The organism is Faecalispora sporosphaeroides DSM 1294 (assembly GCA_000383295.1).
Lineage (GTDB): Bacteria > Bacillota > Clostridia > Oscillospirales > Acutalibacteraceae > Faecalispora > Faecalispora sporosphaeroides.
The window spans coordinates 115,343-170,311 of record KB911072.1; the positions used below are offsets into that span (position 1 = coordinate 115,343).

Annotated in this window: 48 protein-coding genes, 1 tRNA gene, 2 other RNA genes and 1 other annotated feature (1 of these 52 running past the window's edge); of the genes, 19 read left to right on the forward strand and 32 right to left on the reverse strand. The window is 55.4% G+C overall.

The window, feature by feature from the left end; translation table 11 throughout:
* The 20 genes from G340_RS0112575 to alaS all read right to left on the reverse strand — a co-directional run.
* On the reverse strand, positions 1 to 1,851 hold the 5' portion of the coding sequence (locus G340_RS0112575; RefSeq protein ID WP_326522401.1) for an EAL domain-containing protein. 1,290 nt of this gene lie to the left of the window's left edge; the window shows 1,851 of its 3,141 coding nt (coding positions 1–1,851); the start codon lies at positions 1,849 to 1,851; its stop codon lies off the left edge, out of view.
* Positions 1,852 to 1,981: 130 nt separating this feature from the next.
* The gene (locus tag G340_RS17995) at positions 1,982 to 2,194 is read right to left on the reverse strand and encodes a hypothetical protein (protein ID WP_154653201.1); all 213 of its coding nucleotides are present in this window, start codon (positions 2,192 to 2,194) and stop codon (positions 1,982 to 1,984) included.
* A 117-nt stretch (positions 2,195 to 2,311) separates the two neighbouring features.
* Positions 2,312 to 3,436: an iron-containing alcohol dehydrogenase family protein gene (locus tag G340_RS0112580; RefSeq protein WP_020074003.1), complete on the reverse strand. Its 1,125-nt coding sequence runs from the start codon at positions 3,434 to 3,436 to the stop codon at positions 2,312 to 2,314.
* A 150-nt stretch (positions 3,437 to 3,586) separates the two neighbouring features.
* Positions 3,587 to 3,840, reverse strand: a binding site (T-box leader).
* A gap of 286 nt (positions 3,841 to 4,126) precedes the next feature.
* The gene (locus G340_RS0112590) at positions 4,127 to 5,893 is read right to left on the reverse strand and encodes a [FeFe] hydrogenase, group A (protein WP_020074005.1); all 1,767 of its coding nucleotides are present in this window, start codon (positions 5,891 to 5,893) and stop codon (positions 4,127 to 4,129) included.
* Positions 5,887 to 7,722 (reverse strand): NAD(P)-binding protein, encoded by a 1,836-nt coding sequence (locus G340_RS0112595; protein WP_020074006.1) that lies wholly within the window; start codon positions 7,720 to 7,722, stop codon positions 5,887 to 5,889. Before G340_RS0112595 ends, G340_RS0112590 begins: the two co-directional genes overlap by 7 nt.
* Positions 7,723 to 8,266: 544 nt before the next feature.
* Positions 8,267 to 10,345 carry a methyl-accepting chemotaxis protein gene (locus G340_RS16775; RefSeq protein WP_020074008.1) on the reverse strand — a complete coding sequence of 693 codons (2,079 nt, stop codon included), beginning with the start codon at positions 10,343 to 10,345 and terminating at the stop codon, positions 8,267 to 8,269.
* A 434-nt stretch (positions 10,346 to 10,779) separates the two neighbouring features.
* Entirely contained in the window at positions 10,780 to 11,400 is a 621-nt protein-coding gene (locus G340_RS0112605) for a sugar O-acetyltransferase (RefSeq protein ID WP_020074009.1), read from the reverse strand.
* A 30-nt stretch (positions 11,401 to 11,430) separates the two neighbouring features.
* The gene (locus G340_RS0112610) at positions 11,431 to 11,751 is read right to left on the reverse strand and encodes a hypothetical protein (RefSeq protein WP_020074010.1); all 321 of its coding nucleotides are present in this window, start codon (positions 11,749 to 11,751) and stop codon (positions 11,431 to 11,433) included.
* A 147-nt stretch (positions 11,752 to 11,898) separates the two neighbouring features.
* Positions 11,899 to 12,201, reverse strand: a complete 303-nt coding sequence (locus G340_RS18505; protein ID WP_326522402.1) for a hypothetical protein — start codon at positions 12,199 to 12,201, stop codon at positions 11,899 to 11,901.
* An 89-nt stretch (positions 12,202 to 12,290) separates the two neighbouring features.
* Positions 12,291 to 12,473, reverse strand: coding sequence for a hypothetical protein (locus tag G340_RS0112620; RefSeq protein WP_020074012.1), 183 nt, complete (start codon positions 12,471 to 12,473; stop codon positions 12,291 to 12,293).
* A gap of 222 nt (positions 12,474 to 12,695) precedes the next feature.
* A complete protein-coding gene (locus G340_RS0112625) occupies positions 12,696 to 13,640 on the reverse strand; it encodes a hypothetical protein (protein ID WP_154653202.1) in 945 nt (314 codons plus the stop codon).
* A gap of 124 nt (positions 13,641 to 13,764) precedes the next feature.
* Positions 13,765 to 14,394: an L-2-amino-thiazoline-4-carboxylic acid hydrolase gene (locus G340_RS0112630; protein WP_027104001.1), complete on the reverse strand. Its 630-nt coding sequence runs from the start codon at positions 14,392 to 14,394 to the stop codon at positions 13,765 to 13,767.
* Positions 14,378 to 14,611: an AbrB/MazE/SpoVT family DNA-binding domain-containing protein gene (locus G340_RS0112635; RefSeq protein ID WP_020074015.1), complete on the reverse strand. Its 234-nt coding sequence runs from the start codon at positions 14,609 to 14,611 to the stop codon at positions 14,378 to 14,380. Before G340_RS0112635 ends, G340_RS0112630 begins: the two co-directional genes overlap by 17 nt.
* A 136-nt stretch (positions 14,612 to 14,747) precedes the next feature.
* Positions 14,748 to 14,832, reverse strand: a tRNA-Leu gene (locus G340_RS0112640).
* A 95-nt stretch (positions 14,833 to 14,927) separates the two neighbouring features.
* The gene (locus G340_RS0112645) at positions 14,928 to 15,536 is read right to left on the reverse strand and encodes a toprim domain-containing protein (RefSeq protein WP_020074016.1); all 609 of its coding nucleotides are present in this window, start codon (positions 15,534 to 15,536) and stop codon (positions 14,928 to 14,930) included.
* Positions 15,533 to 16,585 (reverse strand): DNA polymerase III subunit delta, encoded by a 1,053-nt coding sequence (gene holA, locus G340_RS0112650; RefSeq protein ID WP_020074017.1) that lies wholly within the window; start codon positions 16,583 to 16,585, stop codon positions 15,533 to 15,535. The genes G340_RS0112645 and holA overlap by 4 nt, the downstream gene beginning before the upstream one ends.
* Entirely contained in the window at positions 16,585 to 18,813 is a 2,229-nt protein-coding gene (locus G340_RS0112655) for a ComEC/Rec2 family competence protein (protein ID WP_020074018.1), read from the reverse strand. The genes holA and G340_RS0112655 overlap by 1 nt, the downstream gene beginning before the upstream one ends.
* Positions 18,814 to 18,840: 27 nt before the next feature.
* Complete coding sequence (locus G340_RS0112660) at positions 18,841 to 19,383, reverse strand: phosphoribosyltransferase family protein (protein ID WP_020074019.1); 543 nt, start codon at positions 19,381 to 19,383, stop codon at positions 18,841 to 18,843.
* A 43-nt stretch (positions 19,384 to 19,426) separates the two neighbouring features.
* The gene (locus G340_RS0112665) at positions 19,427 to 19,765 is read right to left on the reverse strand and encodes a histidine triad nucleotide-binding protein (protein ID WP_020074020.1); all 339 of its coding nucleotides are present in this window, start codon (positions 19,763 to 19,765) and stop codon (positions 19,427 to 19,429) included.
* A 240-nt stretch (positions 19,766 to 20,005) separates the two neighbouring features.
* On the reverse strand, positions 20,006 to 22,636 hold the full coding sequence (gene alaS, locus G340_RS0112670) for an alanine--tRNA ligase (RefSeq protein ID WP_020074021.1): 2,631 nt from the start codon (positions 22,634 to 22,636) through the stop codon (positions 20,006 to 20,008).
* A gap of 34 nt (positions 22,637 to 22,670) precedes the next feature.
* On the opposite strand from alaS, the gene G340_RS18005 reads away from it, so the two are divergent.
* Positions 22,671 to 23,099, forward strand: coding sequence for a hypothetical protein (locus tag G340_RS18005; RefSeq protein ID WP_154653203.1), 429 nt, complete (start codon positions 22,671 to 22,673; stop codon positions 23,097 to 23,099).
* Here the strand turns inward: G340_RS18005 and G340_RS0112680 are convergent.
* Positions 23,085 to 24,683 (reverse strand): peptidoglycan D,D-transpeptidase FtsI family protein, encoded by a 1,599-nt coding sequence (locus G340_RS0112680; protein ID WP_020074023.1) that lies wholly within the window; start codon positions 24,681 to 24,683, stop codon positions 23,085 to 23,087. The two genes, G340_RS18005 and G340_RS0112680, sit on opposite strands and share 15 nt — an antisense overlap.
* 440 nt (positions 24,684 to 25,123) lie before the next feature.
* On the opposite strand from G340_RS0112680, the gene G340_RS0112690 reads away from it, so the two are divergent.
* Entirely contained in the window at positions 25,124 to 26,038 is a 915-nt protein-coding gene (locus tag G340_RS0112690; protein ID WP_020074025.1) for a sensor domain-containing diguanylate cyclase, read from the forward strand.
* A 346-nt stretch (positions 26,039 to 26,384) separates the two neighbouring features.
* Here G340_RS0112690 and G340_RS0112695 read toward each other — a convergent pair whose 3' ends face one another.
* Complete coding sequence (locus G340_RS0112695; protein ID WP_020074026.1) at positions 26,385 to 26,597, reverse strand: cold-shock protein; 213 nt, start codon at positions 26,595 to 26,597, stop codon at positions 26,385 to 26,387.
* A gap of 362 nt (positions 26,598 to 26,959) precedes the next feature.
* On the opposite strand from G340_RS0112695, the gene G340_RS0112700 reads away from it, so the two are divergent.
* Together G340_RS0112700 and G340_RS0112705 are read left to right on the forward strand one after the other, a co-directional pair.
* Positions 26,960 to 27,193 (forward strand): hypothetical protein, encoded by a 234-nt coding sequence (locus G340_RS0112700; RefSeq protein ID WP_154653204.1) that lies wholly within the window; start codon positions 26,960 to 26,962, stop codon positions 27,191 to 27,193.
* Between the two features lie 42 nt (positions 27,194 to 27,235).
* On the forward strand, positions 27,236 to 27,502 hold the full coding sequence (locus G340_RS0112705) for a hypothetical protein (RefSeq protein ID WP_020074028.1): 267 nt from the start codon (positions 27,236 to 27,238) through the stop codon (positions 27,500 to 27,502).
* Between the two features lie 6 nt (positions 27,503 to 27,508).
* Here the strand turns inward: G340_RS0112705 and G340_RS0112710 are convergent, their stop codons facing one another.
* Positions 27,509 to 30,124: a methyl-accepting chemotaxis protein gene (locus G340_RS0112710; RefSeq protein ID WP_020074029.1), complete on the reverse strand. Its 2,616-nt coding sequence runs from the start codon at positions 30,122 to 30,124 to the stop codon at positions 27,509 to 27,511.
* Between the two features lie 713 nt (positions 30,125 to 30,837).
* Entirely contained in the window at positions 30,838 to 32,016 is a 1,179-nt protein-coding gene (locus G340_RS0112725; RefSeq protein WP_020074032.1) for a DegT/DnrJ/EryC1/StrS family aminotransferase, read from the reverse strand.
* A 156-nt stretch (positions 32,017 to 32,172) separates the two neighbouring features.
* Here G340_RS0112725 and G340_RS18010 point away from each other — a divergent pair, with 156 nt between their 5' ends.
* The 7 genes from G340_RS18010 (at position 32,173) to G340_RS0112760 (ending at position 39,314) form a co-directional block, all read left to right on the forward strand.
* Positions 32,173 to 32,334 (forward strand): hypothetical protein, encoded by a 162-nt coding sequence (locus G340_RS18010; protein ID WP_154653205.1) that lies wholly within the window; start codon positions 32,173 to 32,175, stop codon positions 32,332 to 32,334.
* A gap of 312 nt (positions 32,335 to 32,646) precedes the next feature.
* On the forward strand, positions 32,647 to 33,237 hold the full coding sequence (locus G340_RS0112735; RefSeq protein ID WP_020074035.1) for an acyltransferase: 591 nt from the start codon (positions 32,647 to 32,649) through the stop codon (positions 33,235 to 33,237).
* Entirely contained in the window at positions 33,224 to 34,357 is a 1,134-nt protein-coding gene (locus tag G340_RS0112740) for a DegT/DnrJ/EryC1/StrS family aminotransferase (protein WP_020074036.1), read from the forward strand. The genes G340_RS0112735 and G340_RS0112740 overlap by 14 nt, the downstream gene beginning before the upstream one ends.
* Before the next feature lie 90 nt (positions 34,358 to 34,447).
* Positions 34,448 to 35,767, forward strand: coding sequence for a nucleotide sugar dehydrogenase (locus tag G340_RS0112745; RefSeq protein ID WP_020074037.1), 1,320 nt, complete (start codon positions 34,448 to 34,450; stop codon positions 35,765 to 35,767).
* A 101-nt stretch (positions 35,768 to 35,868) separates the two neighbouring features.
* On the forward strand, positions 35,869 to 36,987 hold the full coding sequence (locus G340_RS0112750) for a Gfo/Idh/MocA family protein (protein ID WP_020074038.1): 1,119 nt from the start codon (positions 35,869 to 35,871) through the stop codon (positions 36,985 to 36,987).
* The gene (gene wecB, locus G340_RS0112755) at positions 36,984 to 38,066 is read left to right on the forward strand and encodes a non-hydrolyzing UDP-N-acetylglucosamine 2-epimerase (protein ID WP_020074039.1); all 1,083 of its coding nucleotides are present in this window, start codon (positions 36,984 to 36,986) and stop codon (positions 38,064 to 38,066) included. The genes G340_RS0112750 and wecB overlap by 4 nt, the downstream gene beginning before the upstream one ends.
* A 12-nt stretch (positions 38,067 to 38,078) precedes the next feature.
* Positions 38,079 to 39,314, forward strand: coding sequence for a glycosyltransferase family 4 protein (locus G340_RS0112760; RefSeq protein WP_020074040.1), 1,236 nt, complete (start codon positions 38,079 to 38,081; stop codon positions 39,312 to 39,314).
* A gap of 331 nt (positions 39,315 to 39,645) precedes the next feature.
* Here the strand turns inward: G340_RS0112760 and G340_RS0112770 are convergent, their stop codons facing one another.
* The 4 genes from G340_RS0112770 to G340_RS18015 form a co-directional block, all read right to left on the reverse strand.
* Positions 39,646 to 41,763, reverse strand: coding sequence for a methyl-accepting chemotaxis protein (locus tag G340_RS0112770; protein WP_326522403.1), 2,118 nt, complete (start codon positions 41,761 to 41,763; stop codon positions 39,646 to 39,648).
* Between the two features lie 366 nt (positions 41,764 to 42,129).
* Entirely contained in the window at positions 42,130 to 44,205 is a 2,076-nt protein-coding gene (locus G340_RS0112780) for a methyl-accepting chemotaxis protein (protein WP_020074044.1), read from the reverse strand.
* A 305-nt stretch (positions 44,206 to 44,510) separates the two neighbouring features.
* Entirely contained in the window at positions 44,511 to 45,101 is a 591-nt protein-coding gene (locus G340_RS0112785) for a uracil-DNA glycosylase (RefSeq protein ID WP_020074045.1), read from the reverse strand.
* A 107-nt stretch (positions 45,102 to 45,208) separates the two neighbouring features.
* A complete protein-coding gene (locus G340_RS18015; RefSeq protein ID WP_154653207.1) occupies positions 45,209 to 45,469 on the reverse strand; it encodes a hypothetical protein in 261 nt (86 codons plus the stop codon).
* 71 nt (positions 45,470 to 45,540) lie between these two features.
* Between G340_RS18015 and ffs the strand changes: the two genes are divergently transcribed.
* From ffs to G340_RS0112815, 8 genes are all read left to right on the forward strand, one after another.
* Positions 45,541 to 45,638, forward strand: an RNA gene (gene ffs / locus G340_RS17535) — signal recognition particle sRNA small type.
* A gap of 87 nt (positions 45,639 to 45,725) precedes the next feature.
* The gene (gene dnaX / locus G340_RS0112790) at positions 45,726 to 47,480 is read left to right on the forward strand and encodes a DNA polymerase III subunit gamma/tau (protein WP_020074046.1); all 1,755 of its coding nucleotides are present in this window, start codon (positions 45,726 to 45,728) and stop codon (positions 47,478 to 47,480) included.
* A 14-nt stretch (positions 47,481 to 47,494) separates the two neighbouring features.
* The gene (locus G340_RS0112795; RefSeq protein ID WP_020074047.1) at positions 47,495 to 47,845 is read left to right on the forward strand and encodes a YbaB/EbfC family nucleoid-associated protein; all 351 of its coding nucleotides are present in this window, start codon (positions 47,495 to 47,497) and stop codon (positions 47,843 to 47,845) included.
* 3 nt (positions 47,846 to 47,848) lie between these two features.
* Entirely contained in the window at positions 47,849 to 48,448 is a 600-nt protein-coding gene (gene recR / locus G340_RS0112800) for a recombination mediator RecR (RefSeq protein WP_020074048.1), read from the forward strand.
* Between the two features lie 17 nt (positions 48,449 to 48,465).
* On the forward strand, positions 48,466 to 48,936 hold the full coding sequence (smpB, locus tag G340_RS0112805; protein WP_020074049.1) for an SsrA-binding protein SmpB: 471 nt from the start codon (positions 48,466 to 48,468) through the stop codon (positions 48,934 to 48,936).
* 35 nt (positions 48,937 to 48,971) lie between these two features.
* Positions 48,972 to 49,321, forward strand: a transfer-messenger RNA (tmRNA) gene (ssrA, locus tag G340_RS17540).
* A 288-nt stretch (positions 49,322 to 49,609) separates the two neighbouring features.
* A complete protein-coding gene (locus G340_RS0112810) occupies positions 49,610 to 50,905 on the forward strand; it encodes an AAA family ATPase (protein WP_020074050.1) in 1,296 nt (431 codons plus the stop codon).
* A 205-nt stretch (positions 50,906 to 51,110) separates the two neighbouring features.
* Complete coding sequence (locus G340_RS0112815; protein ID WP_020074051.1) at positions 51,111 to 52,016, forward strand: hypothetical protein; 906 nt, start codon at positions 51,111 to 51,113, stop codon at positions 52,014 to 52,016.
* 42 nt (positions 52,017 to 52,058) lie between these two features.
* Here G340_RS0112815 and G340_RS0112820 read toward each other — a convergent pair whose 3' ends face one another.
* The 4 genes from G340_RS0112820 to G340_RS0112835 form a co-directional block, all read right to left on the reverse strand.
* Entirely contained in the window at positions 52,059 to 52,247 is a 189-nt protein-coding gene (locus tag G340_RS0112820) for a hypothetical protein (protein WP_020074052.1), read from the reverse strand.
* 3 nt (positions 52,248 to 52,250) lie between these two features.
* Positions 52,251 to 53,267: a hypothetical protein gene (locus tag G340_RS16785; RefSeq protein WP_020074053.1), complete on the reverse strand. Its 1,017-nt coding sequence runs from the start codon at positions 53,265 to 53,267 to the stop codon at positions 52,251 to 52,253.
* A gap of 119 nt (positions 53,268 to 53,386) precedes the next feature.
* Positions 53,387 to 54,142: a helicase HerA domain-containing protein gene (locus tag G340_RS0112830; protein ID WP_020074054.1), complete on the reverse strand. Its 756-nt coding sequence runs from the start codon at positions 54,140 to 54,142 to the stop codon at positions 53,387 to 53,389.
* Positions 54,129 to 54,740, reverse strand: coding sequence for a hypothetical protein (locus G340_RS0112835; RefSeq protein ID WP_020074055.1), 612 nt, complete (start codon positions 54,738 to 54,740; stop codon positions 54,129 to 54,131). Before G340_RS0112835 ends, G340_RS0112830 begins: the two co-directional genes overlap by 14 nt.
* Positions 54,741 to 54,969 lie beyond the last annotated feature (229 nt).

A 54,969-nucleotide genomic window follows, 5' to 3' on the forward strand; every position in this document is an offset into this window, starting at 1 on the left:
GGCACGTTTTAATTCCAGATTGAGCCGATGCTTGAAGGCCAGGCGGTTCGGCAGCCCGGTGAGCGTGTCATGAAACGCAGACCATTTGATCTTCCTGCGGTCGTCGAGCTTGATGGCCGCGTCGGTGACCGTATCGGCTACGATGGACAAAAACAGCGGGGGCTCCTTCACCCAATCCGGACGCGCCGAGGAGGACGCAAAGCTCATAAAGCCAAACGCTTCCCCGTTCTTGGCAATGGAGGTGAGGGCAAACCCGCGGATCCCCATCTGCCGCAGCAGAGCTTTCCCTTGTTCCGCCCTCGGCGGCAGCTGCCCGACATCCGGCACTACGAGCACCCGGCTTTCGGGAATTCGGTCCAAAAGCTCCCTGCTCAAAAACGGGGCGCCGCTCTCCCACGCGGCGGAAATGGAGATCGCGGTGTCCGTCCGCCACTCGCGGCGGTACTGAATCACCTTGTCCTGAGGATTCCAAAGGATCAGATACGCCCAGTCACACTGGATGAAGGAGCCGCATTTGGAAAGCAGGCTCTCAATTTTTTCGTCGAAGCTTGTCTCATCCACCGAAATCATGCTGTACGCGACCCCTGTCATCAGCGCCTGCCGGTATGCGTGCAGGGCATTTTCCCGGAGCCTGTTCCGGTATACCCAGCTGATGTAAAAGCTCATGACGCCTGCCAGCGCGATCAGGCCCAGCCGAACCATATAATCCGCGGAATCGAGCCTTATCACCCCCAGCGGCGTAACACAGTAAACCAGAAGCTGAGTCTGCCCCGCGGAAAGCAGAATGGTAATCAGCAGAATCCGTTTATTGAACAGCAGGCTGACCATCAGCAGCAGAAAAAAGAAGGTCCAGATCGTAATGCCGCCGTAAATCGCAAACCGCAGCGTGACAAAGGGAATCAGCAGAGAAAACAGCACCGCAAACAGGAGCTCTTTGAACAGCTCATTGAGCGGAAGTCTGGCGAGAAACAATATCAGCCCGCCGGTCAGCATCAGCAGCCCACTGAATAAAAACGACGAGGACAGCAGGGTCTCGCGGTAAAACAGGTGCTGGCTGAACAGGTTCATCAGGCTCCCGAAGAGAAAAAACAGGCCCAAAATCTGATACACCATGGTACGGTTCTCGCGGTCCAAAATGGTTTCGTCAGCATTCCCCGCAGCGGGCTGCATAAAGCCGTAGCGCTTGACGCAATGGCTCACCGCCAGAACGGGCAGCAGAAAGAAAATTGGCGCAAGGCTCGGCTTGTGAACCCCAAGCAGGGGCAGAACCATTTCTGTGACCGTGCCAAGCGCAATACAGCCCCACAGGGAAGCCAAAAGCAGGCGGGCCTGATTTCGCACATCGGTCGACTCCGTTTTGGAGCCCCAATTTCTCAGCAGCTGTGCAATGATGAGAAAGGATACGATATAATAACCGCAAAACGCGCGGTACCAGCCGCTTGAGAGAAGGTTTGCCCAGCCGAGCGCGGTTTCGGCCATATTGTTCGGCTCCGCCCCAAGCAGCGGCCGCACCGTCAGGCCATAGAGAAGAATCGCGCACGGCAGGTAGATCAGCACGGGAACCCACGGCTTTTTCACAAATGCGGAATGTTCGGTCAGAATCAGGACATAGTGCAGCAGGAATGCAAATATCGTCACATAACCAATAGAAGCAAGACGGCTCCCCCAAAAACGGATGCCCGGTAAAGAGCCGGCGGTCTGAATCGCCAGACCGAGCGACCACAGAAAAACAGAGCACCCCATGGCCGCGAATATTCTGTTAATGACAGGCCGGTAATTGCCCTGAACCGTGTACAGCACACATGCAACCGAAGCCCCGCCGCTCGTCATGAGCAACAATGGTAACAGCAAAAAGAGTTCCAACTTTTTTCCTCCGCAACAGGATGGGTCTGGGCATGAAACAATGGGAAAACTTGTTTTATTATTTAATCGGTTCAATCGCCCAGGAATGAAGAGAACGAAAGTTAAAAATAAATATTATTTATAAAAACAGGAGTGGAGGCGCAAAAATCCCCCTCTTATTTTGAAAAAAGCATGAGAAAAACAGGCGCCGGGAATACCGACGCCTGTTTTGTGATAGAGTCGAACGCACTTGAAAAGCGCCTGATTTTTTGGCTGCACCCTCCTGGCGCGCCTTTTGGGCGCCGATGGTCGATGAACGCAGGCGGTTCCCCATGCGCTTTTCATCAGCCATATTTTGAAGCTCATTCCGTACAGGGTTGGTTTCCCGACCAGCTCCGGCTGTGCCCGGCTGCCGCCGGTTCCGCATCCCCTGCGCGGATTATGTCAATTTCCCCTCTGCCCGACGGGCTCAGATCCCGCCGTGGGCAAGCGCTTTGCGCCCGGCCCTGTCGGCGTCCAGAATCGCCTGAATAAACCTTTCTTCCGTTGGGTTGCCGGGGGCATATTCCCACTCCACCACAGAGGAGGCCTTTTTCGCAACCACCGGCAGATCGGCTTCGGTCAGGCCAATCTGCTCCATGGTAACGGGAAGCCCGATGCTGCGGTTAAAATTCAAAATTCTGTCCCGCTCTTCGGTCTGATTGTCATACGTCAAAAGACAAAGCACGCCGAAGGAAACAATCTCACCGTGCAGGTGCGTTTCGCAGGCGGGAATCAATGAGCTGCCGTAATACACACAGTGCGCCAGCGAGCTGTTATAGTAGTAATTATCCCTGGGGTCGGGCTGGTTCTGATGCACGGTGCAATTGGAAACAATCCCCGTTAAAATAATAATATCCAGAGCAACCTGCTCGAGCTCGAACGAAACCCGTTTGTTTTTGCAGTCCTGCAGCGCCCGGCTGCCGAACGTGAGCAGCGGAGAGGTGCAGGTTCTTGAAATTCCCAGACCCAGCAGCGGCAGATGGTGCATCTTTTTGCCGCGGCAGGCAAACACCACCTCGTATTCCTTGGAAAGCGCATCCCCAATGCCCGCCCAGAGCATTTCGTACGGGGATTCCGCAATGATTCTGGTATTGATGAACGTATGGCAGGCGGGCTGCTTTTGGTAATAATACTGCCGGAAGGAACCGTCTGTATTGTAGATCACGCTCAGGTTCGTGCAGGCAGCACAGTTGGAAGCCAGCGTCGGGAAGGTAAACACGGGCTTATCCAGCAGATCACCGAGGGTTTTCACTGTGTCGCAGGCCCGTCCGCCGCCCACCGCAAACAGCATTTCCGCTTTTTGAACCAGCTCCTCCCGGCGGAGCTTTTCCACATTTTCCATGGTGGAATCGCCGCCGTACCACAAGAACCCGAGAAGCTCCACCCCGGAGCCCTCAATCCCTTTGATAAGAGCGTCCTTCGCTTTTTCCATCGCGGTTTTGCCGCCGATCACAACCGCCTTGCTCCCGTAGTTCCTTGTCAGAAACGGGATTTGCTGATAGCAGTCTTCGCCGACACTGTAATTCGGCAAATAAATATTCTGGCTTTTCATGTTTTCTGCTCTCCTTTTCCTACCGTAATGCCACTTTAAAGCTCCTTTTTCCTTCTGCGCAAGGGATAAAAATCTGTACATTGATCGGGCATTTTCACACAAATCGGTCATTGTTCCAATCATTTTGGGCATAAAAAAACGACCCGCCCGCATTAGGACGAATCGATCGTGGTACCACCTAATTTCACGCGAAGGAATTGCCTCCACGCCTTATCACAACACAGTCACGCTGCGCCGTTTCCCATTTCTACGGCGGGCTTCCGTCACAGCCTACTGGGGGCCGACCCCTTTCAGCCTGCAGCTCCAAGAGGATTTCGAGCTCACCGCCGGGGAAACGTTCCCAGCATCCGTTTCTCTCTTGGCCCGGTTGAGATGAGTCTACTTGTTCTTTTCATCGCTTTTTTTATTGAGTTGTATGAAATTCTGTACAATAGAGATATACCACAGCAAGCGGTGCTTGTCAAGTCGGCTGCTGAAAAACCGGTTGACCAAACACATCGGCTGCCCTGTAAAAAGGGATATCCGCATATAGGGTTTAAGATAGGAATAGGATGGGATGGGCCGGGAAGTTTGTTCCCGGCCCATCCCGTTTGACAGCGCCAAGCAAAATCTCTTTTTCCCGCCACTTTGCTTCTCAATGGCCTTATGCGGGGAAGCACCCAAGCCCTTGAAAAGCGGTCTTCTCAGCAGTCAATAAGCCTCATCGGAACGGTTCCGTTCAAGGTACGGGGAAAGCGGACACTCCCATTTTTTATGCTGGGTGTGCAGCAGCTTGTGGGAGCGCTGCGACAGCGGCTTTTCAAAATAATCGCGATACGCCCCGAGCACCGCGGGATTTTCGTGGGAGAAGCGCAGCGTATTCTCTTTATCCAGCTCGTAGAGCTGTTCGCCGCGAACCTGCGCGAATTCCGCGCCGTCCGTAATCGGCTGGCCGCCGCCCCCGGCGCAGCCGCCCGGGCAGGCCATCACCTCAACAAAATCATACGTGGTTCTCCCGGTGCGGATCGACTCCATCATCCTTCTCGCGTTTCCGAGCCCATTGACCACGGCCACCCGCAGGGTGCGGTCGGCAATGCGGAAGCTCGCTTCCTTCCAGCCCTGCATGCCGCCGACCTCGAGGAACGCGTCGGGATCGGGATTTTCCCCCGTCGCCAGGTAATACGCGGAGCGCAGGGCCGCCTGCATCACGCCGCCGGTGGTGCCGAAAATCACGGCCGCGCCGGTGCCGACGCCGAGCGGCATATCGAACTCCTCTTCCTCCAGCTCAGACACCAGAACATGCTCCGCGCGGATCATGCGGTCGATCTCGCGCGTCGTCAGCACCAGATCAACGTCCTGCCCCGCTCCGGCATCGTTGAGCACCTTCTGTGCGCATTCGTCCTTTTTGGCAAGGCACGGCATCACCGAAATGGAATAAATCCGTTTTGGGTCCACGTTCAGCAGCTCCGCATAGTAGCTTTTGGCCACCGCGCCGAACATCTGCTGGGGCGATTTCGCGCTGGACAGGTTGCCGACCATATCGGGATACTGCGATTTGAGAAACCGCACCCACCCGGGACAGCACGAGGTAAACATCGGGAACCGCGCGGCTTCGGGGCGGCCCAGCTTTTCCAGCAGCTCGCTGCCCTCCTCCATGATGGTGAGGTCGGCGGCGAAATTCGTATCGAAAATATAGCGGAAGCCCATCCTGCGCAGCGCCGCGACAAGGCGCTTCACCGTGGCCTGCTCACGGGGCAGACCGAACGGCTCTCCCCACGCCGCGCGCACGGACGGCGCGATCTGAACCACCGTGATTTTATCCGGATCCGCCAGAGCGGCGAACGCCTTTTCGGTATCGTCGCGCTCGCGCAGCGCCCCCACCGGACAGTGTGTGATGCACTGTCCGCAGAGCGCACAGTCGGAATCCTCGATCTTCCGGTTCCAGGTAACGTCTACCGTCGTGCGGGAGCCGGTATTCGCCACATCCCAGATATGCATGCCCTGAATCTCATCGCAGACCTGAATGCAGCGCATACACTTGATGCATTTGGAAAAATCGCGAATAAGCGGAAAGCGTTTGTTCCACTCCGAAACCGGCAGCTCGCGCTGGTACGGCGGGTCGAGAATGCCGAGATCGTTTGCGATTCGCTGCAGGCCGCAGTTGCCGCTGCGCACGCAGGTGGAGCAGTAGCAGTCGTGCTGCGAGAGAATCAGCTCGACAATTCCCCGGCGGGCCTCACGGACGCGCGGGCTGTTGGTGTACATCACCATACCCTCTTGCACCCGGTTATTGCACGAGGCCACGAGCTTATCCTTGCCGGCCAGCTCGACCACGCACACTCGGCAGGCCCCGATTTCGTTGATGCCCTTCAGGTAGCAGAGCGTGGGAATATGGATGCCGACGGAGGCCGCCGCATCCAGAATCGTGGAGTCTTCCTCCACCTCGTACACCTTGTGATTGATCGTAACCGTTACCATCTGTAAGCCCTCCCCCCTTTGAACACGCCATAGCCGAAGTGATCACAGCGCAGGCACCGCGAGGATTCCTGCGCGGCCTCCTGATCGGTCATGCCGCTTTCCATCAGGTCAAAGTCATTCTTTCGCTCGTCGGATTCCCGCTCCGTCAGGTTTACCCTGCCGCAGGGGGTTCTGTCGTCCATATTGGCGGGGGGAATGACCACATCTGTTGTGATCTCGTGATGATACCCCAAAAAGTTATCGATATTGGCGGCAGCCACTTTACCGGCGGCCACGGCCTTGATCACCGTTGCGGGCCCGCTGACGCAGTCGCCGCCGGCAAACAGATTCGGAATATTGTCTACCCGGGCGCAGCTCTGCGCGATAATACTTCCCCTGCTGACCGGCACGCCATATTCCGCAAACGGCCCATACTCCACGCTCTGACCAATGGCCGACACGATCAAATCGCAGGGAATCCGGCGTTCCTCCATGTCCGCATCCACCGGTTTCGGGCGCCCGGCGGAATCCATATTGCCGATGATCTGGGGCCGAACCCACAGCGCGGCGACGTCGCCGTCTTCGGTGGCTTCGATCCGGGAGGGCGCCTGCAGACACAGAATCCGGCAGCCCTCGTTTGCGGCTCCCTGCACCTCTTCCGGCAGGGCGGTCATATCCTCCTCCCGGCGGCGATAGACGATCGCGACCTTCTCCGCGCCAAGGCGCACGGCGGAGCGGGCCGCGTCCATCGCAACGTTTCCCCCGCCGATTACCACCACGGTTTTTCCGGCAAAGCCGGATTTTACATTGTTGCCGATCGCGCGCAGCATATCCACCGCGGAGAGGACCCCGCGGCTGTTTTCGCCCGGAATGCCGATTTTTCTGTCCGAATGCGCGCCGATCGCGATATAAACCGCGTCGTATGTTCCCGTCAGGTCGGAGATTTCGATATCCTTGCCCACGTTGACCCCGGTTTTCACCTGCACCCCGGTAGAGAGAATCGCCTCAATATCTTCCCAGAGCCGCTCACGCGGCAGGCGATAGCTCGGGATGCCGTACCGCAGCATTCCGCCCAGATGCGGCTGCTTTTCGTAAACGGTGACGCTGTGGCCCATGAGGGAAAGGTAATAGGCGGTGCTCAGCCCGCCCGGGCCGGCGCCGATAACCGCCACCCGCTTGCCGGTTGCGGGCGCGCAGGCGGGCGCGGGCACCCTGCCCGCGTGGTCTACGGCGTAGCGCTTGAGCCCGCGGATGTTGATGGAAGCGTCGATCATGTTTCTTCTGCAGCGCGCCTCGCAGGGGTGCTCGCAGACAAACGCGCAGGCCGTGGGGAACGGATTGTCCTTTCGGATCAGCTGAACCGCGTCGGCATGTCTGCCCGCATGCACCAGAGCAATATAGCCGGGGATATCCACCCCGGCGGGACACAGCGCAACGCAGGGTACCGGCTGATTCAGGCTGCAGGTGCACCGGCCCGTCGCAACGTGCTCTACGTAATCCTCGCGGAAGCCCCGAACCCCTTTGAGCACCATGTCGGCCGCCTCGTAGCCGATCGCGCAGTCCGCCGTCTGCACAATGATGGAGGCTGTCCGCTCAATCAAATCTATGGTTTCCATTGTGGCCCTCTGGTCCAGCACATCTTCCAGCAGGTGTTCCAGCTGTGCGAGTCCAATGCGGCACGGCACGCATTTTCCGCACGTCTGCGCCCTGCATATTTTCAGAAAGGACGCCGCCAGATCGACGGGGCACAGGTTTGGGGGGCTGGCAATGATCCGGCGCTCCAAATCGCGGTACAGCTTTTCAACTGTGGTTTGCGCTCTATTCGGCGTGATAATTTCAAGTCTGCTCATGCTTCTGATCACTCCCCATTCAGAAAATACGAAACTGCAACAATACTGCAACAATTATAATATAATTTCGAGGGAGTGTAAATGATTTTTCGGTAAATAGTTATCAATCAAATTTGATAACTATTTATTTTTTGTTAAAATTGTTGTAAATCTATCTACTAAACTTGCGCTTGCAAATGGGAGGATGCTGTGCGGCAGAACAATCCGGGGCAATTTCTCATGCGAGGCGGACATCTTCAAAAAACGGAGAAACCCGGCGAAGGAGCCGTTGGCTCCTCTGCCGGGTTTTCCGCACGGTCAATCCGCGCTGACTCCACCACACAAAATTATACCGTCAAAAAATGCTCTCCGCGGCACTAGCGGCCATACAAATTTTTGAGGAATCCGCCGCTCCATGGCTTTGCCGCCATGAACCGGGCGACTGGAAGCCGCGCCGAAGCCCGGGCAATGCAAACGCAGGGGCCCTCACGGTGTTCGCGCGATAATACGGAACCCTCAGAGCCAAAGCCTGTCGCCTTTGGCTCTGTTTGCACCGGGAAGCCGCTCAGAAAAAGAACTCCTGCGAGTCGGCCGCAGAAGGCGCGTCGGAGACCGACGGCTTCTCCAGAATAAATTTAGATACCTCCTGATGCAGGGCCTGGGCCTGCGCCGCCAGCTCCTCGCTGGATGCGGAGCTCTCCTCCGCCGTGGCGGCATTGTTCTGAACCACAGAGGATACCTGCGACAGCCCCAGCGTGATCTGCTCGATCGCGCCGGCCTGCTCCACAGAGGCGCGCTCAACCTGCTCGATGGAAGCGCTGATCATTTTCGCCTGCTCGCCCGCCTGCGAAAGCACGCGCGAGGTATTCGCCGCGATCTCGCCGCCCTCTTTGACGGTGCCCCCGGCATTTTGGAGCAGCACTGCCGTCCGCTTGGCGGCCTCCGCCGATTTGGCCGCCAGATTGCGCACCTCGTCCGCCACCACGGCAAAGCCCTTGCCCGCCGTACCGGCCCGCGCGGCCTCGATCGCCGCGTTCAGGGCGAGAATATTCGTCTGGAGCGCGATATCCTCAATCACCTTAGTGATGCTCGAAATCTGCTCCGACGACTCGCGGATTTCATCCATTGCACGGGTCAGCTTGTGCATCTCTTCATTGCTCTGCAAAATTCCGGCGGCGGCCTGCTCCACGTATTCCGTGGCCTGCCGCACGTTCTGCACGTTGGCCTCCGCCTGCTGATCAACGGTCGCGATAGAGGCTGTGAGCTCCTGCACGGTGGCCGCCTGCTCGGAAGCGCCTGCGGCCAAAGCCTGCGCTGCGGCAGACACCTGCTCGGCCCCGGTATTCACCTGCTGCGACGCAATATCGATCTGAGAAAGTGTGTGATTCAGCGAGCCTGAAATCTGCACCAGAGCCTCCCGGATCGGCGTGAAATCACCCGCATAGTCCAAATCCACCCGCACGCGCATATCCCCCTGCGCCATTTGGTGAAGCTTCTCCGAAATATCCTGAATGTAGCTTTGCAGAGAGGAAACGGTCGACCGCAGCGCATCCGCCAGCATTCCCAGCTCATTCTTCGCGCGGTATTCCAGCGCAAGGTTCAGGTTCCCCTGCGAAAGCTGCGTCGCAACCTCGGCCATTTGGTCCAGCGGACGCGAAATGGTGCGCCTGACAAACAGCACCAGAAGCGTGATGGCCAGCAGCACCAGCACAAGCACCAGCACAACGGAGATTGCCGTGGCGTTTCGCATTGCCGCGTTGGATTCCACCAGGGAAAGGCCGGCAAAATAAATGCCGATCGCCCGATTGCCGGAATCCACAATCGGCTGGTAGGCGGTCGCGTAAGGAACGCCCAGAATGTCGGCGGAGCCGAAATACTGCGTCTTTTCCTCCAGCACGGTTTTGGCGATCTTCTGATCCAGCCTGGTGCCGACGACACGCTGGCCGTTGCTGATGATTGTGGTATTGACGCGCTCGTCCCCCACAAAAACAGTGAACTCGTTGCCCGTCATGCTTTTCATTTCGTCTACGAATTTGGCATTCACCAGAGAATACCCGGCTGATACGGCACCGATAACATTGCCCGAGGAGTCCTTGACGGGCGTGCCGGTGCGAATGGCGAGCGGAATATCCGCGCCGGTCTCGGTGACCGTCGCGGTTTCTCCCTTGAGCGCCCTTGCAATGTTGGCCTGGCCTGCCACCGAATCGCCCGCTTTATCGTCGAGGGTGCGCGCGATCACACTCCCCTGGCGGTTGGTGATCGTCACAAAGTCCACATCAGCGGCCATTTCTTTTACAAACCGGCTGACCTCCGTTTTCACGGCGGCGGCATTGCCCTGCTGCACCGCAAGGATCACCCCGGCGTCGGCCGCAAGGCTTTTGGCCGCAGAGGCGGATTTTATTTCGTAGTCTTTCAGGATGGAATTCATGGTGGTAAGCGCCATCTGGCTTCTTTCGGTATTGATCTGATTGATGACGCCTCGATTGCTGGCCGACATGTAGAGCACCGACACACTGCCCACAATAAGAATGGCACAGGTCGCAAACAAAGCGAGCTGGAACCCGATTCTGCGAATCATCGGCAGCTTACCGGAGGTGCCGGGGCTTTGCGGCTTGTGTCTTGACGTTTTCCTTAATTTGATCATGCGAGTCTTTCCTTTCAAAGGTGGTTGTAATGAGGCATATCGGCAGACGGATTCGCCATACCATGTGTAAAAACCTGTTCCGGCGAACCTGATATTTTCTTTTCGACAAAAATCGACATTCCAATGATTAACAGTTTTATTATACAGGGAGCCCATTTCCGGTGTCAATTGCAAGCGCAACGCAAATAGAACCAAACTTATCGCCCAAAAATAAAATGATAATATTCATTATTATCAACGCGCTTCTTTCCTCTTCTGAAAAAATGCTCTGCAAACGGGGTGAAAACACGTCACTCCGTTGGGGTTATAGAAGGGCGAAGGCGGTGCGAAACGCCCTGCCGCGCGGCGCTCCGTTTCGACGGAAAGGAAAATCAAAAAAGCCCCCATCGCCGCCGGATTTCTCCGGCAGAGATGGGGGCTTCCCCTGTATTCCATTAACGCGGCAGAGCCATCTCCCGCTCGAGCTCCGCTCTTTGTTGCTCCCAATAGGCCGCGTCCTCCTGCGTGATTTCCCGAATCACCCGGCAGGGATTCCCGGCGGCGATCACCCCGGCGGGGATCGATTTTGTGACCACCGACCCTGAGCCGATAATGCTGCCGCTGCCGATCTCGACGCCGCCGTTGATCACCGCGTGCCCGCCGATCCACACATCGTCCCCGATGGCGACGGGACTGCCGTATTCCAGCATATCTGCCCTCACCCTTGCATCGATGGGGTGCGCGGGCGTATAGATGCCGACCTGCGGCCCGAGCAAAACGTGATTGCCGATCGTCACGGGGCAAACATCCAAAATCACGCAGTCGAAGTTCGCGTAAAAATGGTTCCCGATGGTAATATTGCTGCCGTAATCACAGCGAAAGTTCGGCTCGATGTAAATATGTTCCCCAATCGACCCAAGCATTTCTTTGAGAAGCTGCGTGCGGTACTCGAATTCATCCTCCCCGGTGTTGTTGTATGTCCGCAGCAATCTTCTGATTTTGCGCATGTCTTCCCTCAGCTCTTCATCGCCGCGGTACGGCATCCCCCGAATCATTCGCTCTTTCATGCTCAGCATATCGCCTGTGCTCCTTTCCCACTTTCAGTATCACAACATGTGAATGTTTTCCACAAGGGACAGCCGGCCTTCTCCCGCTCTTTGGTGAATGAGAAGCTCCATCAATGAGGAAAGCAGGCTGTTTTGGGTGATCAGCTCAAAGCCCGGGCCGTTCTCACGCCTTACAATTCGCAGAGCCTGCAAAACCGCTATTTTGTGATGCCGCTCCGGCTGCAGCCTTACCGCATATTCTACACCATCCACCGTCATGCTGACAACATAGCTTGCGCTGAGCGGTTCGGCCTGCGCATTTTGCAGTAAGGAGCTGCGAAGGGTTTCATATTGACTTTCTTTCAGCTGCCGAATGATCATAAACATACTCCTTTTCAAGATGTTTTTCGACAGTGCTTGAAAGGAAGTGCGGCGCATGCTATACTATTTACGCTGCATTTGCCTTATGGCATCTGTCGGTTGGGTGGGAAGTGGCGATTTGCTTTGGAGAGTGAGCGCCGCTTCCTTTCATTTTTTGAGGCTTTTATGCACAAGTTCAATCCCTTTTCGCACGACTTCTGATTTGCTGATTTTCAGCGATTCGGCGGATTCCTCCAGTTGTTGTACACTCTTATCATCCAGCCGAACTCGGAACATCGTATCTTTTGGATTGTCCGTTGGCCGCCCCGTCTTCTTGGGTTCGCTGATAGTCTCGCCTCCTTTTGTAGCGACAGTACCATTATAGGTTGTGTAGCTACAAAAGTCAAGTAAATTCACATCGCCCGCCTTTCCTGATATTCCCGACAGTGCTTGAAAGGAGCTGCGGCGCATGTTATACTATTTACGCTGCATTTGCCTTATGGCAGCTGTCGGTTGTGTGGGAAGTGGCGATTGCTTTGATGAGTGTGCGCCGCTTCCCTTCATTTTTTCTGGAGCCGGTCATACAAAGTATCAATGCCTTTTCGCAAAACCTCTGAACGGGTCATCTTCAATTCTCTCATACAAAATTCCACTTTGTCCAAAGTTTCATGATCAACCCTGACTTTCAGGTCATGCTCCAAAGGCTTCTCTGGATGAGGCCCCGGCTTCTTACGTTCCCCCAAATGACCACCTCCTAACTTGGAACGCAAGATAATTATACATCTTGTGTTCCAAGTTGTCAATAATATCCAGATATAAAATCAGAGGATGCCCTAATGCAGGGTATCCTCTTGCTTTGTGCCCGTTACGATCAGTGTGAAATAGAAAAGTAAGCGAAGCCTAAGACTTCGCTTACTGAACAAATACGCATGGAAATACCTGATACGATTCTTTTCTGCTGTCACTCATCTTGCCGAAATGGAGATCGAATGATCTATGCGCGCCGCGCCGGTTACCTTCTGGATCGAGAAAATCTGCGGGGTCACGACAAGCATCATAGAGGTCGTGTCCGCAAACACCAGAATGCCGTACTCATTGATCGTAATATCGCCGGAAGCGCTTGTGGTGGGTCCGGTCGTAAACGAAATGCTGTCGCCCACCGCAACATAATCATGAATGTTCTTGATCTGATCCGTGTCGCAGTTCTGCGGGAACGGATCGGGAGGAGTCAAATAGGTAATGGAGCTGTCGTAAACGCTGTCCGGAAAATAGAGAACCGTTATTTTATCGATACTGAAAGCGACCGGCTCATCCCCCAGCAGCAGCATGGGGACGCTCCCGGCGTCAGGCGATCGATACAGGGAATTGATCGGCCCGGTGATCGTCGCAAGCCTGTTGGAAAACAGGCTGACCGATGCGCCCGGGTAGAGCGTTACGATCTGTTCCAGAACATGGGCGAACTGATCCAACGCGAAGCAGCGGCTGTTGTCCGCCGCGCCGCCGCCGCTGTCGACGGCAGAAATCCGCAGATTGGCTTTCGATGCAATCATACCGGAGAAAAAGAGCGTTGCGTTCGACATGTTCACCAGTGAAAAAGCAACCGGAGCATCGTCGATATTCAGAACGGCGATTCCGCCTATATTGCCTGTTTTATTGGGCGAGTTGCTCTCAAACACCTGACCTTTATCCGAAATCAGCTGAACAGCCGTGCCCGGCGCGCCGGAGGTTGACTGGATCGATACCCACCAATCGACAATATACAGGCCGTCCTCAGGAATTGTGACAGCGCCTGTCACCGGATCATAACTGAGAATCCCGACCGAGCTGATGATTTGATCAAAGATAAAATTGCTGTTATCTAAAATGCTTGTACCGCTGTTTTTTTGGAGCTGCAATACTGTACTGGCCATCATCATCACCTTTTTATTTGGTTTTGATCGCCCTCCTCTATTATATGATATGTGCTGCGATTCAAATAGTTAAGAAAGACACGCAAAAACAAGGAACACGGCGCCGAACAGCGGGTTTCCCCGGTCAATCGCGCGAAGCATATTTTCCGTTGATGAAATGAAAGTCGCAGCAGGCCGCGCCTTCCCCCAGGGTTCCGCTGCGCTCAAAACGGATTTTGGGCAGGAGGCCCGAGAAAGCCGTAATATCGTTCTCGCAATAAACCGTGCAAAGTTCCGGGCAGCCCTGCTGCCGGCACAAATCCCAATACAGACACCGGTGCAGATTAAAGTGAATTTCTCTCGCGCTGTTGCTCACCCATTCCGTTTCCCAGCCCTCCATCGGGAAATTCATGCGCATGTGTGATTTTACGCCCATGCGGTAAACCAAAAACGCAAACGGGATGCGCACCATCCGGGCGCTGCTCTCTTTCTTGATCAGCGCGGCCTTCTGCGTTTCACGCCTGACGGCGGCCAGCGCGTTGTTTTTGGGGATGCCCTCCGCCAACAGCGCCTTGTAGTAAGCCATTGCCGGGAGCAGCTTGCCGCGCAGGTGCTCCGCGATCGCGGGATTCCCTTTGTCATCCGCCTGCGCCGCCAGCTCGTGATACAGCTCCTGTGCTCTGCCAAAAATACGGGTTCCCATGGGCTGCGCAAATTCCTTCTCGCAATCTTCCCGCAAAAACGGAAGATTCGTGGACTCAAACGCCTTCATCATTTGAGGTCTCCTCTATCTTCTTAAATATTTCGCCGGCGTGCTTTTGCAGTACGTCCGCCTTGGTCACAGCGATCCCCCACTTTTCGTCTCCCAGAACGAGCAGGGTATCGCCCGCCTGAATCCCGAACACCTCGCGCGCATCCTTCGGAATAATGATCTGCCCGCGTTCCCCCACCTTTACGGTGCCAAAAATATAGTGGCCTTTGGGGATTTTCATCTCTATCACCTCGTCATATATTACATACTAATATGAATAATATGACGAATAAGAGGAAATGTCAATAGAAGAAGATGAAAATAAAAATCAAAAAAAGTCAATTCCATCAGGAATTGACTTTTTTAAAAAATATTGATGGTGCGGCTAATGGGACTTGAACCCATACGAGATAACTCACACGCCCCTCAAACGTGCCTGTCTGCCAGTTCCAGCACAGCCGCATTTCTGCAAAATGATAGTACCGAGCAGGCGCAAAGCCGACTCGACGAACAGTATTATATCATTCCGGAGAAAGACTTGTCAACTAAAATTCGCTTTATTTCAAAAGTTTTTCGACAAGGGCGCTGTATTCCTCATACGTCATCATGCTGTTAAGCACTTTCAGCAACGCGTTTGTCGCAAGGTGCTCCGGCAGACTCAGGTGTTCGAGCAGCAGCCTGCGGTTGCGCGCGCTGTTTTCCCCGCCGGTCAGGCCGTCGCGGAACAGGTCGGCTTTTTCAATTTTCCGCACCGCCGTGGGAGCCTCCCACTGCGGAACAGCTTCCTCCTCGCAAAGCACGCCCGCTCGGTCGAGCGCCTCTAAAATCTGCTGCTTCGAGACCCCCTCCACACCCAGCTTGCCCTCTTTGGAGCCTTTTTCCTTTCGGCGCTCCTTGCCCAGAACATCCGGAATATAGGCGTGCTTGATGTATTTCGCGGGGATCGCGCTCATCAGGTGGTGGCGGATGAGAAAGCCTGCGGAATCGCTGTCGGTCAGAATCAGCAGACCCCGCGTTTCCGCCATGCGGCGGATCAGCGCCATCTGCCGCTCGTCTTTAAAAATGCGAAAGCCGCGCGTTTCGATGATCAGGCCGTCGATGATTGAGGAAAGCTTGATTTTATCATACTTTCCCTCCACAATGACCGCTTCTTTGAGTTTAATCAAGTGATTCGCTCCTTCTCGGCAATCAGCAGCAGCCGGGCAATCAGCTTTTCCATTAAAATCCGGTCCCCGGTGCGCGAGCTTTTCAGCCCGATGTCAGTTTCCAGCAATACCTCAAGGCTCTCTCTCAGTTTTTCCAGCGAAAGGCCTTTCATGTCGCGCTCCGCGTTTTTCAGGCGGAATTCCTTGCCCTTATACGGAAAATAGTTTGCAAGCTCCGCCGGTCGGTGGCCGCCCTGTACGCAAGCGCGCACGCGGTACAGATCCACATAGGCAGACGAGAGCACCGCCAGCACCGCCACAGGCTCTTCGCGCTGCTGGTACAGCAGGTCGAGCAGGGAATACGCCCTGTCGTACTGTGCGGACACCAGCGCCTTCGAGAGCAGGAACACCGTCGTCTCCAGATTTTTCACCGCCACGCGGTCGATCGCCGCGCGGGTGATCGCACCCTTGCCGATATAGGCACAGAGCTTTTCCAGCTCGTGGAACAGGGTTTGCAGTTCCTTGCCGCACTGAGAGATCAAAAAGGCCGCATCCTGCCGCGAAAGCTCGCAGCCGCGCTTTTCCGCGTAGGCGCACAGCAGGCGCTCAAGCTCGGCCCCTTCGCGCGGGCGCACCTCAACCACAGTGCCGTGCTTTTTGACCGCGGCGAGCCATTTTTTCCACGCGGTGGATTTTTTCACATCCATCTCGAGCGTGGGCTGAAACACGAGCAGCACCGTGCTTTCGGGTAGATTTTCCACCAGCTCGTACAGCTTTGAGAGCTCGCGCGCGGGCAGCTTTTCCACGTCCAGATCGGTAAGGACGATGTACTTTTTCTCCGCCATCATCGGCAGAGCCTCCGCCGCGTCGGCTACCTTGTCGGCCGAAAGGCCGTCGCCCGAAAAGCGCTGCACGTTAAAATCCGCAAAGGGCTGCTCGGAGGCTTTCTTCAGCAGCCGTTTCAAGTAGGCGGCAATCAGATATTTTTCTTCTCCATACAGAAAGTACAGGCCGCTGAGCTCCAACCGATCGGCGGCTTTTTTCCACTGGGCTTCCGTAAGCTCCGGCATCAGGCGTTCCTCCTTAATACAAGCGTTCCTCCCGGGCGGGTATCGATCAGTACATGGCCCGCATCCCCGGTGGACACCGACACAAATCCGGCGCCGCCGAGCCGGGCAAGGCTGGCCTCGGCGGTTTCCTCCGACATCGACAGCACCGTGACGAACGGCGACAGCGCTTTTTCCCCGCGCGGCAGATCGTCGGCGATCACAAAATCCGCCTGCTGCCACTGATCAGGCAGCGCGTCGGCACGGCACTCTGCGGACACGAGCAGAAACGTGACGCCATTGACCAAAATGCCCGTATAGCTTTGCAGCCCGCCGGCATATCGCTCCACCCGAACCGTGCCCCACAGCTCGGCCTGTGCCCTGGTATCAAAATAATCGATCTGCTCCGCGTTCGGCAGCTGTTTTTGCAGGAACTCATTGTCCTGCCCGTTTTTCCACAGCAGCACCCGTTTCGGTTGAAAAGACGAAATCAGCTCCGACGCAAGCAGAGCTTCCTCCTTGGTATCCCCCACCATTTGCAGATAATCGAGCTGCCGCACGCCCTGCCCGCGCAGGTAATTGCGCGCGGTGGACGACGCGAACCCGCCGCAGCCGATCACCGCGCCGCGCCCCTGGTGGGTGAGCACGACGCAGAGTCCGTCTCCCTCCTGAAGCACCGCAACCCGCGTGACCGACCGCATCGAAAGCTGGTAGGACAGCACACCGCACAGCAGCAGGATCACGCTGAGCAGTGCCGCCGACCGCCGCGCCGCATAGGACGGCGGCCGGACGATCAGAACCGCCGCAAGCAGCAGCGAGCCCGCCAGCCACAGATGCACAAAGCCGTAGGACGCGGAAACGCTCGCCCACGGAACCTGCGCAAGCAGGCGCGCACAGTCGATCATGTAATTGGAAAGCACCCCCGTGCCAAACGCGAAGGGCATTGCCAGAAACGGCAGGCCCGCCGTATAGATTCCCGCGCCCAGCGCCGCACACACCATCAGCAGGGTGGACGGCAGAATTTGCAGCACGTTCGACACCGGCGAAATCAGCGACACCGTGCCGAACGACAGAATCAGAATGGGCAGCGTGAACACCGTGGCCGTGACGGTGGTACACACGGCGGAATTGACGCCGTCGAGCAAGGCGCGCCCGACGGGAACCGTTTTATACAGGGCGCGCAGTCGGGTACTGAGCGGCCCGGCGCATAAAATCATGCCGAGCGTGGCGGAAAAGGACAGCAGCAGCCCCAGATCCGCCGCGGCATAGGGGTTTGCCGTACAGATCACAAGCGCGGCGATCCCCAGCGAATTGAGGGAATCCGCCCTGCGGCGCACCACGATGCCGAACAGGTAAATCAGGCTCATGATGCCGCTGCGCAGCACCGAGGGCACAAAGCCCGTCACCGCCATAAAGCCGAGCACCCCGGCCATCGCGGCCGCGGCGCCGGCCCTGCGCGGGAACCGCAGAAGCCCGAGCAGCAGCAGAAAGAACTGCGCCATGGTCGTCATGTGCAGGCCAGAAACGGAGAGAATATGCGTGACGCCGGTCGTCTGAAAATCGGACTTCACCTGCTCGCCGATGCCGGAGGGTTCGCCCAGCAGCACCCCGGCGGAAAGCCCGGCCTGCCGCGCGGGCAGCAGGCGGTACAGCGCGCCGGTCATGCTGCGCCGTAAAGAGAGCGCCGCAAAATACGGCGGCCTGTGCCGTGCGGGAGTAATTTTGACCGGCTCGTACTCGTACAGATACGCAAACAGCGTGATGCCCTTTGAGGCGTAGTAGGACGGAGAATCGAATCCTTCCCCGCCCTTGGGTGTATAAAAATGCGCCTTGCCCTCGATGGTGTCGTAGGGCTCCACGTTCAGCGCGTTCTGGGCGGAAAGACGGATTTTTTCCACATACGGCGCGCCAGCGGCGGAAAGGCCCTGCACCCGGACGACATAATAATACCGTCCATAGGCGCTGACGGGCAGCTCGCAGACCGTACCCGTCAGCACAGCGTCGCGCCCGTTCATCTGCTGAGCGGGCAGCACCGCCGCCTGAGCATACGCGTAAAACAAGCCGAACGCCGCCGCTGCCGAGAGCAGCGCCATCTGAACGGTACGAAGGGATCGGGTTTTCCGCACACACGCCAGCACACAGAAGGCCAGTGCGCACGCGCAGCCCATGAAAAGGGCGCCCGCCGCACCTGAATACACCGCCGCCGTTTGGGCCAGCAGGTAGCTAAAGCCAATGAGTGCGAAGGGACGCATGAAACCCCCTCCCGATTTCATTCTTTATTACTTCACAAACAGGGGAAGCGGCTCGAGGAAGATGATATCGTCGCGCTTTGCGGCGTCGCCCTCGGCCAGAACACAGGCGCGGCCAACCACGTTGCCGCCGAATTCGTGAACCAGCTTCTCAATCGCGGCGAGGGATTCGCCGGTGCTGATCACGTCGTCGACAATCAGAACGCGCTTTCCGGCAAGATCTTTATAGTCGTCCTCCGAAAGATACAGGTCCTGCACGTGATCCGTTGTGATGGATTTCACCTCGACATGGATGCAGTTGCGCATGTACGCCTTTACGCTTTTGCGCGCCACCACATAGCGGCGGCAGCCTCTGCGCGCCATTTCGTAGCACAGGGGGATTCCCTTTGTCTCCGCCGTGATGACCACATCGTGCTCGGGGCAGCGGGCCAGCAGCTCCTCCGCCGCGCGCTCGGTGATCTCGATATCGCCGAACATCACAAAGCCGGCGATGTCGAGATGCTCGTCGATCGGGCAAATGGGGAGCTGCCTCTCGCACCCGGCAATTGTGATTTGGTATGTTTCTGCGCTCATTCTAGTTACAGACCTTTCTTCTGTTAATTTCAAGGGAAGGGCATCAGCCCGGAGGCCACGCCATAAACCGGCCGCCCAGCAGATGAAAATGCAGGTGCTGCACGGTTTGGCCGCCGTCGTTGCCGCAGTTGTTGACCAGGCGGAAGCCGCCCTCTAACCCAAGCTGCTTTGCAAGCTGCGGGGCCTTTTCAAAAACATAGGCGATGATTCCGCTGTTCTCCTCCGTGATCTCCCACGTGGAGGAAATATGCTGCTTCGGGATAATGAGAACATGCACCGGGGCCTGAGGATCCAGGTCGTGGAACACGAGGATTTTATCGTCCTCATACACTTTTTTGCTGGGAATTTCGCCATTTGCGATTTTGCAGAACACACAATCCACCGAAAATTCCTCCTAACATTAAAACCTATGCGATCTTATTTTGAATTAGCCGTTGATTTTGCCGTCTTTGAAAAACGTGAAAAGCGCGGGCCGCCCGAAAACGCAGGGCTGTGGGCGAGGAAAGAAACGCGCCTGCTGATATCATACTGGCCCTTGCGGCTTACTGTTACCCCTGTCGGCAAACAATCGCACGGGGAGCGACGGCAAGCCCATGCTGCGCCCGCTTTTTGGCGACCGTGCTTATTTGAGCATTGCGGCGATGAGTTCATCCGCCGCGGAGAGCGCTTCTTCCAGCTTTGCGGGATCCTTCGCGCCGGCCATCGCCAGGTCGGGCTTGCCGCCGCCGTTGCCGCCGGCCAGCTTTGCCACCTGGCCGACCAGCTTGCCCGCGTGTACGCCGAGCTTCTGCGCTTCGGTTCCCGCCGTCGCGGCGATGGTTGCCTTGCCGTCGGTCACGCCTGCCAGAATCGCGACGACATCCGCCTGCCGGCTCTTGATCTGGTCGCACATGGCGCGAAGTGCATCCGCGCCCGTGCCGGGCAACACCGCAGTCATCACGCGAACGCCGCCCACCGGCCGAGCGTTTGCCAGCATGCCGCTGATGCGGACGGACGCAAGCTTTCCGGTCAGGCTTTCGATCTCGCGATCCTTTTCCTTGAGCTCAGCCGCGACCTGCTTTGCACGCTGCACCAGCTCGGACACATTGTTCACCTTGAGCGCCGCGGCAGTCTCCTGCATCCGCTCGGCCTGGCGGGAGAGCAGCGCCAGAACGCCGGTTCCGGTAACGCCCTCAATCCGGCGGACACCCGCCGCAACGGAGCTTTCGGAAACTATGCGGAACAGACCGAGCTTTGCGGTATTGTCGATATGCGTGCCGCCGCACAGCTCACGGGAGAAGTCCCCGGCGCTGACCACGCGGACAACATCGCCGTACTTTTCGCCGAACAGCGCCATTGCGCCGAGCTTCTTTGCTTCCTCGATCGGCATTTCGCGGCACTCCACAGAAATCCCCTCAAGGATCGCCTGATTGACCAGCGCTTCGGTCTGCTGCAGCTCCTCCGGCGTCATCGCGGAGAAATGCGTAAAGTCAAAGCGCACATGTTCATCATTGACGAGCTGACCAGCCTGCTCCACGTGGGCGCCCAGCACACGGCGCAGCGCCGCCTGCAGCAGGTGGGCCGCCGTATGATTGCGCATGATCGCCGCGCGGCGCTCGCCGTCCACCTTCGCGGTGACGGTATCGCCCTCCGAAATGCGCCCGGCGGTGATTTTGCCGCGGTGCAGGAAAATGCCGCTGGGGTTCTTTGTGGTGTCGGTCACCGTGAATTCGGTATCCTGTGCGGTGATCGTGCCGGTGTCGCCCACCTGCCCGCCGCTTTCGGCGTAGAATGGGCTCCGGCTCAGCACCAGAGTGGCCTCGTCACCCACCTCGGCAGAATCCACGCGCTCGCCGTTTTTGATCACGGCCAGCACCTCGGCCTCGCTCTGCATTGTTTCATAGCCCACAAACGCGGTGGCGGGCAGCTCTTCCGTGCCGTTCGCGCCGCCTGCCCAGGCGTCCGCGCCCGCGTTCTTGCGGGCCGCGCGGGCGCGCTGCTTCTGCTCGGCCATCAAGCGGCGGAAGGTCTCCTCGTCCACGGTCATGCCCTGCTCCGCGACGATTTCCTTCGTCAGATCGAGCGGGAAACCGTAGGTGTCGTTCAGACGGAACGCATCCTCGCCGGAGAACACCTTTCCTTCCATCCCCTGCATCAGGTGATTCAAAAGCTGCAGGCCCTGATCAATCGTGCGGGCAAAGCTCTCTTCCTCCACGTGAATCAGCTTCACGATCATGTCTCGCTTTTCCGCCAGCTCGGGATAAGCGCCCTTGTTTTCGGCAATCACGGTCTCCGCCACTTCAAACAGGAACGGGCGGTTGATGCCGATCAGCTTGCCGTGGCGCGCCGCGCGGCGCAGCAGGCGGCGCAGCACATAGCCGCGGCCCTCGTTGGAGGGCATCACACCGTCGCCGATCATAAAGGTGGTGCTGCGAATGTGGTCGGTGATCACGCGCAGGGAAATATCTTTTTTATCGTCGTCGCCGTACTGAATGCCCGCAATGCGGCCGACATGCTTCATAATATTCTGTACGGTGTCCACCAGGAAGAGGTTGTCTACCCCCTGCATGATGCAGGCCAGGCGCTCAAGGCCCATGCCGGTATCGATATTCGGGTGGTCGAGCGGGGTGTAGGTACCCTTTCCGTCGCTGTCAAACTGAGTGAACACCAGGTTCCAGAACTCCACATAGCGGTCGCAGTCGCAGCCGGGGCCGCAGGTAGGCGAACCGCAGCCGTACTGCTCGCCGCGGTCAAAATGCAGCTCGGAGCAAGGGCCGCAGGGGCCGGAGCCGTGCTCCCAGAAGTTATCCTCCTTGCCGAGGCGCACAATGCGGTCGGGAGAAACGCCGACCTCTTTCGTCCAGATCTCGAATGCCTCGTCGTCGTCCTGATAAATCGTGACCCATACGCGATCCGCGGGCAGGGCCATCACCTTGGTACAAAACTCCCATGCCCAGGCCGTGGCCTCGTGTTTAAAATAATCGCCGAACGAGAAATTGCCGAGCATCTCAAAATAGGTGCCGTGGCGCGCGGTGATGCCGACGCGCTCAATATCCGGCGTGCGGATGCACTTCTGGCAGGTGGTCACGCGTTTTCTGGGGGGCGTTACCTCGCCCGTAAAATACTTTTTCATGGGCGCCATGCCGGAGTTGATGAGCAAAAGACTGTTGTCTCCGTTCGGCACCAGAGAAAAGCTCTTCAGGCGCAAATGTCCTTTCGATTCAAAAAAAGACAGATACTTTTCACGAATCTCGTTCAATCCTGTCCACTGCATGATTCTTAACTCTCCTGTCTGATCGTAATTCCACTTGAAAAAGCCTTTCGTTCTTTCCCTGCCCAAGGCGGCGGAAGATGCCCCCTGTTTACAGAAAGAAAATCACTTTTTCAGTGAATTGATTGCAATTGGAATGGGCGCGCGGCAAACCGTGAAAACACAAAAAAACAGACCTTCACCGCCCGAAATGGGACGGAGAAAGCCCGTGGTACCACCCAAATTGCGCAAACCGCGCCACTCAAGCCCCTTAACGCGGGGAACGTCCGGATTCTTCACCCGGCGGCTGCGGGAGGGGCCTGCCGCCCGCCGCTCGCAAGGGTCTTTCAGCCTAACCGGCTGTGCCGGCGGAACCCTCTCTCTGCTGCGAAACACGAAAACAGCTTCTTTCCCATATACGCCTTTTTTCTATCAAAATCGTTTTTATTATACTCCCGAATTCCGGCGGTTGTCAATTGGTTTTTGAGATCAGAGCGTTCGCAATTTCCTGAAAGACCGGGGCTCCGTCGCTGGCGCCCTGCGCGTTCTCCGAGAGCACCACAATGCTGTAGCGCGGGCTCTCGAGCGGGAAGAATCCCGTGTACCAGCCCTGCACGATCTCTTTGCTGCCTTCAAACTGCCCGGTCTGGGCTGTTCCCGTTTTCACCCCGGCTCCGCCGAGCACCGGCTTGCCCTTTTTCGCCGTGCCGTCCTCCACGGCCACGCCCATAAACTGCCGCAGCCGCGCCGCCGTATCCTGCGACATCACCCGCACGGCTTCCGGCTGCTTTGCCGCCTCCACATACCGCAGATTTTCATCCACCAGCCCCTGTACAAGGCCGGGCGGCGTATACAGCCCGCCCGAGGCTACCGCGTTCATCAGCCCGGCAATCTGCACCGGCGTTGCGGTTAAAACGCCCTGCCCAAACGAAAAATTCGCCAGCGCGCGCGGCACCAGGAGCTCGTCTTTCTCCGGCAGGCTCCCCGCCGCAGAGGCATAGCCCGGCGCCAGGGTCAGGCTCTGGCCAAAGCCGAGCGACTTTGCCATACTGAGAAAGGTCTCGTTCGGCACCTGCTGCATCAGCCTGACAAAATAGGTATTGCACGACTGCGCGATCGCGCCCTGCATATCCAGCGTGCCGTGCGCCTTTCCGTTATAGCAGTGGAACACGCCCCCGCTCACCTCGATTCCTCCGGTGCAGGTAAAGGTGGTGCCCGGCGAAACGCCGCTTTCGAGTGCCGCCGCCGCAGAGACAACCTTAAACACCGAGCCGACGCTGTAGGCGGAAATCGCGCGGTTCAAAAGCGGGGAATCCGGATTCTTCAGCGCCGACTGCAGATCATTCGGCGAAAAATCCGGCAGGCTGACCATTGCGCGAATTTTCCCGCTCGGCACCTCCGTAACGACGACGGCGCCCTTTTTCAGGTGTTTTTTCGCCGAACGCTCCGCCAGCGCCTGAATTTCGGCATCCAGCGTGAGCACGACGCCCTTTTTGTTTTTGCTGGAGGTATCGATCACCTGTTTGTTTTCTCCCGGCAGAATCCGGTTAATCGCATCCACTCGGTAGTTGACCGCGACCTCGCCCGGATCGCTGGACAAAAATTCCTGATACGCCTTCTCCATCCCGGCCACGCCCGTGCCGCTTCCATCCAGATAGCCGATCACATTGGCGGCGATCTGTCCGCTCGCACCATAGCGGCGGTTGGTTTCAAAGGTGTCGATCCCCTCCGCTGAAACGGGCTTGGGCAGACCCAGCAGAAACGGCTTTCCCTTCGTCAGAAGCGTATAGACCTCTTCCATCCGCGCGCGGGGAAGAACCGCCTCCAGCGCGGAGGCCGATTCCGGCGTGGGGTTGACCACAGCCGTATACCCCTTCTCCACTCCCGTCAGCGGATTGAGTTTTGTATCGTAAATGGTGCCGCGGCCCGAAGAAACCGTCAGCCAGTAGCTGCTCTGCCGGTCGGCGGTTTCGGCAAGCTGACTGCCCGTGGCAATGCGATACAGGTTCATCAGCAGCAGAAACATGCAGAGCATAAAAACAGAAAAAAACGCTGCAACGCGCTTGCTCATTCCAAATCCCTCCCGTTTCTTTAGCATATCCAGAAGCAGGAAGCTTTAATCAGCGCAAAGCGGCACCAAACACACGTGGACGGCCCCAAAAAATCCTTTTTTCAGGCTCGCGCATTTCATTTGCCGCGGACGGAAACCGGGAGCCGACCCCCTCTATTTTCCAGCGCGGAAAAACATCCAAAGTTGCGGAAAATAGAAAATGAAATTTATTTCCGTTTTAAGCCTTTCCGTGTCATTTATTGCTTTACATCAGGAAAGGATTGATATATATTCTATAGTAAAAAGAAGCTGAACGGCAGTTTCAGAACCCCGCGTCTAGCGTGCAGCCCCCACCCTGCACGCTGGTGAGAATCCCGGGCCGAGCGGAAAAGCACCGCCGGTTTTCGGAACACCGGCGCAGACCCAGCCAACGCCTTCAGGATTCGGAGGAGGGAAACAAGATGGAATTTCAAATGAGCGACGAGCATTACCGGCTCGTTTTTGAAAACAGCGAGGATGCAATTTTGATTACAAGCCCAAAGGGCAAAATCTACCGGGCCAATCCGGCGGCCTGCCGCCTGTTCCTGAGAACGGAGGAAGAACTGTGCCATGCGGGCCGGGCCGGGATCACCGACCTGGGCGACCCCAAGCTGGCGCTCGCGATTCAGGAGCGCGAAAGGCGGGGAAAGGCCCGGAAAGAGCTGACCTTTATTAAGGGAGACGGCAGCAAATTCGTTGCCGACTACACCTCCGCGCTTTTTCAGGACAAGGACGGCGTGCGGCTCGCCGTGCTCTCCATCCGCGACATGACGATCTATAAGCAAAACGAGGCCAACCTGCGCAGAAGCCAGGAGGAAAACGAATTTCTGGCAATGCATGATTTTTTGACCGGAGCGCTCAACCGCAGAAGCTTTGTGGAGCTGCTGGCCGCCGAAATGAACAGGGCCCGGTGGGAAAGCCTGCCGCTGACCCTTGTGATTGCGGATATCGACTATTTTAAAAACATCAACGACACCTACGGCCACATCGGCGGCGATGTGGTACTCAAGCGGTTCACGGAGTGCCTTTCCTCAAATCTGCGCCCGCACGACTTTCTGGGGCGGTTCGGCGGGGATGAATTCGTCATCTGCCTGCCCAATACGGATCTCGAGACGGCGCTGGCGCATTTGGAGCATCTTCGCCGGCAGGTGGAGATGCTGGAGGTTTACCACAACTCGCAGCGAATCGAGCTGACCGCAAGCCTTGGAGCGGCGATGTACTACAAGGAATTCGGGGTGGATACGGACGCCTACCTGGGCAGGGCAGACGATTTTCTGTACCGGGCCAAGCTGGATCGAAACTGCGTGCGCAGCGAAATTTCAGAGAGGATTGAGTAATCCGGCTCTCAAATGCCGGTGCGAAAACACCGCTTTCGCACGGCTGCGGTTGATCAAAGCCACGCGTTCAACGCGGTTTGCATAAACTTTAAAAGGGTGCAGTACCGGCGCACGTCTCGGGGTGTATCAAAAAGGGCTTTGATTGCATCACCTGCCCCGTGGCTGCGAAAGCAATTGCAATCGGCAAAACCTGCGCTGAGTGAGCACAAAAGAACGGTCGCTTTGATCAATGCCGAAGGCGAAAGCATTTTGATTCTCACCGGCAGAGCAGGTGGTGTTCTCGCTAAAGCGGCAAAACAAAAGGCCATCCCTCACGGGACGGCCTTTTCGTTCAATTCAGAAAAAATTACTCAGCAATCTCAACATTGGCAGCCTTCAGCTTGCCATTGCGAGCGTCAGTTTCCACTTCAAAAGTGACCTTCTGGCCCTCGCTCAGCGATTTATATCCCTGACCGGCGATAGCGGAAAAATGAACGAACACGTCATCTCCACCATTGTCGTTGGCGATAAAACCATAACCCTTTTCTGCATTGAACCATTTGACTGTACCTTTCTCCATAAGAAAAGCACCTCCTTAGAAAAATGTTGTATCCAAAACTGTAAAAAAGAAAAAGCCCGCATCTTGCATAAATCATTAACGGACAATGACTTACATCAAGATGTGAGCTCATTTTCGTACATCATTTAGAATGCAAGATCAGTATAGCATGAAATAACCGCTTTGTCAAACAGTTTTCCATGTCCGCTTTTCTTTATACTCGGCTTTCGGGTTGAATTCTTCCCCGAAAAAATCTTCAGACCGCCCTGAAATTTTCTGTTTCCCCACCCTGTCGGGTGAATGCGACGTATTCGCAGGCAGGGGTTCAAAGGGCCGAGCCGATTTCAGGCGGCTTTGCCGGGCGTTGGTCTGAAATGGCCGCCGTGAGCCAGTATCTGGTACACCGCTATTATTTGGAAAAATATCCGCAAATATACCTTGCTTACCAAAAAACAGCGTATGCAGAGCGAATTCGCCCGCAGCTTTTAGAAAGGCAGACAGGTGTTCCGGGCGGCAGTTTTCGCAGCGGAGTGGAACAGCCTTGCTGGGCGGCGCCCGGATTTTTCGGGCAAGCCCTCGCCCCACTGAATGATTTTGCAGATTCCGGCAACACTTGATCCATATATTGCGGGATTTCTCCCGCCGGAGGGAATGGTGTCATGCCGCAAAAGAAAAGAACAGAAACGCTGCTCGGCGTACTGGCGGTTGTGCTGGCCGCGATTTCTCTGCTGTGCTTTTTTGCCGCATACCAGCTGCGCACGCAGGCCAAACAGAATATGGACGCCCTGCCGCCGCGCATGCTGGTGGGGTGGTTTTCGCAGAACGCCGGCCAAAACGAATGCTCCGCGCCGCGGCCCGCCTGCCGGAACCAACCGCAGGAGAAAAGCGGCGCTTTTTCTGCCCGACAGTGCCCGGCGGCGCTGTGAAAGCGGTTAAGAAGCATCCTCCGTCTTTTGGGGGTGTGTTTCCGATTTCTCCGCTTCCGGTTCTTCTGTTTTCGGCTCTTCCGTGTCCAATTTTTCCGGTTGCGGCTCTTTTGTTTCTGATTCTTTTGTCACCCGTTCTTCGGCTTCTCTCTCTTCCGCTTCTTCCGGAAAGGCCTGCTCGAGGGCTTTCTCCGCTGTCGCTTCGGGGCCCTCTTCAAGCTGTCGGTTCCATACGTCCTCCGCTTCCACCGGCTGGGGAGCCGCCGTTTCGGCCTGCGCCGCAGCCAAAGCATCAAAACATACTGTTTTGGGATTTTCGCCATCCCTTTGGGGAACCATTTCGTTTTCCCCTGTGCAGTCCTGCGGCGTTTCTTCCCGGCCCGGCATCTCCCGTACACAGGGATAGCCGGGCGTTGCCGTGTCTGCCGCTTTCTCAGCTCCCCGGTGCGTGTGCTCCGCGGAGGAAAAGCGGAACCGCGCAAGCTCCCTGTGCAGCGCGGCCGCCTGCTCCGACAGAGCCTGACTGGCCGATGACCCCTCTTCCGCGGAAGCCGCGCTGCTCTGCACCCCGACAGACACCGCCTCCAGGTCGCGGGTGATCTGCGCGACGGCAATCGCCTGCTCCGCCGCCGAAGAATCGATCTGATCCATAATCCCCTTCGTCTGCCGTGCCTGCTCCTCGATCGCGCTCAGAATTTCCGCCGTCTGGCACGCGATATCGGAGCCCTTTTGCACCTGACCGGAGGATTTCTGGATCAGCGCCTCCGCCTCCCTTGCGGCCTCGGCAGACTTTGCCGCAAGGGAGCGAACCTCCTGCGCCACAACGGAAAAGCCCCGGCCGGCCGCTCCCGCGTGCGCCGCTTCTATGGAGGCGTTCAGTGCCAGAATATTCGTCTGGAACGCGATCTCCTCGATCATGCGGGTGATCTGCTTGATCTGCGCCGAAGAAGCGCTGATCTCCCCCATGGCCGCCGTCAGTTCGGCCATCCGCTCCGTTCCTCTGGAGGTCTGCTCGTCCGTCGCCGCAACATGCATTGCCGCGCTGCGCACGCCGCCCGCGTTTTCTTCCGCCTGCGCCGACACCTGCCTCACCGCGGAGGAAAGCCGTTCGATCGCCTCGGCCTGCTCCCCCGCCCCCCGCGCAAGCGACTGGGACGCCTCGAACATCTGCACGGAGCCGGAATCCACCTGCTCGGCAGAATGGCTGACACGGTAAAACGTTCGGTTGAGGGATTCCGAAATCTCAAGCAGCGCCCGGCGGATGGGGACAAAATCCCCCGCATACTCATTCCTGAGCTCCACCCGCAGGTCGCCGGTGCTGATCTGCCCCAGAACGCGGGAAATCTCCTGCACATAGGTGCTCAGCACCTGGCAGGTTTGGCGGAAGGTATCCGCCAGCTCGCCGAATTCGTCCTGCGCGGTGACCGAAACATCCGCGCTCAGGTTCCCGTTCCTCATTTCCAGCGCGAGCCGCATCACATTCTGCATAGGCGCAAGCGCGCGCCGCAGCAGCAGCGAGACGCTCACCCCGAGCAGAATCACCCCGCCGCAGGCGATTGCCAGAATAATCAGCGTCAGCTGCCGGGCCTGGCCCAGCGCCTCCTCCGTACGCACCACAAACGCGCTCGAAAGCGGCTGCTCCACGCCGGCTACGGAGAGCGGAATCTGAATTCGATAGGAATCCTTTCCCGTGGATTCATCCGTACCGGACAAAAACTCTTCCATTCCCTTCGCCGCAAGGTCGCGTACATGGCCGCCGCTTTTCTCCCCGGCCCCGTCCGCCTGCCCGTACCGGGTGCCGAGCAGCTCGCTTTTTTGAGAGTGCGCAATATAGGTGCCCTCCCGCGTCAGCAAAAAGCTGTACGCCGTTTGGTAGCCGCCCAGATCAAACGGGATCTGGTTCAGCGTATCCAGCAGCACGTCGCAGGTGGCCACGCCGACAAACGAGCCGGAGGGGTCGAGAATCGGGTTGCTGATGCTGATGATCCACGCTTTTTTCCCGGCGGAAATTCCGGTGGAAAGCTCTACCTCATACGGCTCCGTAATCAAGGGCTTGCGCGTTTCCTTTACGATAGCGTAATAGGGCTGATCGTGATACTGGTCATAATCATTTTTCACCGTCATCGCCACATCGCTGCCGCTGCGGAAAGCATAGGACGAAAGCCCGTACGGCGTTTTGTCAAAATACACATCTGGCTCCCACGCAACATACACGGAAAAAATCCGCTCGTCCTCCAGAATCCCGGTCAGCATATCATTCAGAAAAGGGCGCAGCTGCTCCTTGGTCAGGTGAAGCTGCCCCAGCTTGGACATTGCGAGCGCCAGCGCACTGGAGCGGGTCTGCATGGTATCCAGGTAGGCTGCCGCCAAATTGGCGTTCTGCTGCGCAAGGTATTTGACGTCCTTTTTGGTGTTGCCCACCATGATCCCGGAAAGATTCAGGCTCAGCACCGTCATGATCGCCGCCATCACCAGCGCGATCAGCGCCACGGTCTGCAAAGGCATGCGCACGGCCAGCCGCCTGACCCTGGGCAAATTGCGTATGTCGAAATGGATTTTGCGGTTCGTTTTTTGAAAAATCAGCGCTTTGATCTCTTGAAACAGCTGAGATAATTTCTGCATCTTTTCCTCCCTTTTCCGACCTGCCCCAGGCCCCAACCGAACTTACGGCTTCATGGTACCGGATTCCTGAAAAGGAATCAACCGATGCGCGGCCCATTTGGAAAAAACCGGAAAATCGAAGAAATGCAGGGAAGAAAAGGAAGCATTCTTGTGGAGAAATCCTTTGATTTCTGCGCGGGTTAAAACGGAATTAAATCATTTTGGAAATACCGCCAAATATTTCAGGCAAATCCCGGAATTTTTTTGTTACAACAGATAGTTGTTCTCTTGTCAAATTTTCCGGCGCGTTTTATTTGCTTTTAAGAACATAAGAATTCTGTTAACTGTGTTAAAGCGATATCAAAACGCCCGCGTTATTTTGGGATTCCATTCTCACATGAAAGGCGTATAATCAATTTAAACCAATTAGTTGAAAACGATTATACTTGAAGGTTGAAGAGCAAAGATATCTGATCAGATGGTTACCGTCGCAGTTTCTGTCCTTTTGCACGATGCAGGGGAAGCTGGCGGCCCGATCGTATCTTGGCATGCTGTATTCCTTTGTTTTGACCGATCAAATCCTTTGTCCGTCCACCAATCTATACCCAAAGGAACAAATCGTCGCCTTTGCTGCAGAGCTGTTTGAAAAAGACTGACAACATAACCCCAGACAGACAAAAAGCGTCCATCCTGCTTTTTCACAGCAGGATGGACGCTTGATTTTGATCCAACGATTATTTGTGGTACTTCGCAGCGATATCCGCCACTGCATCGATGATATACTGCACCTGCTCATCCGTCAGGCCGGGGTACAGCGGCAGAGAAATGCAGCGCTCAAAATGCTTCTGCGTCTCCGGGAAATCCTCGGGCTTGTAGCCGAAGCGCTTCGTATACGCCGACATGTTGTGCACCGGAATAAAGTGTACGCTGGTGCCGACGTTGCGCTCGTTGAGCTCCGTGATAAACTGATCGCGGTCGATCGTGAGCACCTCGGGCACAATGCGGATCACATACAGGTGCCAGCAGTGGGTGGTGTACTCGGGTACAAACGGCTCCTCAATCGCGTCCATCGCGCCGAACGCCTCCTGATAGCGGGCGGCGATCTTTAGGCGGGCCTCCTGCATCTCCTCCAAACGGCGGAGCTGAACCAGACCCAGAGCGGCCTGAATGTCGAACATATTGTTTTTATAACCGAACTCGGCGATGTCGTATCTCCATGTGCCGCCCTTCGCGTAGCGGTTCCACGCGTTCTGGCTCATGCCGCTGTTCGAGAGCATGCGGGCCTTGACCGCGGTTTCCTCGTCATCGGTGACGAGCATGCCGCCGTCGCCGGTGCAAAGGTTCTTTGTGGCGTAAAAGCTGTAGGACGCGGCGCCCTGCAGGGAATTGCCGATCAGCCTGCCCTTGTAGCGGCTCCAGAGCGCGTGGGCCGCGTCTTCGGAAACAAACAGGTGGTGCTTGTCCGCAATTTCATAGATGCGGTCCAAATCGCAAACCTGCCCGCTGTAATGGACGGGCACGATCGCCTTGGTTTTCGGCGTGATCTTCTTTTCGATTTCGTCCGGGTCGATGCAGGTCGTGCGGTAATCAATATCCGCCAGAACCGGGGTCGCCCCCAGGTGAACGATCGTATTCGCAGAGGCCACATAGGTCATCGGTGTGGTGATGACCTCATCCCCCGGGCCAATGCCCTGTGCCGCCAGCGCCATGTGCAGAGCAGCCGTACAGGAGTTCATCGCAACGGCATATTTTGCGCCCAGATATTCGGCAAACTGCTTTTCAAACTGCATGGTGCGGGGGCCTTTGGCAAGCCAGCCGGATCTCAGCGTGGCAACCACTTCGTCAATTTCGGCTTCTGTAATGTCGGGAACATTATAGGGGATAAACGTGTCGCGGCTAACAAACTTGCTCATAACTATCCCTTTCCCCTGCTTTTGGCACTGACCGGACCGGCCGAGCAGGATTGAATTACGCAAAACATCCGGTATGCGGCATGCTTGATGTACGAAAGTACTGTTTATGATAATACGATCGGAAATTCTTGTCAATACGAATCGGCGGATTGCGGATTGAAACGATTGACTCTGGTAAATAATAGCGATATAATAAACCGAAGTAAGGCGATCCGTTCCCGGGACAGCGTGGGGGTCATCCGCCGGGCGGTTCCGGCGGCATTTGATTCCAGACAGGATACTCACGGCAGCTCCGAAAGCAAAGCGCCGAGTGCCTGAGGGAGCGCGGAATCATCAGCCTGGTAGTTTTGGCTATCCGGGCGGTTTTTTCGTTCGCCGGGCGAATGGATTTCGGTCTCGCCGCCCTTCGGCGCCGAAGAAGGCGCAAAACCGTCGGCCGAACGGCTGCGGCGCCCGCAGAGCGTTTGAGATGGCCGGCTAAAGGTATGACACAATCATGTTAAAGAATCAATTTCATCTTCATCAGCCGGGAATCCGTAAAATGGATCCCGTGCGCCAGATTCGGCAGCGGCGTGCGGAACAGAACCGGCCCATTCCTATTTTGCTGCCGGAGAATGGCGGTTACTCACAGTGAGCGAGAAAAATTTTTTTGTACACGAAAGCGCTTTTGCGGATGACGGCTGTCAGATCGGCGAGGGAAGCAGAATTTGGCATTTCAGCCATATCTCCTCCGGCTGCCGGATCGGCAAGGGCTGCACTCTGGGGCAGAACGTCTTTGTGGCGCCGGGCGTCGAAATCGGCGATCACTGCAAAATTCAAAATAACGTTTCCATCTATGAGGGCGTGGAGCTCGGCGATTACGTGTTCTGCGGCCCCTCCATGGTGTTTACCAATGTACCGCGCCCCCGCTGCAAATATCCCCAGCGGGGCTCTGAGTTTTATGTCCGCACTCCGGTGGGCGTTGGCGCCAGCATCGGCGCCAACGCGACGATCGTGTGCGGGCACAGCATCGGTGCACACGCGTTTATTGCCGCGGGCAGCGTGGTGACGAAAGACGTACCCGCGCACGCCATTATGATGGGAAGCCCCGCGCGTCAGCACGGCTGGGCCTGCGAATGCGGCGAAACGCTGGACGAAGCCCTGCACTGCCCCAAATGCGGCAGGCAGTACACACACACGCCGCAAGGCCTGAAGGAGGAAAAAAATCATGCAGAAAATTGAATTCAACGATTTGGCGGCCCAATACCGTACCCTCAAACCGGAAATCGACGCGGGAATCGCCAAGGTTCTGGAGGAATGCCACTTTATTTCCGGCCCGCAGGTAGAAGAACTGGAGCAGGAGCTCTGCAAGTATGTAGGCCGCAAATACTGCGTTTCCGTCTCAAACGGAACCGACGCGCTGCAAATGCCGCTGATGGCCTGGGGCGTAGGCCCCGGCGACGCGGTGTTCGTGCCGGCCTTTACCTTTATGGCAACCGCCGAGGTGGCAAGCCTTGTGGGCGCTACCCCCGTATTCTGCGACGTGAAGGAAGACACCTTCAACCTGGACCCCGCCTCTCTGCGCAGGCAGATTGAGCGCGTTAAGGCGGAGGGCAAGCTGAACCCCAAGGCCGTGATCCCGGTTGACCTGTTCGGCCAGACCGCCGACTATGAGGAGATTTTGCCCATCTGCCGCGAATTCGGGCTTCTCGTGCTGGAGGACGCCGCGCAGGGCTTTGGCGGAGTCAACAACGGCCGCAGGGCCTGCGCGTTCGGCGATGCTTCCGCCACCAGCTTTTTCCCGGCGAAGGCTTTGGGCTGCTACGGCGACGGCGGCGCGATCTTCACCGACGACAAGGAGCTGTACGACCTGCTCGTTTCCATTCGTGTACACGGCAAGGGAAGCTTTAAATACGACAACGTGCGCATCGGCCTCAACGCCCGGCTCGACACCATTCAGGCCGCGATTCTGCTGCCGAAGCTGCGCGCTTTTGACAAAGAAAACGAAACCCGCCACAAGGCGGCGGCGCTGTACAACTCCCTGCTCAAGGACAAATTCGACGTCCCCGTCACTCCGGAAAAGCTGGAGTCGAGCTTTGGGTACTATACCCTCAAGGCCAAATCCGCCGGGGAGCGCGACCGCCTGATGAAGGGTCTGGAAGAAAAGGGCATCCCCACCATGATCTATTACCCGAAGGCCCTGCATTTGCAGGAGGCCTTTCAGGAGCTCGGCTACAAGGAGGGGGATTTCCCGGTGAGCGAAAGCTTGAGCCAACGGGTGTTCAGCCTGCCCATGCACGGCTACATCACCCCCGAAACCGTCACCTATGTGGCGCAGGAGCTGAACAGCCTGGCGGAATAAATCCGCCGCACCCCGGTACGCTTCGGCGGAGTGTTCCGCCCGGTTACAATAAAGTGAAAGAAATGCAAACAAAAAGGTAGGTAACAAACTATGTCAAATCGCAAGACGGAGCTTCTTTCCAAAATAGAAAGCAAAACCGCCACAGTGGGCATCATCGGACTGGGGTATGTCGGCTTGCCCCTGGCTGTGGAAATCGCCAAGGCCGGCTACAAAACCATCGGCTTCGACGTTCAGGAGCAGAAGGTGGAGCAGGTTAACCGCGCGCACAATTATATTGGAGACGTGGTGGACAGCGCTCTGGAGGATGTGGTAAAAAGCGGCCGGCTTTCCGCCACCAGCGATTTCTCCTTCATCAGCAGCGTGGACTGCGTCGCCATCTGCGTGCCCACTCCGCTGGACAAATACCAGCAGCCCGACATCAGCTATGTGAAGAGCTCCACGGAGTCTGTTGCGAAATATCTGCACGCCGGCATGCTGGTGATTCTGGAATCCACCACATACCCCGGTACCACGGAGGAGCTTTTGAAGCCCATTCTGGAAGAGAGCGGCCTTGTCTGCGGCGAGGATTTCTTCCTTGCGTTCTCCCCCGAACGTGTCGACCCCGGCAACAAGCAGTATAAAACCAAGAACACCCCCAAGGTGGTAGGCGGCGTAGGCAAAGACAGCACCGAGGCTGCCGCGGCTTTGTACCGCAACGTGCTCGAGGGCGGCGTGTACGAAGTGGCCTCCCCCGCCGTGGCGGAAATGGAAAAGCTGCTGGAAAATACCTACCGCAACATCAACATCGGTCTTGCCAACGAAATGGCGATCATCTGCAACCGCATGGGCATCAACGTGTGGGATGTGATCGACGCCGCGAAAACGAAGCCCTACGGCTTTCAGGCGTTTTATCCCGGTCCGGGCCTCGGCGGCCACTGCATTCCGCTCGACCCCTTCTACCTGACCTGGAAGGCCCGCGAGTATGATTACCACACCCGGCTGATCGAAACCTCCGGCGAGATCAACACCGCGATGCCCGAATACGTGGTAGACCGCGCGATGAAGGTATTGAACCGCAATAAGACCGCGATGAACGGCGCGCGCGTGCTGGTGCTGGGCGTCGCCTACAAGAACGATATTGACGACTACCGCGAATCCCCCGCACTGAACGTGATTGACCACCTGCTGGAGCAGGGCGCGGACGCCGTCTTCTTTGACCCCTATATTCCGGAATACAAGCACAAGGGCAAGGTGCACCAGGGCCTGACCGAGCTGACCGACGACGAGCTAAAAAATGCAGATATCGTCATCATCTGCACCGCGCACGAGTGCTTTGACTACAACAGAATCCAGTCCCTCTCAAAGGCGATTTTCGATACGAGAAACGCGATGAAGGACGTGGCGGACAGAAGCAATATCGAGCTTCTGTAAGGTGATTTGACGAAAGCGAGTACAGGAGCGCCGGCCGGGCCAGCGCTCCTTCCTGCGTGAAAAACCAAAACGACAGATGCAAGATGAAGGATGGGAACGAAATGAAAAAACTGAATTTCCTACTGATCGGCTGCGGAAGAATCTCGAAAAACCACGTTGCCGCCGCTGCGGAAAACGCCGGACTGATGGAGCTCGTCGCCGTCTGCGACCTGATCGAGGAGCGGGCGCAGGAGAAGGCGGACAGCCTGCAGGAAAAAACCGGCAAGCGCCCCGCGGTATACACCGACTACAAAAAAGCGCTGGAGGAGCTTGCCATTGACTGCTGCTCCATCGCGACCGAAAGCGGCTACCACGCCGAAATCGCGCTCGACTGCCTGCGCCGCGGCAAGCACGTGCTGGTGGAAAAGCCCATGGCGCTTTCCACACACGACGCACAGCTGATGATTCAGGAGGCAAATTCCCGCGGACTCAAGCTGGGGGTCTGCCACCAGAACCGCTTTAATGCCCCGATTCAGGAGCTGCACCGCGCGGTTGAGGATAACCGCTTCGGCAAGCTGGTAAACGGCACCGCCCGCATTCTGTGGAACCGCTCCATGCCCTACTACGAGCAGGCTCCCTGGCGCGGAACCTGGGCGCAGGACGGCGGCACACTGATGAACCAGTGCATCCACAACATCGACCTGCTGCAGTGGAACCTTGGCGGCGAGCCGGAAACCATTATGGCGATGACCGGCAACTACCTGCGCGACATAGAGGCCGAGGACTTCGGCGCCATTCTCATCCGCTTCAAAAACGGCGCCGTCGGCATGGTGGAAGGCACCGCGTGTGTATACCCCAAGAATCTGGAAGAAACCCTCTCTGTTTTCGGCGAGACCGGCGCCGCCGTCATCGGCGGCCTCGCGGTCAACCGCGTACAGACCTGGAATTTCTCTCAGCCCGCCGAGCAGGATGAACGCGTGGCTGCTCTGGCCGGAACAGACCCTGCCGACGTATACGGCCACGGCCACAACGCGCTGTACGCGGACTATATCCGTGCGATTCAGACCGGCACGCAGCCGCTCGTGAGCGGAACCGAGGGCATCAAGGCGCTCAAGATCATCCTTGCGGCGTACAAATCCCAGAAAACCGGCCAGGCCGTCCGCTTTGATGATCTGGAATTCTCTACTCTGGATATGAACGACAGCGACGTGCGCTATCATTCAGAGGAGGCCGCCCAGTGAAGATCGTAACGATTGTCGGCGCAAGACCGCAGTTCATCAAAGCCTCTGTGGTATCTGCCGCGCTGGCGCCCGCGTGCGACGAGATCCTCGTACACACCGGGCAGCACTACGACCGCAATATGTCCGACGTGTTTTTTGAGGAGCTTTCCATCCCCCGCCCCAAGTATCATCTGGGGGTCGGCTCCGGCACGCACGGCAAGCAGACCGGCGAGATGCTGATGCGCATTGAAGAGGTGCTGCTCGCCGAGCACCCGGATATCCTGCTCGTTTACGGCGACACGAACTCCACGCTGGCCGGGGCGCTCGCGGCGTCGAAGCTGCACATCCCCGTGGCGCACGTGGAGGCGGGCCTGCGCTCGTACAACCGCCGCATGCCCGAGGAGCAGAACCGCGTGCTGACCGATCACATCTCGACCTGGCTGTTCTGCCCAACGCAGACAGCGGAGGACAACCTGAAAAAAGAGGGAATTGAGGCGGGCGTTTCCATCACCGGCGACGTGATGCTCGATTCTGTGCTGCATTTTCTGAAGCTGGCCAAGGCCAACCCGGAAAAAACGGCAATTTATGAACAACTTGGCATTGCCCCGAAGGGCTACCGGCTGGCGACGCTCCACCGGGCGGAGACCACCGACGGCGGCCTGCCCGCCGTTGTGCGCATTTTCCGCGCCTTTGAGCGGCTGCCCGAGCCCGTGGTTCTGCCGATTCACCCCCGCACCCGCCCTCTGGCGGAGGAAGCCGTCTCGAAAGAGGGCTTTCGCAACATTCGCCTGATCGACCCTGTGGGCTACCTGGAAATGCTGCTGCTCACCAGCGGCGCAAAGCAGGTGCTGACCGATTCGGGCGGACTGCAGAAGGAAGCCTGGTTCATGGAGGTGCCCTGCGTCACCCTGCGGCAGGAGACCGAGTGGGTCGAAACCCTGGTCGGCAATTGGAATATCCTCTCAAAGCTCGAGACAGAAGATATTCTCGACAAGGCCCTGCATACCATTCCGGACCCCGCGGCGCGCGGACTGATGCCGTTCGGCGACGGCGCGGCCAGCCGGAAAATCGCGGCGGCCCTGCTTTCACAAAACAACTGAGGGGGCGGCGGCATGAACATCATTTTGTCCAACCACTATGCCGGCACCGGCAAAAGCATGGAGTACCGCCCGTATTTCATGGCCAAGCGCTGGGTGCGGCAGGGGCATCAGGTCACGATCGTCTTGTCCTCCTTTTCGCACCTGCGCGGCGACAATCCCGACTCCAAGGGGCGCCCGTACTGGGTGGAAATGATCGACGGCATCCGTTATTTCTGGATCGCCGGATCCGAGTACCACGGCAACGGGATGGGCCGCATCAAAAACATGCTGTCGTTTATCCGGGGGCTTTCTAACTTTGAAAGCGCCATTACAGAAACCGGCCGGCCCGACGCGGTGATCGCGTCCTCCACCTATCCGCTCGAGATTTATCCGCTGCGCAAAATGGCGGACAAGCATGGCGCGAAGCTGATCTACGAGGTGCACGACCTGTGGCCGCTCAGCCCGATGGAGCTGGGCGGAATCCCCAAATATCACCCGTATATCATGCTGATGCAGGCCGCGGAAAACTACTGCTACAAGCACTGCGATACCATTGTCTCCATTCTGCCGAACGCGCAGGAGCACATGATAGAGCACGGCATGAAGCCGGAAAAATTCGTGTGCATCCCGAACGGGATCGTAAAAGAGGACTGGGAAACCGCCCAAACCGGAACACCGGTGTACGCGGAAAAACTCAGCCAATACCACGATGAGGGCTATTTTCTAATCGGCTACACCGGCGCGCATGGCGTAGCCAACGCGCTGGACAGCTACGTGGAGGCCGGCGAGCTGCTGCGGGATAAAAAGATCAAGCTGCTGCTGGTAGGCCAGGGCCCGGAACGCGAGCGGCTGATTCAGAAAATCAAAGACCTTGAGCTGAACGACGTCGTTGAGGCTCTGCCCGCCGTCAAGCGCGACGAGGTGCCCGGCCTGCTGGAGCAGCTGGACGCTTTGTATGTGGGCCTGCAGCGCCAGCCGCTGTTCCGCTTCGGCGTCAGCCCCAACAAGCTGATGGATTACATGATGGCGGCAAAGCCGGTCATCTTCGCGATTGAAGCGGGCAACGACATGGTGGCCGACGCCAAGTGCGGCATTTCGATTGCGCCGGAGGATCCCGCGGAAATCGCGCGCGCGGCGCAGATTCTGGCATCCACGCCGAAAGCGGAGCTGGAAACCATGGGCAAACGCGGGCAGGATTACATTTTAAAGTACCACGAATACGACGTGCTTTCCAACCGATTTCTGGAGGTTCTCGCCCAGCCAAAATAGAAATGCGGCTTTCGATTCGTTTTGGATTGCAACGCTGCCGGGAAAGAGCAAGAGGGGTTTATGAACTGCACCCCATTTGTTATTCAGTATATTATACTGTCTCACATTTGGGCTGCAGTTCAGTATTACGATGTGCTTCTCCCCGATTTAAAGGAACTGAGCAGCCCCTATGCCCAGTATCGCCGGCAGCTGGAGGCCGCAAATCAGGCCCTATTGTCCCGATATCCTGAGATCAAAAGATGGAATTCGTAGGCTTGCAAAAAGGGGGCCGTGCCTCTCCTCTCGGAGAAGCACGGCCCCCTTTTGCTATTTTCCGGCGCTGTATCTGTTTTTAAAAGCCTTCTTCAAAGGAATCGAAATCCATCTCCGGCTGTTCATCAGCGGGCGCAGCGCTCTCTTCCTGGTCATGCAGCCGGAACTTGCGAATCTCCAGATGCAGGGTTTCCGCCTGGCTCGAAAGCTCGGCGCTCGAGGCGGAGCTTTCTTCCGCTGTGGCAGCGTTGGTCTGCACGACCGCCGAAATTTGAGAGAGCCCCTCCGAAATCTGGTTGACCGCTTCGGCCTGCTCCTGCGCGGACTGGCCCATCCCGATCACCGCCGCATTCGTCTGGTTGCCCAGCTCGATCACGGTCTGAATGGAACCGGAGACCTCATCCACTGCGGAAGCGCCGAGCTCCACCGCCTGATTGGATTTTGCCAGCAGCTCCGCCGTCTGCTTTACGGCCTCGGCAGATTTTGCGGCAAGGTTGCGAACCTCGTCCGCCACCACGGCAAAGCCCTTACCCGCCGCGCCGGCACGAGCAGCCTCAATCGCGGCATTCAGCGCGAGAATGTTGGTCTGGAGCGCAATATCCTCAATCGTGCGGGTAATCCCCATGATGGTGGAGGACGAGTGGCTGATCTCCTTCATGTGGCTCTCAAGCAGTTCCACACTGCGGCTGATGGACTGAATCTTCTGATTGGACTGTTCGTACAAGGCCACCGTGTTTTCGGCATTTTTGGCGTTTTCTTTCGCCGACTCGTCAATGCGCACGATCATGGAGGAAAGCTCCTCCACAGAGGCCGCCTGCTGGGTGGCGCCGGCCGCCAGCGCCTGCGCCGCGCTCGAAACCTGCTCCGCACTGGAATTCACCTGCGCCGCGATTTCGTCGATGGAAGACAGCGTGGTGCAAAGCGAGGAGGAAATATCCAGCAAGGCCTGCTTAACGGGCGCAAACTCACCGGCGTACTCCTGCTGCAGATGAATCTGCATATCGCCGGAGGCCATGGTTTCCAACGTGCTGGCAATTTCGTGAATATAGCCCCTGTAATTGGAGAGCTGGAACACCGTTCGGTTGAACGCATCCCCCAGTCGCCCGATTTCGTCCTGACTATTCACCGAGATTTCCACATCCAGATTGCCCTCCGCGATCTGGTTGGCCGTCACGGTCAGCTTCTTCAGCGGGGCGACCAGCCTTTTGGAGATCAGCACCAAAAGCACTAAGATCGCGCCGAACGCGACCACAAAGGAAATCAGCAGTACAGAGCGCACGTTGTTATACTCCTGAAAATATTCCTTCTCCGGCAGCCCGGTCGCCACCATCCAGCCGGTGTCGCCCACAGCGCAGGTGTACCCGTAGCTGACGATGCCGTGAGAGGTATACTGAACGCTCCCAACCTTTTTCTCCTGTAGGCTTTTCACGATGGATTGGGTCAAATCCGTATCGGAAATATTATGATTGAGGTACTCGTCTTTGGGGTGAGAAACAATGTTCCCACCGGCGGACACCAGAATGTAGTAGCCCTCCTGCCCGATTTTGAAGGAACGAACATTTTCGCTCAGGCTGGTAAGGGTGAGATCGAGCCCCACGGCGCCGATGATCTCCGACGTTCCCTTTCGATACACAGGCGAGGCGATCGTCACGACCTGCTGCTTTGTGTTGATGTCCTCGTAGGGTTCCGTGAGCGTGATGCCGTTCTTCTTTTTCATTTCAATAAACCAAGGGCGTTCGGTCGTTTTATAGCTCTTGTTGTTTCCGCCATTGGTGTTAATGCTCTGCTCCGCGTCCACATCTGCGATAAAAATAGACAGAATATTTTTATCTGTTCCGCGCATGGTCTGCATCGTCTGGTACAGGTTGGCAAACCTTGCGTCGTCGCTCATCGTATGGCTCTTATTGGAATCCGTCATCATCTGCTGCAGATCCGCGTTTTGGGACAGCCGGCTGGAAATTTGCGTGTACTGCAACAGGAACTCGTCCACCTGATAGGCCGCGCCCTCAGACTTGGCCTGCAGCTCGTTTTCCGTCAGGTGGGAAACGGAATTCCCTACCAGACTGAGCAGAATCATTCCGATGATCACATAGGAAAGAAGTACCGGTACGCCGATAAAGGCCATCGTTCGGGCCCCCAAGCTGCGAAAGCCCCTGATCGACGTATCCCTTGCTGTTTTTTGATTTTCTCTCTTCATTCGATAGTTCCTTTCACCTTTCTTTATCTAAAACGGGAGCCTGCAACAGAGGCGGCCCGTTTCAAAAAACACAGATAACCCAATAAAAATTTTTGGGCTACCTATTCCCTCTGCTTTGTATATCGGCTGAGTGATTGTAGAAATTTAATAAAAAATAAGAAATTTTATCATCAAAAAAATACTGATATACAGTTTTGTTTTCTGGAAAGCCGCGCTTTGGCGCCCGTTTTCTGTGACACTCTTCACCCGCCCGAAAAAAAAGGGCGCCAAAAAAGCCGTGCTCCTTTTTTGAGAAGCACGGCTTTTTCTGTTTGATGGTAAACGATTTTCAGGCGGTCTGCCCGCTTTGCATCGGTCTTTTCAACATCAGCGTTCGATTTCCCATTTCCCGGAGGATTCCGCAGAAGCTTTCTCCTGCTCGTGGAGCTGAAACTTGCGAATCTCCATATGCAGGGTTTCCGCCTGGCTCGAAAGCTCGGCGCTCGAGGCGGAGCTTTCTTCCGCCGTGGCAGCGTTGGTCTGCACCACCGCCGAAATCTGAGAGAGCCCCTCCGAAATCTGGTTGACCGCCTCCGCCTGCTCCTGCGCGGACTTACCCATCCCGATCACCGCCGCATTCGTCTGGTTGCCCAGCTCGATTACGGTCTGAATGGAGGCGGCAACCTCATCCACCGCAGAAGCGCCGAGCTCCACCGCCTGATTGGATTTCGCCAGCAGCTCCGCCGTCTGCTTTACGGCCTCGGCAGATTTTGCGGCAAGATTGCGAACCTCGTCCGCCACCACGGCAAAGCCCTTGCCCGCCGCGCCGGCACGGGCCGCCTCAATCGCGGCATTCAGCGCGAGGATGTTGGTCTGAAGCGCAATATCCTCAATCGTACGGGTGATTCCCATAATTGTTGCGGAAGATTTGCTGATCTCCCTCATATGCCCCTCAAGCACCCCCACACCGCCGCTGATGGACTGGATTTTCTGATTGGACTGTTCGTACAAGGCCACCGTGTTTTCGGCATTTCTGGCATTTTCCCTCGCCGATTCGTCAATGCGGGCGATCATGGAGGAAAGCTCCTCCACAGAGGCCGCCTGCTGGGTGGCGCCTGCCGCCAGCGCCTGCGCCGCGCTTGAAACCTGCTCGGCGCCCGAGTTTACCTGCGCCGATATTTCATCGATCGTAGAAAGCGTATTGCTCAGCGAATCCGAAATTCCCAGGAGCGCCTGCTTTACGGGGGCAAACTCCCCGACGTACTCGTGCTTGAGGTGAATGCGCATATCGCCTCCCGCCATGGTATCGAGCGTGTCCGTAATCTCCTGAATATAGCCGCGATAATCTCTGAGCTGAGCCACCATACGCTCGAACTCCCGCGCAAGCCGGCCGATTTCATCCTGCGATTTGACGGACACCATTACATCCAGATTTCCCTCGGCCACCTCGCCCGCCGCTATCTGCAGCTGCCTGATCGGCGCCGCAAGACGGCTGGAGATCAACAGTATCATCAGCAGAACCAGCACCATCGATACCAGCATCACAATGCCCCAGATCCACACAATCCGATGATAGTTTGCGTAGAACTCCGCGTTTGGCAGGCCGGTTGCGACCATCCAGCCCGTGTCCCCCACCGGGGAAAGGTACCCGTGGCTCTGCGTTGTGCCGGAGGTGTATTCGATCAGGCCTTCCGTATGGGCTGTGGCGGCCTGCTTGAAGTTGTCGGACAAGTCGACATCCGTAAGGCTCTTGTTCACGTTCTCCTGCGCGGGATGGTAAATCACCTGGCCGCCGGAGGAAAGCAGAATGTAAAAGCCGGTATTGCCCAGCTTATAGGCCGCCAAGCTCTTGTTCAGGTTGTCCAACACCAGATCAAGGCCTACCGCTCCGATAATTTCGCTGGTGTTCGCCCGAAACACAGGGATTACCATGGTTACCACCTGCTTTTTCGTGGTAAAATCCTCATACGGATCGGTCATGGTCATACCGCCCCGCTCTTTCATCTGAACAAACCACGGCCGTTCAGAGGTGGGAAAGTCTTTGGCGCTTTCCCCCTTGGAATCCACATACTGCTTTGCGTCAACATCGGCAACCCAAAGCGACAGAATATTCTCGTCTTTACCCACCATGCTCTTCATCGTATCGTACAGGCTGGAAAATCCCGCGTACTGCTCCATCGCCTGACCCTGACCGGTAGCGGACATCATCTTCTGTATCTCCACATTTTTCGAGAACTGGCCTGGGAGCGCCATATACTGCTGAAAAAAGTTTTCGATCTGCCTGGAAGCCGCTTTGGAGTCGGAGGTCAGCTGCTGGTTGGTCAGCTGGCTGACATTGTTCCTGACGATCATCAAGATAACGGAACCGACAATCAGGTAAGATAAAATGACCGGAATGCCAACGAATAAAATGATTTTTCCACGCAGACTTTTTTTACGTTCTTTTTTCTCATTCCTTCTCACACTGCATACCCCCTATTTTTTATCCGGTTCAGCCCGTTCGGCCCTCCCGCTGCGCCAAATCTCAAGTTTCCCGGATGCTTACACGATATATCGGCAATAAAAAGAAAATCATTATTATAAATCGATGGAATTGAAAACATATATTTTAAGAAAAATTTGTATTTTTTTGTAGGTAATGTAAAAATCTCAATAAAAAAAGGTGTATATTTCCAAATTAGGAAGTATACACCTTTTTTCTTATTTTTTAAAATGTATTGGAAGCGCAAAAACAGGCAAACCGTCGCCGACCGGCGAAATGCTTTTGATTAAAAGGGGAGATCGCCCGGCGCGGGGGCAAGGTGGAGTTCGTCCAGCCTTTTGCGTAGCTTTAAGAAATCTTCAAACGCGGCGGGCTTATTGTTGGGATTGCGCAGCAGGGCCGCCGGGTGCAGAGTCGCCATCATCAACACACCGTTTCTCTCGTAAAACTCGCCGTGTTCCCTTGTGATCTTGATATCCGGCTTTAAAAGCTTCATCGCCGCCACGCGGCCCAGACAGACTATGATCTTCGGGCGCACCAGAGCAACCTGACTGCGCAGCCAGGGCAGACAGGCGTCCTGCTCACCGGGCTCCGGATCGCGGTTTTTCGGCGGGCGGCATTTTACGATGTTCGCAATATAAATATTCGTATGGCGATCCAGATCGACCGCCGCCAGCATTTTATCCAGCAGCTGGCCCGCGCGCCCCACGAAGGGCTCGCCCTGCAAATCCTCGTTTTCTCCCGGGCCCTCCCCGATGAACATCACATCCGCACTGCGGTTGCCCACGCCGAACACCACATTTGTGCGCGTTTCACACAAGCCGCACTTGCGGCACTGCCCGCAAGTCGATTCCAACTCTTCCCAAGTCATATTCATATGATTTATCCTCCATCAGCAAGCCGGGCTTGCGTCTACCCTGCGGATAAGACTGCAAGCAGCCAGCTTTTCGTTTCTGAATTTATCTATTCAAACAGAGCCGGTTTTCAGCGGATATCCCCGCGAGGAAGCCGCAAAGATTTTGCCTTAAAAAGAGAAACAGAAAATCCTTGCCGGCACAAAAGAATCGCACCTCCGCAGGCGCAAAACGCTGTCATGGCGAAGCGGATACCGCAAATTGCTTTGCGGTTATTATACCACAAAGCAGACATTTCCGGTTGCATTTTTTTCGCCCGCCTGATAAAATAGAAACGGAAAACTGGACGCTGTTCTCGGTAAATCGCAGAAAAGAGTTGTTTTTTTTTCAAAAATCGTTTATACTATTTCAGTTAGCTTATGAAAAAGCAAGGCAGAATTACGTGCAATAGGATATGCGGGCGGGCGGGCTCTGTACGGCTGGCCGCCGTGAACCATGTCAGGCGGGGAACCGAGCAGCATTAAGCGGATTGGCCGGTGCGATGCAGGTTGTGTCTGTTCGTCCGCATATCCTATTGCATGTGTCGTCATTTTGGCGAGCTGTCTTGCTTTCGGTTTATTGGCGCAAAGGCAGGTGGACACATCCCGATGTATCAGGTCTTATACCGCAAATGGCGGCCCCGGCAGTTTTCAGATGTCGTAGGGCAGCCTCAGGTTACGTCCACTTTAAAAAACGAGCTGCTCTCCGGCAGACTGGCCCACGCATATCTGTTCACCGGCTCGAGGGGGACCGGCAAAACCACCTGCGCCAAAATCCTGGCCAAGGCGGTCAACTGCCTGAATCCCCAGGGCGGCGACCCTTGCGGAGAGTGCGAAATCTGCCGCGGGCTCGACAACGGCTCCGTGCTGGATGTGGTGGAGATCGACGCCGCCAGCAACAACGGCGTGGAGAACATCCGCGCCCTGCGCGAGGAAGCGAATTTTACGCCCGCCACCGCAAAATACCGGGTATACATTATCGACGAGGTTCACATGCTTTCCATCGGCGCGTTCAACGCACTGCTGAAAACGCTGGAGGAGCCGCCGGAGCACGTGATTTTTATTCTGGCCACCACCGAGGTGCACAAGCTCCCCGCGACGATCCTGTCCCGCTGCCAGCGGTTTGATTTTCACAGGATTGCCCCGGCGGACATTGCGGACCGCCTCACCTACATTGTCGGCGAGGAAAACGCCAGCATTGAGCCGCAGGCCGCGCTGCTGCTGGCCAGATTGGCCGACGGTGCACTGCGCGACGCGCTCTCGCTGCTCGATCAGTGCCTGGGGCGCAGCCGCGACGTCACTGTGGACGTCGTCACCCAAACCGCCGGATTGGCGGGGCGGGAGCATTTGTTCCGGCTGGCGGACGCCATCACCGGCAAAGACGCGGCCACCGCGCTGCGGGTGATCGACGAGCTGTATACCGCGTCTAAAGACATGGCGCGGCTGTGCGAAGAGCTTTTGAGTTATTTTCGCGGGCTGATGCTGCTGAAAACCATGAAGGACGCCAGAGACATTCTGGCGGTTCCGGAAGAAGAATATCAGGCCATGTCCGCACGGGCCCTGCCCACCTCCCTGCCGGTGATCCTGCATTGTCTGGATACGATGCAGGATGCGCTGGAGCGGATGTACCGTGGCGGCAGCCGGCGAATTGAAATGGAAATGGCGGTTCTGCGCCTTTGCTCACCAGAGCTGGATTCCGGCATGGACGCGCTGGTTCGGCGGATTGCCGCGCTGGAGAGAAAAAGCCCCGCTCCCGCTGCGCAGACAGTGCCGCCGGAGCCACAGGCTCCCCGCATACAGGAACCCTCTGCCGCGGCGCCCTCTCTCGTTCCCACCGCACCCCCGGCGCGGCAAAAGGTACCGGACGACGCGCCGCCGTGGGCGGAGGAGACGCCGCCGGCCCCCTATGAACCGGCGGTTCCCACACCGCACTTTGTTGCCGAGAAACCGGTAATGGAGAAAGCCCCAGCACCGCCCGCCGTTTCACCGGCTGCGAAAGAATCCGGCGCGCCCAGCTCGCTTGAGGAGCTGCAGGATTCGGCCCGCCCGCTCGATGTGTGGCCGGAAATTCTGCAGACGATGAAGGATTACTCTCGGGTCGTCGCCGCTTCGTTCGCTGGCTCCACCGCCTATGTGAGCGGAGAATATGTTTTGATCGACGCGCCCAGCCCCACCGCGCTTGAGCTGCTTCGCCGCCCCGCCCAGCGGGACAAAATGCGCGACGCCATCAAGCAGATAACGGGACGTACCTATAAACTGGGGCCGTACAAAAAGCCCCAAACAGAACAGACAAAAGAGCAGGACCCGCTCAAAGCCCTGGCGGAAAGCGCCGCGGCGGCGGGAATCCCAGTGATTCAACAATAACGGGAGGTTTCGACATGAAAGCAAGATTACCGGAAGGCTACGGTAAAGGCGGCGCCGCCAATTTACAGCAGCTGGCGCGGCAGGCCCAGAAGCTGCAGGAGGAAATGGACAAGGCCACCACCGAGCTGGAGACCAAGGAGTACACCGCCACCTCCGGCGGAAACGCCGTAGAGGTTGTCGCCACCGGCAAAATGGAGCTGAAATCCATCGCCATCAAGCCCGAGGTCGTGGACCCCGAGGACGTGGAGATGCTTTCCGACCTGATTCTGGCCGCAGCAAACGAAGCGCTGCGCGCCGCCGCCGCCGACAAAAGTGAGCGGATGGAATCCCTTTCGGGCGGCCTGAACGTACCCGGGATCTTTTGATCTATGTCCGCCTATTATGTGGCGCCTCTGGCGCGGCTGATCGAGCAGTTTGAACGGCTGCCCGGCATCGGCCATAAAAGCGCCCAGCGCCTTGCCTATTATGTTCTTGGGCTCTCCAAGGAGGAAACGGAGCAATTCACCGGAGCCATCCGGGAGGCCCACGAGAAAATTCATTACTGCAAAGAGTGCTGTAACCTGACGGATCAGGAGCTTTGCCCGGTCTGCCGCAGCGCCGGGCGTGACCGCTCGATCATCTGTGTGGTGGAAGACCCGCGCGATGTGTTCGCGCTCGAGCGCACCAACGAGTACAAGGGCCTTTACCACGTGCTTCACGGCGCGATCTCCCCCCTGAACGGCGTAGGCCCGGATCAGCTCTGCATTAAGGAGCTGCTGGCCCGCATGAACGACGAGGTCAGAGAGATCATCATGGCCACCAATCCCACGGTGGAGGGCGAAGCCACGGCGATGTATCTGTCGCGTCTGCTCAAGCCCATGGGCATTACGGTAACGCGCCTCGCCTACGGCATTCCCGTCGGCGGCGATCTGGAATATGCCGACGAGGTAACCCTGACTCGCGCGATGGAGGGCCGGAGAGAAATTTAGAACGGAGGCTTTTTTGTATGGCCGAAAAGCTCGCAACCAAAACAATCGCTCAAAACAAAAAAGCCTTTCACGACTACTTTGTGGAAGAAAGCATGGAGGCCGGCATCGAGCTGGCCGGCACCGAGGTGAAATCCCTGCGTCAGGGGCGCGCCAACCTGAAGGACGCGTGGTGCTCGGTGGTAAACGGCGAGCTCCTTCTCAACGGCATGCACATCAGCCCGTATGAGCAGGGCAATATCTTCAACAAAGACCCCTTGCGCGTGCGCCGCCTGTTGATGCACAAGCGCGAGATTATGCGGCTGTTCGGCCTTGTCAAACAGGACGGCTACTCCCTGATTCCGCTGTCGCTGTATTTTAAAGGTTCGATGGTCAAGGTGCAGGTGGGCCTTTGCAAAGGTAAAAAGCTGTACGACAAACGGCAGGATCTTGCGGCAAAAGCCGCGAAGCGCGACATTGAGCGCGCAATGAAAGACAAAAACAGGGCATAATATCCGGAAGAAGCCCGTATCTATATTTTAAATATGGGGATGCAATGGTTTCGACGGGGGTTGTGAGCCTGAGTAAGCGAGTAGCGGTGCGGAACCGCTATAAAATCCGTAAACTTAAAATTAAACAACAACAATAAAGTTGCTTTAGCAGCCTAATTTAGGCTGCTCGTTCTTACCGGGAGTACCGCGGCCCGGATAAGGGCGTCATTTAGCGGTGAACATGAACCGGGCCACGCCTTTCACCCGGTCATGGCTTAAAGGCTACTGAAGCACGGAGCCTGCCGACGGGCGCTGTGCGGAGGGAATGTTAAAACACCGGCTACACTCGTAGAAAGCTCTGGTAGGCAATCTTCGGACAGGGGTTCGATTCCCCTCATCTCCACCAAATGGACATTACACGAACACCTACTTTTTTAAAGGCGGCTTAGCCGTTACGGTGTGGATGTAAGGTCAAAATTAAAAAGGAAGGGCAAGGCTTTAGACCTTGTCCTTCCTTTTGTTTATTATACAAACGTCCACAGTTACATCGGAATAATAATCTTTGAAATATCTACAATCGCATCGAATTAAAGAGTTATTCTAATATAATGCACGATATGATCAATAAATCTAAATTAACAGCTTGACAATTAGACATCAACTATGCTATAATCTCTCACAAGGGGGAAATGGAATGAATAACTTTGTACTGAAATCCCTATCTGCTGAAAACTTTGCTTCATTTGCGGAGTGTATTACATTTACAACCGAAACAGACCTTAGTAAAAAAGAGCATCTTGAAAACACCTTTACACAAGGTGAATCAACTTTTAACAAAGTTTCGTTTCTTTATGGAGCAAATGGTTCCGGTAAAACTTTTTTTTGCAAGATAATTCGAGAGATTCAACGGCTTTTAGATTGGTCTCCACTAACGGCAATGAATAATCCGCAATTATTAGCTTTGCCGCAGATTAAAGGAATAGATTCTCCTGTGGTATCTTTTGCTTTTGATGTAGATTACCATGAGAGACCTACTAAATTTGCGATTGATGTACTGATAGATGAAACGAGCTATCACTATGAATTTACAATCTTGGGAAAAAAAATTCAATCTGAGCTTCTAACTAAGAAGTATCGTAGAACAGAAAAGCTTATTGAAAGAAGTTCACCATCATATAAGGAAATTGTTTTACGCTCGGAACTCAAAGATTTCGAAAATACAAAACAGGTTGTAAAAGAAGAAGCTTTATGTCTTCCTGTTGCAGCACTGCTTAATAACCCTCTAGCGTCAAAAATTGTCTCAGCTATTAAAGAAATTCAAGTCGTTAGCATGACAGCAGCTAGATTACGTCCAGCACAAACAAGAGAGTCTTTTTCTGACGAACGATTGAATAAATATAAGGATATACTCAAAAAAGCAGACCCTACTATCCGAGATATAAATGTCTCTTTTGAAGAAGAAGAGCTTGCCCGCCAAAAAATTGACGCAGATGATTTTGAAAATCGAGAAATTATTTCTAAGAAAACAACCGTTGGAATAGAAACAAAACATGCTTTATATAAAGACGGCAAAGAAACTAGCAGCATTCCAATTGCGTTTTTTGCAGACGAATCATTGGGAACTGTTAAACTATTTACAGCCCTACCATATCTATACGATGTCCTTGAGACCGGAGGAACACTTGTTATTGATGAGTTGGAAAATGGGCTGCATCTCTCTTTAGCAAAAGAAATTATAAGTCTATTTACCAGCGAGGAAAGCAACCCTAGACACGCACAACTCATCTGCACGTCACATCAGCCACTATTAGTAGACGGCAATTTTCGTCGAGACCAAGTGTGGGTCACTTGTAAAGATTCTTGTGGAAAGAGTTTTCTACACAGGTTGAGTGAGTTAAAAACATCACGCGCTAAGGTTAACTTAGCAAATCGAATTCTAGAAGGGGCATTTGGGTGTAATCCTAAATCCTTCTTTAGCAATAACACATAAAATGCGAAAAAGAAAAACACCGAGCGCCAACTCGGTGTTCTGCAGGGTGACAAAAGCACGGAACGATACTTTGTCAAATTCACTTGTTTATCTTATCATGCTTTACTTCCGTTTGCAATATGAAATTTGTGCCCAGAAAGGTAAAAAATGCAGACTTTTTCTAAAAATGTGATCACATATATTTATTACATTTTTATTAGGAGTGATGAAAATCTTTATTTCAGATTATCTCGGTGCTAAGATAAAAGGGCACCAAAACTATGAGTTCATTGATGTTTTTCTAAACGGTGATAACAGACTGTTTATTGATCCATGCATGATAGAGGGCGCGGAAGATCCATGGTGTAAGAATGCTTCTAATATAATGCGAACATTCTTTGATTGCTTCTTTGAAGGTCTTCGAGATAAATCACTATATAACAGCGGCCTGCTTTCTCATGCTGGGGAGCAAAATGCAACAAAGCTTGGTTATGGAAATGGTTACAACGGAAAGGGGAAAACCGCAGAAGGCCTTAGGGATTGTATTAGCGGCCTCTCTTTGCTTGTTGACGACATTCCCACGATAAGCCGAGCGCAGGACATTCCCGTGCTTGTAGAGGGATTTGCAGAAGACTGTATGTCCGATCTGCTTACAAATATTTTGCATGAACCGCTAAATGCTTTTACTTGTGAGCAAATGTCTGTGTGGGGATGTCCCCCACAGGGAGAAAAAGCCATTTGGACATTCGATGCCACAACAAGAGAATGGATTCAGGTAACTCGGCCGTGCTGGTACCACAGAGGCAAGGAAATACTACTCGTTCCCAAATGGATTGTTCGCAAGAACTTTCTGTTTAAAGCTCATCAATACCTGTATTCGATTATTGTTGAGCGCATTAGGAAGAAAAACGGATGGGACGATCTTAAGAAAATAGATATATGGAACAATTTTCCTAGGATCAGTGAGCATTGGGAATATGACACTGTGATAGCTTATACTCGTGAGCATCCCGATGCTCTTTCTGAGTACCATGAACATATGCCACGCTTCTATCGTAGAGCAAAGGGCTGTATGACAGATCAAGACTTGGATGGCGCTGTCTATGGTCGCAGCATTAAAGAAAGCGCATAACCGTTCTCAGCAGGTAAAGAGGGTGGATAAGGGTTAATTTCCTTATCCACCCTCTTCATTTTCCACTTTTGCCCGCTTATGCACCTTCTTCCATTCGTCAAACTTCCTTTTTCCTTCTTCACTTTCATAGAATTTGCGAATCTCTGGCACGAGGAATCGGACGAAGGATTCTATAATGGACTGCGGAAGCTCAACATCATACGGATTCCGTGACTTCTTAGGTTTTTCCATCGCCTATCTCCTCTCTGTGAAAGGACAGTCCCTTGTGTCCTTGACTTCCGTCCAGCCATCCAACGCTTTTTGGTGTGGTGCAAAATATTCCTGCGTGGTCATTTCGTCATACTGGTTGATACCAGTAAAATGCACAACCTTGTGAATACGGCGTATAAAGGCATTCCAGACCGCAGGAGTGTCCAAGCGCACATTTGTATATTGGTATTCCAACGGAATGTTGCTGATAATGTACGCTTTTGTATAGCACGCCACGCGGTTTGCATAGCGACAAGGCAGCATCAGCGGGTAGCCGTCCAAAAGATTATTCATATCCTGAATTTTCATACTGGATGAAAATTCATCAAATACAATTATATCTTCGCTCTGGTATTTATCAAAGCACCCATGCTGATAGCCGGTTATCTGGCACACATTCTCATAGCCATACCGTTCCATGACCAGTTTTGTTTTTCCAAGACCCGTAGCACCATATATATAGGTTGTTTTAAGTATGCGAAAGGTATTATGGAATTGCTCTGCAATCAGTTCTTGCCTAACTTGCTCCAAAGTGGAGCGGTAGCGCATTAAATGGGTTTGCGAACGAATAACATTCATTGCGCTGTGACCGTCCTCAAGCATCGCTAAGGCTATATCCCAATCGGTACGCTGTCCGGGATTTTCCGTCGGTAGCTCTCCCCACTCTTCAAAGGTGTCAGGGATACTGGTATCGGCTTTTTCATCCTCTGCCCATTTCCCGGATTTTTGCACATACGCCCGGTTTTCTTCGGAAGTGCCGCAGGCCGGGTCAAGATGGGCAGTAGGGAAATAGCCCTTGACGGTGGAAAAACGAATTGGACTGTTAGCAACAAAGAACACATGAGTATGCGGGGTCTGTTCCTGCAAGCCTTGTTCGTCAGCCATACACCAGTATTTTAACTGCATTTTCCCAAGTACTTCACGGATTTGTTCATGTGACCATTCAGCACCGGGATTATTGATTGTAAGTAAGTATTTTCTGTGCCGTGTATCTTTTTTCAAAGGTCTTCACTTCCTTTGCGTGATTTTCGCAGTGATGGTACAGAGGTGTCTGGGTAATACTAGCCAGACACCCGCGCTCGCCCGCCTTACGCTTCGCACGGCGGGCGGTGCGTGCGTTTCTAAGACAATGCCTTTACGCATATCTGCCGCATTCGTTCGGAATCCTGCACTGTTCCTACCTTGATAAAATGCAACTGCGAGCCTTGCAGCAGCGCAACGCCCTCACCTTGCCCGAATACACGGCCTTTGACTTGCTCAATGAAATCAGGTAAGAGCATTTCATAGATACTCTTGATAGCCGCGCCGAGAATGATTACAACGCCGTAGTTAAGTCGTGAACCAGATGGAAAAGCAACCGCGTCAGGACGCTGCATGGCGGTAATCAAGCGCACAGACAGGGAGCGCCCAAGCAACAATATTGCGCTTACCTTGTTCATCACCACCGCCGCCGCTTTTTTATCCTCATTTACAAGCGACAAGATATTTGCCATGTATTCATCCCAAATCAGCGTAATGGGATGCTTGCTTTCATCCTCTCCCGATTGCCGGGCATTTAAGCGGGCATACACGGCCTGTAACGCTTGCAATGTGCTTTTGTAAGAATAATATCGAGAACAGCCGTGCAGATACGCAAAGTTGTCATCCCCCTTGTAGTCCGCGAAATGGTATTCCCCGCCCGATTCTGCCATAATAAGCTTTGCAAAGAGGGCGTTTTCAAAATAAGATTTTCCCGAACCGGACATCCCGCAAATTAGAATATGGCTGTTAGCAGCTGGGGAAACATCAGTGCTTATGGGGATTTTAGCCCCATAACCGTTCCATGCGTCCAAATCGTAACCGAGCGTCAGAAGCTTTGACGCGTCAAAATTCATCATACAGCACATCCTTTCTGTGCGTTTCGGCTCCGGGCGCGGCAGCAATGACAATGATATTGCGGTTTCGTCCATTTCTGCCGCCGTACTTGATAGGCTCCACAAAATGGACGTTAAGCGCGTCCTGTATTTCCGCACGATGCGTTTCCCATGTTTCCGTACCAACACCAAGCGAATAGAAAACCATTACACTGACCTGTGTATTTTTGATACGCTTACATGAAATTAACGCCGGGGCATACCCGTAGCGGTTGGCAAGACCGATTTGCAGCAGACTGCTTTCAACCGCCTTTGCCAGGAACGGTGTTCCTAAAAGGATCAGCAGGCCAACCAATAGCAACAGGAACAGTAGCGGGATGAAAGCGTCAATAATATAGCTCCAAACAGTAATCAGCAATGGTATATCGCTGTGAAAGGGTACTAACGTATCACGGGCATTCCAAAGGAAGATAAATGCGGCACATAGTAGCAGGACGAAAACGCCTTTCCACATTGTAGCTGCTTCTTTTACCCCCGACCATAGGCGCAGCCGCAGAATGGCACGATTACGCCGCCTTTGAGCCAGAACTTTTGTCTGATGAACGATATTTTTTAATTCCATATTGTTTCCTCCACATCAAGCACCAGTTGCACCGCCGGGAGAAATTCCCCCAAGCGGTACAAGTTGTGCGGTTTAGAATTTACTTGCCAATGACTGTGATGGTCTCCGGCTTGCCCTTGCGGTTAAATGTAATGTCCAGCATATCGCCCGGTTTGCAAGTGGGCAGCTTAAATCCGTCCCGCAGGAAAAGCTTATCCGTCATTTCACCGACAACATTTTCTTCGGGGAA

Bases quoted from the DNA above. Each gene is read 5' to 3' on its own strand.
- G340_RS0112595 (WP_020074006.1), bottom strand. From the start codon at position 7,722: ATGAGCAGACTTGAAATTATCACGCCGAATAGAGCGCAAACCACAGTT.
- G340_RS0112680 (WP_020074023.1), bottom strand. From the start codon at position 24,683: ATGAGCAAGCGCGTTGCAGCGTTTTTTTCTGTTTTTATGCTCTGCATG.
- alaS (WP_020074021.1), bottom strand. From the start codon at position 22,636: ATGCAGTGGACAGGATTGAACGAGATTCGTGAAAAGTATCTGTCTTTT.
- G340_RS0112770 (WP_326522403.1), bottom strand. From the start codon at position 41,763: ATGAAGAGAGAAAATCAAAAAACAGCAAGGGATACGTCGATCAGGGGC.
- G340_RS0112630 (WP_027104001.1), bottom strand. From the start codon at position 14,394: ATGATGAAGGCGTTTGAGTCCACGAATCTTCCGTTTTTGCGGGAAGAT.
- G340_RS0112590 (WP_020074005.1), bottom strand. From the start codon at position 5,893: ATGGTAACGGTTACGATCAATCACAAGGTGTACGAGGTGGAGGAAGAC.
- G340_RS0112820 (WP_020074052.1), bottom strand. From the start codon at position 52,247: ATGGAAAAACCTAAGAAGTCACGGAATCCGTATGATGTTGAGCTTCCG.
- G340_RS0112635 (WP_020074015.1), bottom strand. From the start codon at position 14,611: ATGAAAATCCCCAAAGGCCACTATATTTTTGGCACCGTAAAGGTGGGG.
- G340_RS0112815 (WP_020074051.1), top strand. From the start codon at position 51,111: ATGAAAATCTTTATTTCAGATTATCTCGGTGCTAAGATAAAAGGGCAC.
- G340_RS0112835 (WP_020074055.1), bottom strand. From the start codon at position 54,740: ATGGAATTAAAAAATATCGTTCATCAGACAAAAGTTCTGGCTCAAAGG.
- recR (WP_020074048.1), top strand. From the start codon at position 47,849: ATGTCCGCCTATTATGTGGCGCCTCTGGCGCGGCTGATCGAGCAGTTT.
- G340_RS0112625 (WP_154653202.1), bottom strand. From the start codon at position 13,640: ATGGCCAGTACAGTATTGCAGCTCCAAAAAAACAGCGGTACAAGCATT.
- G340_RS0112830 (WP_020074054.1), bottom strand. From the start codon at position 54,142: ATGATGAATTTTGACGCGTCAAAGCTTCTGACGCTCGGTTACGATTTG.
- G340_RS0112795 (WP_020074047.1), top strand. From the start codon at position 47,495: ATGAAAGCAAGATTACCGGAAGGCTACGGTAAAGGCGGCGCCGCCAAT.
- G340_RS0112785 (WP_020074045.1), bottom strand. From the start codon at position 45,101: ATGAATATGACTTGGGAAGAGTTGGAATCGACTTGCGGGCAGTGCCGC.
- G340_RS0112710 (WP_020074029.1), bottom strand. From the start codon at position 30,124: ATGCAGAAATTATCTCAGCTGTTTCAAGAGATCAAAGCGCTGATTTTT.
- G340_RS17995 (WP_154653201.1), bottom strand. From the start codon at position 2,194: ATGGCTGATGAAAAGCGCATGGGGAACCGCCTGCGTTCATCGACCATC.
- G340_RS0112745 (WP_020074037.1), top strand. From the start codon at position 34,448: ATGTCAAATCGCAAGACGGAGCTTCTTTCCAAAATAGAAAGCAAAACC.
- G340_RS0112690 (WP_020074025.1), top strand. From the start codon at position 25,124: ATGGAATTTCAAATGAGCGACGAGCATTACCGGCTCGTTTTTGAAAAC.
- smpB (WP_020074049.1), top strand. From the start codon at position 48,466: ATGGCCGAAAAGCTCGCAACCAAAACAATCGCTCAAAACAAAAAAGCC.
- G340_RS16775 (WP_020074008.1), bottom strand. From the start codon at position 10,345: ATGATCAAATTAAGGAAAACGTCAAGACACAAGCCGCAAAGCCCCGGC.
- G340_RS0112580 (WP_020074003.1), bottom strand. From the start codon at position 3,436: ATGAAAAGCCAGAATATTTATTTGCCGAATTACAGTGTCGGCGAAGAC.
- G340_RS0112760 (WP_020074040.1), top strand. From the start codon at position 38,079: ATGAACATCATTTTGTCCAACCACTATGCCGGCACCGGCAAAAGCATG.
- G340_RS0112610 (WP_020074010.1), bottom strand. From the start codon at position 11,751: ATGATCATTCGGCAGCTGAAAGAAAGTCAATATGAAACCCTTCGCAGC.
- G340_RS0112660 (WP_020074019.1), bottom strand. From the start codon at position 19,383: ATGAGCGCAGAAACATACCAAATCACAATTGCCGGGTGCGAGAGGCAG.
- G340_RS0112655 (WP_020074018.1), bottom strand. From the start codon at position 18,813: ATGCGTCCCTTCGCACTCATTGGCTTTAGCTACCTGCTGGCCCAAACG.
- G340_RS0112725 (WP_020074032.1), bottom strand. From the start codon at position 32,016: ATGAGCAAGTTTGTTAGCCGCGACACGTTTATCCCCTATAATGTTCCC.
- G340_RS0112705 (WP_020074028.1), top strand. From the start codon at position 27,236: ATGCCGCAAAAGAAAAGAACAGAAACGCTGCTCGGCGTACTGGCGGTT.
- G340_RS0112810 (WP_020074050.1), top strand. From the start codon at position 49,610: ATGAATAACTTTGTACTGAAATCCCTATCTGCTGAAAACTTTGCTTCA.
- G340_RS0112740 (WP_020074036.1), top strand. From the start codon at position 33,224: ATGCAGAAAATTGAATTCAACGATTTGGCGGCCCAATACCGTACCCTC.
- G340_RS0112605 (WP_020074009.1), bottom strand. From the start codon at position 11,400: ATGCTGAGCATGAAAGAGCGAATGATTCGGGGGATGCCGTACCGCGGC.
- holA (WP_020074017.1), bottom strand. From the start codon at position 16,585: ATGCCGGAGCTTACGGAAGCCCAGTGGAAAAAAGCCGCCGATCGGTTG.
- G340_RS18505 (WP_326522402.1), bottom strand. From the start codon at position 12,201: ATGCGCCGCAGCTCCTTTCAAGCACTGTCGGGAATATCAGGAAAGGCG.
- dnaX (WP_020074046.1), top strand. From the start codon at position 45,726: ATGTATCAGGTCTTATACCGCAAATGGCGGCCCCGGCAGTTTTCAGAT.
- G340_RS0112695 (WP_020074026.1), bottom strand. From the start codon at position 26,597: ATGGAGAAAGGTACAGTCAAATGGTTCAATGCAGAAAAGGGTTATGGT.
- G340_RS0112750 (WP_020074038.1), top strand. From the start codon at position 35,869: ATGAAAAAACTGAATTTCCTACTGATCGGCTGCGGAAGAATCTCGAAA.